This window comes from Pseudomonas wadenswilerensis (assembly GCF_024749185.1).
In the GTDB taxonomy this organism is placed as follows: domain Bacteria; phylum Pseudomonadota; class Gammaproteobacteria; order Pseudomonadales; family Pseudomonadaceae; genus Aquipseudomonas; species Aquipseudomonas wadenswilerensis.
Map to the genome: position 1 here is coordinate 5,678,312 of NZ_CP087191.1, position 54,038 is coordinate 5,732,349.

At 62.5% G+C, this 54,038-nt stretch carries 60 protein-coding genes and 1 pseudogene (2 of these 61 running past the window's edge); 30 read left to right on the top strand and 31 right to left on the bottom strand.

Going from position 1 to position 54,038, the window contains the following annotated elements; translation table 11 throughout:
* From alr to dadA, 3 genes are all read right to left on the bottom strand, one after another.
* Window positions 1–195 carry the start of an alanine racemase gene (alr, locus tag LOY45_RS26120; RefSeq protein WP_258578574.1) on the bottom strand. Its footprint begins 879 nt before the window's first position, so only the first 195 of its 1,074 coding nucleotides appear in the window; it begins with the start codon at window positions 193–195; its stop codon lies beyond the left edge, outside the window.
* Between the two features lie 96 nt (window positions 196–291).
* On the bottom strand, window positions 292–645 hold the full coding sequence (locus tag LOY45_RS26125) for a RidA family protein (RefSeq protein WP_010225843.1): 354 nt from the start codon (window positions 643–645) through the stop codon (window positions 292–294).
* The gene (gene dadA / locus LOY45_RS26130) at window positions 617–1,918 is read right to left on the bottom strand and encodes a D-amino acid dehydrogenase (protein ID WP_115084690.1); all 1,302 of its coding nucleotides are present in this window, start codon (window positions 1,916–1,918) and stop codon (window positions 617–619) included. The genes LOY45_RS26125 and dadA overlap by 29 nt, the downstream gene beginning before the upstream one ends.
* Before the next feature lie 156 nt (window positions 1,919–2,074).
* Here dadA and dadR point away from each other — a divergent pair, with 156 nt between their 5' ends.
* Window positions 2,075–2,563, top strand: coding sequence for a transcriptional regulator DadR (gene dadR, locus LOY45_RS26135; RefSeq protein ID WP_008366790.1), 489 nt, complete (start codon window positions 2,075–2,077; stop codon window positions 2,561–2,563).
* Window positions 2,564–2,566: 3 nt separating this feature from the next.
* On the opposite strand, the gene LOY45_RS26140 is transcribed toward dadR, so the two are convergent.
* A complete protein-coding gene (locus tag LOY45_RS26140; protein ID WP_115084689.1) occupies window positions 2,567–2,920 on the bottom strand; it encodes a YkgJ family cysteine cluster protein in 354 nt (117 codons plus the stop codon).
* Between the two features lie 114 nt (window positions 2,921–3,034).
* Here LOY45_RS26140 and LOY45_RS26145 point away from each other — a divergent pair, with 114 nt between their 5' ends.
* Window positions 3,035–4,339, top strand: a complete 1,305-nt coding sequence (locus LOY45_RS26145; protein ID WP_134065202.1) for an NAD(P)/FAD-dependent oxidoreductase — start codon at window positions 3,035–3,037, stop codon at window positions 4,337–4,339.
* On the opposite strand, the gene LOY45_RS26150 is transcribed toward LOY45_RS26145, so the two are convergent.
* Entirely contained in the window at window positions 4,336–4,566 is a 231-nt protein-coding gene (locus tag LOY45_RS26150) for a DUF1127 domain-containing protein (protein WP_115084686.1), read from the bottom strand. The two genes, LOY45_RS26145 and LOY45_RS26150, sit on opposite strands and share 4 nt — an antisense overlap.
* Before the next feature lie 178 nt (window positions 4,567–4,744).
* Between LOY45_RS26150 and LOY45_RS26155 the strand changes: the two genes are divergently transcribed.
* Complete coding sequence (locus LOY45_RS26155; RefSeq protein WP_258578575.1) at window positions 4,745–6,175, top strand: aminotransferase-like domain-containing protein; 1,431 nt, start codon at window positions 4,745–4,747, stop codon at window positions 6,173–6,175.
* A 60-nt stretch (window positions 6,176–6,235) separates the two neighbouring features.
* Window positions 6,236–7,792, top strand: coding sequence for a phospholipase D family protein (locus LOY45_RS26160; protein ID WP_258578576.1), 1,557 nt, complete (start codon window positions 6,236–6,238; stop codon window positions 7,790–7,792).
* Here LOY45_RS26160 and LOY45_RS26165 read toward each other — a convergent pair.
* Together LOY45_RS26165 and LOY45_RS26170 are read right to left on the bottom strand one after the other, a co-directional pair.
* Window positions 7,789–8,928: an MFS transporter gene (locus LOY45_RS26165; protein ID WP_115084682.1), complete on the bottom strand. Its 1,140-nt coding sequence runs from the start codon at window positions 8,926–8,928 to the stop codon at window positions 7,789–7,791. The two genes, LOY45_RS26160 and LOY45_RS26165, sit on opposite strands and share 4 nt — an antisense overlap.
* 86 nt (window positions 8,929–9,014) lie before the next feature.
* Window positions 9,015–10,508 (bottom strand): aldehyde dehydrogenase, encoded by a 1,494-nt coding sequence (locus LOY45_RS26170; protein ID WP_115084681.1) that lies wholly within the window; start codon window positions 10,506–10,508, stop codon window positions 9,015–9,017.
* Window positions 10,509–10,707: 199 nt separating this feature from the next.
* On the opposite strand from LOY45_RS26170, the gene LOY45_RS26175 reads away from it, so the two are divergent.
* On the top strand, window positions 10,708–11,067 hold the full coding sequence (locus LOY45_RS26175; RefSeq protein ID WP_258578577.1) for a cupin domain-containing protein: 360 nt from the start codon (window positions 10,708–10,710) through the stop codon (window positions 11,065–11,067).
* Window positions 11,068–11,150: 83 nt separating this feature from the next.
* Window positions 11,151–11,354 carry a hypothetical protein gene (locus tag LOY45_RS26180; protein ID WP_134065208.1) on the top strand — a complete coding sequence of 68 codons (204 nt, stop codon included), beginning with the start codon at window positions 11,151–11,153 and terminating at the stop codon, window positions 11,352–11,354.
* A gap of 96 nt (window positions 11,355–11,450) precedes the next feature.
* Here the strand turns inward: LOY45_RS26180 and rpmG are convergent, their stop codons facing one another.
* Window positions 11,451–11,606, bottom strand: coding sequence for a 50S ribosomal protein L33 (gene rpmG / locus LOY45_RS26185; protein ID WP_010225867.1), 156 nt, complete (start codon window positions 11,604–11,606; stop codon window positions 11,451–11,453).
* An 11-nt stretch (window positions 11,607–11,617) separates the two neighbouring features.
* Complete coding sequence (gene rpmB / locus LOY45_RS26190) at window positions 11,618–11,854, bottom strand: 50S ribosomal protein L28 (RefSeq protein WP_010225868.1); 237 nt, start codon at window positions 11,852–11,854, stop codon at window positions 11,618–11,620.
* A gap of 362 nt (window positions 11,855–12,216) precedes the next feature.
* Here rpmB and LOY45_RS26195 point away from each other — a divergent pair, with 362 nt between their 5' ends.
* Window positions 12,217–13,806, top strand: coding sequence for an ABC transporter substrate-binding protein (locus tag LOY45_RS26195; RefSeq protein ID WP_258578578.1), 1,590 nt, complete (start codon window positions 12,217–12,219; stop codon window positions 13,804–13,806).
* Here LOY45_RS26195 and radC read toward each other — a convergent pair.
* Window positions 13,803–14,477: a RadC family protein gene (gene radC / locus LOY45_RS26200; protein ID WP_115084677.1), complete on the bottom strand. Its 675-nt coding sequence runs from the start codon at window positions 14,475–14,477 to the stop codon at window positions 13,803–13,805. The two genes, LOY45_RS26195 and radC, sit on opposite strands and share 4 nt — an antisense overlap.
* Window positions 14,478–14,610: 133 nt before the next feature.
* Here radC and coaBC point away from each other — a divergent pair, with 133 nt between their 5' ends.
* The 4 genes and pseudogenes from coaBC to argB all read left to right on the top strand — a co-directional run bounded on the left by coaBC (window position 14,611) and on the right by argB (window position 18,729).
* A complete protein-coding gene (gene coaBC / locus LOY45_RS26205) occupies window positions 14,611–15,819 on the top strand; it encodes a bifunctional phosphopantothenoylcysteine decarboxylase/phosphopantothenate--cysteine ligase CoaBC (protein ID WP_115084676.1) in 1,209 nt (402 codons plus the stop codon).
* A gap of 6 nt (window positions 15,820–15,825) precedes the next feature.
* On the top strand, window positions 15,826–16,281 hold the full coding sequence (gene dut / locus LOY45_RS26210; RefSeq protein ID WP_134065210.1) for a dUTP diphosphatase: 456 nt from the start codon (window positions 15,826–15,828) through the stop codon (window positions 16,279–16,281).
* 136 nt (window positions 16,282–16,417) lie between these two features.
* Window positions 16,418–17,794, top strand: a pseudogene (locus LOY45_RS26215) (phosphomannomutase/phosphoglucomutase); the annotation flags it as partial.
* Between the two features lie 29 nt (window positions 17,795–17,823).
* On the top strand, window positions 17,824–18,729 hold the full coding sequence (gene argB / locus LOY45_RS26220) for an acetylglutamate kinase (protein ID WP_115084673.1): 906 nt from the start codon (window positions 17,824–17,826) through the stop codon (window positions 18,727–18,729).
* A gap of 106 nt (window positions 18,730–18,835) precedes the next feature.
* On the opposite strand, the gene pyrE is transcribed toward argB, so the two are convergent.
* Window positions 18,836–19,477, bottom strand: coding sequence for an orotate phosphoribosyltransferase (gene pyrE / locus LOY45_RS26225; RefSeq protein ID WP_010225878.1), 642 nt, complete (start codon window positions 19,475–19,477; stop codon window positions 18,836–18,838).
* 80 nt (window positions 19,478–19,557) lie between these two features.
* Between pyrE and LOY45_RS26230 the strand changes: the two genes are divergently transcribed.
* Window positions 19,558–20,337 (top strand): exodeoxyribonuclease III, encoded by a 780-nt coding sequence (locus LOY45_RS26230; protein WP_010225880.1) that lies wholly within the window; start codon window positions 19,558–19,560, stop codon window positions 20,335–20,337.
* Window positions 20,338–20,403: 66 nt separating this feature from the next.
* Here LOY45_RS26230 and LOY45_RS26235 read toward each other — a convergent pair whose 3' ends face one another.
* Window positions 20,404–20,772, bottom strand: coding sequence for a DUF4870 domain-containing protein (locus LOY45_RS26235; RefSeq protein ID WP_115084672.1), 369 nt, complete (start codon window positions 20,770–20,772; stop codon window positions 20,404–20,406).
* A 25-nt stretch (window positions 20,773–20,797) separates the two neighbouring features.
* A complete protein-coding gene (gene rph / locus LOY45_RS26240) occupies window positions 20,798–21,520 on the bottom strand; it encodes a ribonuclease PH (protein WP_115084671.1) in 723 nt (240 codons plus the stop codon).
* Window positions 21,521–21,756: 236 nt separating this feature from the next.
* Between rph and LOY45_RS26245 the strand changes: the two genes are divergently transcribed.
* Together LOY45_RS26245 and gmk are read left to right on the top strand one after the other, a co-directional pair.
* Window positions 21,757–22,620 (top strand): YicC/YloC family endoribonuclease, encoded by an 864-nt coding sequence (locus LOY45_RS26245; RefSeq protein ID WP_115084670.1) that lies wholly within the window; start codon window positions 21,757–21,759, stop codon window positions 22,618–22,620.
* Between the two features lie 13 nt (window positions 22,621–22,633).
* Window positions 22,634–23,254, top strand: a complete 621-nt coding sequence (gene gmk / locus LOY45_RS26250; RefSeq protein WP_115084669.1) for a guanylate kinase — start codon at window positions 22,634–22,636, stop codon at window positions 23,252–23,254.
* Between the two features lie 21 nt (window positions 23,255–23,275).
* On the opposite strand, the gene LOY45_RS26255 is transcribed toward gmk, so the two are convergent.
* The 4 genes from LOY45_RS26255 to LOY45_RS26270 form a co-directional block, all read right to left on the bottom strand.
* Window positions 23,276–24,796 carry an APC family permease gene (locus tag LOY45_RS26255; RefSeq protein ID WP_115084668.1) on the bottom strand — a complete coding sequence of 507 codons (1,521 nt, stop codon included), beginning with the start codon at window positions 24,794–24,796 and terminating at the stop codon, window positions 23,276–23,278.
* 112 nt (window positions 24,797–24,908) lie between these two features.
* A complete protein-coding gene (locus tag LOY45_RS26260) occupies window positions 24,909–25,688 on the bottom strand; it encodes a gamma-glutamyl-gamma-aminobutyrate hydrolase family protein (protein ID WP_258578580.1) in 780 nt (259 codons plus the stop codon).
* 14 nt (window positions 25,689–25,702) lie between these two features.
* Window positions 25,703–27,196, bottom strand: a complete 1,494-nt coding sequence (locus LOY45_RS26265; RefSeq protein WP_115084666.1) for an aldehyde dehydrogenase — start codon at window positions 27,194–27,196, stop codon at window positions 25,703–25,705.
* A 17-nt stretch (window positions 27,197–27,213) separates the two neighbouring features.
* Window positions 27,214–28,596 carry a glutamine synthetase family protein gene (locus LOY45_RS26270; protein ID WP_010225896.1) on the bottom strand — a complete coding sequence of 461 codons (1,383 nt, stop codon included), beginning with the start codon at window positions 28,594–28,596 and terminating at the stop codon, window positions 27,214–27,216.
* A 246-nt stretch (window positions 28,597–28,842) separates the two neighbouring features.
* On the opposite strand from LOY45_RS26270, the gene LOY45_RS26275 reads away from it, so the two are divergent.
* The 5 genes from LOY45_RS26275 (at window position 28,843) to LOY45_RS26295 (ending at window position 33,606) form a co-directional block, all read left to right on the top strand.
* Window positions 28,843–29,721 (top strand): LysR family transcriptional regulator, encoded by an 879-nt coding sequence (locus LOY45_RS26275; RefSeq protein ID WP_115084665.1) that lies wholly within the window; start codon window positions 28,843–28,845, stop codon window positions 29,719–29,721.
* 242 nt (window positions 29,722–29,963) lie between these two features.
* Window positions 29,964–30,233 (top strand): DNA-directed RNA polymerase subunit omega, encoded by a 270-nt coding sequence (rpoZ, locus tag LOY45_RS26280; protein WP_115084664.1) that lies wholly within the window; start codon window positions 29,964–29,966, stop codon window positions 30,231–30,233.
* Between the two features lie 60 nt (window positions 30,234–30,293).
* The gene (spoT, locus tag LOY45_RS26285; RefSeq protein WP_045199568.1) at window positions 30,294–32,402 is read left to right on the top strand and encodes a bifunctional GTP diphosphokinase/guanosine-3',5'-bis pyrophosphate 3'-pyrophosphohydrolase; all 2,109 of its coding nucleotides are present in this window, start codon (window positions 30,294–30,296) and stop codon (window positions 32,400–32,402) included.
* Between the two features lie 23 nt (window positions 32,403–32,425).
* Complete coding sequence (locus tag LOY45_RS26290; RefSeq protein ID WP_003229509.1) at window positions 32,426–32,806, top strand: RidA family protein; 381 nt, start codon at window positions 32,426–32,428, stop codon at window positions 32,804–32,806.
* Window positions 32,807–32,868: 62 nt separating this feature from the next.
* Window positions 32,869–33,606: a hypothetical protein gene (locus LOY45_RS26295; RefSeq protein ID WP_115084663.1), complete on the top strand. Its 738-nt coding sequence runs from the start codon at window positions 32,869–32,871 to the stop codon at window positions 33,604–33,606.
* 3 nt (window positions 33,607–33,609) lie between these two features.
* Here the strand turns inward: LOY45_RS26295 and LOY45_RS26300 are convergent, their stop codons facing one another.
* Window positions 33,610–34,467 (bottom strand): SDR family oxidoreductase, encoded by an 858-nt coding sequence (locus LOY45_RS26300; protein ID WP_233673830.1) that lies wholly within the window; start codon window positions 34,465–34,467, stop codon window positions 33,610–33,612.
* A gap of 195 nt (window positions 34,468–34,662) precedes the next feature.
* On the opposite strand from LOY45_RS26300, the gene exbB reads away from it, so the two are divergent.
* From exbB to LOY45_RS26330, 6 genes are all read left to right on the top strand, one after another.
* Complete coding sequence (gene exbB / locus LOY45_RS26305; protein WP_115084661.1) at window positions 34,663–35,652, top strand: tonB-system energizer ExbB; 990 nt, start codon at window positions 34,663–34,665, stop codon at window positions 35,650–35,652.
* A 3-nt stretch (window positions 35,653–35,655) separates the two neighbouring features.
* Entirely contained in the window at window positions 35,656–36,081 is a 426-nt protein-coding gene (gene exbD / locus LOY45_RS26310) for a TonB system transport protein ExbD (protein WP_045199557.1), read from the top strand.
* On the top strand, window positions 36,078–36,815 hold the full coding sequence (locus LOY45_RS26315) for an energy transducer TonB (protein ID WP_115084660.1): 738 nt from the start codon (window positions 36,078–36,080) through the stop codon (window positions 36,813–36,815). Before exbD ends, LOY45_RS26315 begins: the two co-directional genes overlap by 4 nt.
* A gap of 93 nt (window positions 36,816–36,908) precedes the next feature.
* Entirely contained in the window at window positions 36,909–37,829 is a 921-nt protein-coding gene (locus LOY45_RS26320) for a hydrogen peroxide-inducible genes activator (RefSeq protein WP_010225913.1), read from the top strand.
* 9 nt (window positions 37,830–37,838) lie between these two features.
* A complete protein-coding gene (recG, locus tag LOY45_RS26325; RefSeq protein WP_115084659.1) occupies window positions 37,839–39,914 on the top strand; it encodes an ATP-dependent DNA helicase RecG in 2,076 nt (691 codons plus the stop codon).
* A 78-nt stretch (window positions 39,915–39,992) separates the two neighbouring features.
* Entirely contained in the window at window positions 39,993–41,393 is a 1,401-nt protein-coding gene (locus LOY45_RS26330) for an aminoacyl-tRNA deacylase and HDOD domain-containing protein (protein ID WP_115084658.1), read from the top strand.
* A gap of 22 nt (window positions 41,394–41,415) precedes the next feature.
* On the opposite strand, the gene LOY45_RS26335 is transcribed toward LOY45_RS26330, so the two are convergent.
* The 10 genes from LOY45_RS26335 to LOY45_RS26380 all read right to left on the bottom strand — a co-directional run bounded on the left by LOY45_RS26335 (window position 41,416) and on the right by LOY45_RS26380 (window position 46,737).
* Window positions 41,416–41,790, bottom strand: a complete 375-nt coding sequence (locus LOY45_RS26335; RefSeq protein ID WP_134065220.1) for a helicase — start codon at window positions 41,788–41,790, stop codon at window positions 41,416–41,418.
* Between the two features lie 117 nt (window positions 41,791–41,907).
* Window positions 41,908–42,297, bottom strand: coding sequence for a hypothetical protein (locus LOY45_RS26340; protein WP_258578581.1), 390 nt, complete (start codon window positions 42,295–42,297; stop codon window positions 41,908–41,910).
* Window positions 42,288–43,295 (bottom strand): SEL1-like repeat protein, encoded by a 1,008-nt coding sequence (locus LOY45_RS26345; RefSeq protein ID WP_258578582.1) that lies wholly within the window; start codon window positions 43,293–43,295, stop codon window positions 42,288–42,290. Before LOY45_RS26345 ends, LOY45_RS26340 begins: the two co-directional genes overlap by 10 nt.
* Window positions 43,292–43,822 (bottom strand): hypothetical protein, encoded by a 531-nt coding sequence (locus LOY45_RS26350; RefSeq protein WP_148708514.1) that lies wholly within the window; start codon window positions 43,820–43,822, stop codon window positions 43,292–43,294. The genes LOY45_RS26345 and LOY45_RS26350 overlap by 4 nt, the downstream gene beginning before the upstream one ends.
* Window positions 43,819–44,199, bottom strand: coding sequence for a hypothetical protein (locus LOY45_RS26355; RefSeq protein WP_115084653.1), 381 nt, complete (start codon window positions 44,197–44,199; stop codon window positions 43,819–43,821). The genes LOY45_RS26350 and LOY45_RS26355 overlap by 4 nt, the downstream gene beginning before the upstream one ends.
* The gene (locus LOY45_RS26360) at window positions 44,196–44,528 is read right to left on the bottom strand and encodes a hypothetical protein (RefSeq protein ID WP_258578583.1); all 333 of its coding nucleotides are present in this window, start codon (window positions 44,526–44,528) and stop codon (window positions 44,196–44,198) included. Before LOY45_RS26360 ends, LOY45_RS26355 begins: the two co-directional genes overlap by 4 nt.
* Window positions 44,525–44,743 (bottom strand): hypothetical protein, encoded by a 219-nt coding sequence (locus LOY45_RS26365; RefSeq protein ID WP_010225925.1) that lies wholly within the window; start codon window positions 44,741–44,743, stop codon window positions 44,525–44,527. Before LOY45_RS26365 ends, LOY45_RS26360 begins: the two co-directional genes overlap by 4 nt.
* Before the next feature lie 181 nt (window positions 44,744–44,924).
* Complete coding sequence (locus tag LOY45_RS26370; protein WP_003213368.1) at window positions 44,925–45,200, bottom strand: HU family DNA-binding protein; 276 nt, start codon at window positions 45,198–45,200, stop codon at window positions 44,925–44,927.
* Between the two features lie 188 nt (window positions 45,201–45,388).
* A complete protein-coding gene (locus tag LOY45_RS26375; protein WP_134065226.1) occupies window positions 45,389–46,537 on the bottom strand; it encodes an NAD(P)/FAD-dependent oxidoreductase in 1,149 nt (382 codons plus the stop codon).
* A gap of 32 nt (window positions 46,538–46,569) precedes the next feature.
* Window positions 46,570–46,737 (bottom strand): rubredoxin, encoded by a 168-nt coding sequence (locus tag LOY45_RS26380; RefSeq protein ID WP_038997996.1) that lies wholly within the window; start codon window positions 46,735–46,737, stop codon window positions 46,570–46,572.
* Window positions 46,738–46,904: 167 nt separating this feature from the next.
* Here LOY45_RS26380 and LOY45_RS26385 point away from each other — a divergent pair, with 167 nt between their 5' ends.
* Entirely contained in the window at window positions 46,905–47,468 is a 564-nt protein-coding gene (locus LOY45_RS26385) for a chorismate lyase (RefSeq protein ID WP_115084650.1), read from the top strand.
* On the top strand, window positions 47,468–48,355 hold the full coding sequence (gene ubiA / locus LOY45_RS26390) for a 4-hydroxybenzoate octaprenyltransferase (RefSeq protein ID WP_115084649.1): 888 nt from the start codon (window positions 47,468–47,470) through the stop codon (window positions 48,353–48,355). The genes LOY45_RS26385 and ubiA overlap by 1 nt, the downstream gene beginning before the upstream one ends.
* 64 nt (window positions 48,356–48,419) lie before the next feature.
* Here ubiA and LOY45_RS26395 read toward each other — a convergent pair whose 3' ends face one another.
* Window positions 48,420–48,791, bottom strand: coding sequence for a COG4315 family predicted lipoprotein (locus LOY45_RS26395; protein WP_115084648.1), 372 nt, complete (start codon window positions 48,789–48,791; stop codon window positions 48,420–48,422).
* 146 nt (window positions 48,792–48,937) lie between these two features.
* Here LOY45_RS26395 and phoB point away from each other — a divergent pair, with 146 nt between their 5' ends.
* From phoB to LOY45_RS26410, 3 genes are all read left to right on the top strand, one after another.
* Window positions 48,938–49,627: a phosphate regulon transcriptional regulator PhoB gene (gene phoB, locus LOY45_RS26400; protein WP_010225936.1), complete on the top strand. Its 690-nt coding sequence runs from the start codon at window positions 48,938–48,940 to the stop codon at window positions 49,625–49,627.
* A 151-nt stretch (window positions 49,628–49,778) separates the two neighbouring features.
* Window positions 49,779–51,053, top strand: a complete 1,275-nt coding sequence (gene phoR / locus LOY45_RS26405) for a phosphate regulon sensor histidine kinase PhoR (RefSeq protein WP_233673890.1) — start codon at window positions 49,779–49,781, stop codon at window positions 51,051–51,053.
* 113 nt (window positions 51,054–51,166) lie between these two features.
* Window positions 51,167–52,507 carry a hemolysin family protein gene (locus LOY45_RS26410; protein WP_038997990.1) on the top strand — a complete coding sequence of 447 codons (1,341 nt, stop codon included), beginning with the start codon at window positions 51,167–51,169 and terminating at the stop codon, window positions 52,505–52,507.
* A gap of 6 nt (window positions 52,508–52,513) precedes the next feature.
* On the opposite strand, the gene LOY45_RS26415 is transcribed toward LOY45_RS26410, so the two are convergent.
* Both LOY45_RS26415 and LOY45_RS26420 read right to left on the bottom strand, forming a co-directional pair.
* Window positions 52,514–53,410, bottom strand: coding sequence for a peptidoglycan DD-metalloendopeptidase family protein (locus tag LOY45_RS26415; protein ID WP_115084646.1), 897 nt, complete (start codon window positions 53,408–53,410; stop codon window positions 52,514–52,516).
* Window positions 53,411–53,595: 185 nt separating this feature from the next.
* Window positions 53,596–54,038, bottom strand: the final stretch of a protein-coding gene (locus LOY45_RS26420; RefSeq protein ID WP_115084644.1) for a response regulator. Its footprint extends 454 nt past the window's final position; 443 of the gene's 897 nt are visible here — the last part of the coding sequence; its start codon lies off the right edge, out of view; it ends in the stop codon at window positions 53,596–53,598.

Genomic DNA, 54,038 nt, shown 5'->3' on the forward strand with positions numbered 1-54,038 from the left:
CTCCAGCGCCTCTTCGATGCAGGCCACGGCAAAACCATCGGCTTGCTGCTCCAGGGCCAGGGCACAACGCACGGCACCGTGACCATAGGCATCGGCCTTGATCACGGCCAGCGCTTTGGCTCCGGTCAGTTCGCGGGCAAGTTGATAGTTGTGACGCAGGGCTTGAAGATCGATCAGGGCACGGGCAGGACGCATGACGGCAGCCTTCTGGGCAGTCTGGTTAGAAGTAAAAAACCCGGTGCCCGAAGGCAGCTGGTCGGCCGCCGGCGGCACCGGGTGAGGGATCGGGTGTTACGGCAGTGCGGCGACCACCGACAGCTCGATGAGGATTTCCGGTTCGCACAGCTTGGCTTCAACGGTGGCACGGGCCGGCGCGACGCCTTTTGGCAGCCACTTGTCCCACACCGCGTTCATGCCCTGAAAGTGCGCGTCGATGTCCTTGAGGTAGATGGTCACCGAGAGCAGGCGGCTCTTGTCGGTACCGGCCAGGTCCAGCAGGCGCTCGATGTTGGCCAGGGTCTCGCGGGTTTGCTGCTCGATCCCGGCGTTCATGTCGTCACCCACCTGGCCCGCCAGGTAGACGGTGCCGTTGTGGGTGACGATCTGGCTCATGCGCTCATTGGTGAGCTGGCGCTGGACTGACATGTTTGGCAGGCTCCTGGTGTTTTCCGTAGCGAGAGATATCGAGGCCTTCGGCGCTGATTTGCGGCTTCTTGCGCGCAATCAGGTCGGCCAGCAGGCGACCGGAACCGCAAGCCATGGTCCAGCCCAACGTACCGTGCCCCGTGTTGAGGAACAGGTTGCGGAACGGCGTGGCGCCAACGATCGGCGTACCGTCCGGAGTGGTCGGGCGCAGGCCGGTCCAGAAACTGGCCTGGCTCAGGTCGCCGCCACGAGGATAAAGGTCGTTGACGATCATCTCCAGGGTTTCGCGCCGACGCGGGTTCAGCGACAGGTCAAAACCGGCGATTTCAGCCATGCCGCCAACGCGGATGCGATTGTCGAAACGGGTGATCGCGACCTTGTAGGTTTCGTCGAGAATAGTCGAGGTCGGGGCCATGGCCGGGTCGGTGATCGGCACGGTCAGCGAGTAACCCTTGAGCGGGTAGACCGGGGCCTTGATGCCCAGCGGCTTGAGCAACTGCGGCGAATAACTGCCCAGGGCCAGCACGTAGCGGTCGGCAGTTTCCAGCTTGCCGTCGATCCACACACCATTGATGCGGTCACCGGCGTAGTCCAGGCGCTGAATGTCCTGGCCAAAGCGGAACTCGACGCCGAGCTTGATCGCCATTTCCGCCAGGCGGGTGGTAAACAGCTGGCAGTCGCCGGTCTGGTCGTTGGGCAGGCGCAGGGCACCGGCGAGGATGTCAGTAACGTTGGCCAGGGCCGGTTCGACGCGGGCGATGCCTGCGCGGTCGAGTACTTCGTACGGCACACCGGACTGCTCGAGGACGGCGATGTCCTTGGCGGCGTTGTCCAGCTGTGCCTGGGTGCGGAACAGCTGCGTGGTACCCAGGGTACGGCCTTCGTAGGCAATCCCGGTTTCAGCGCGCAGCTCGTCGAGGCAGTCACGGCTGTACTCGGACAGGCGCACCATGCGCTCCTTGTTCACCGCATAACGGCTGGCGGTGCAGTTGCGCAGCATTTGCGCCATCCACAGGTATTGGTCAATGTCGGCGGTGGCCTTGATGGCCAGGGGCGCGTGGCGTTCAAGCAGCCACTTGATGGCCTTGAGCGGCACACCCGGGGCAGCCCAGGGCGAAGCGTAACCAGGCGAGACCTGGCCGGCGTTGGCAAAACTGGTTTCCATGGCGACTGCCGGTTGACGGTCGACCACGACGACTTCGAACCCTTGCCGTGCCAGATAGTAGGCACTGGCGGTTCCGATCACACCGCTACCAAGCACCAGAACTCGCATGTTTATTACCCTCGACGCAGCGTACCGCTGACATTTGTTGTTAATGGCATAGATGGGCGCAGTATAGGAAGGTATGACCAGTGCTTTTCACTATATAAAAGCCTATATTTGGCGAGAATTCTCGGCAAGGTTGGCTTTTACGGAGGGGCATCCACTATGAGAACCCAGCACCAAAGCAAACGTGAACTGGACAAGATCGACCGCAATATCCTGCGCATCCTGCAGGCAGATGGGCGTATCTCGTTTACTGAACTGGGCGAAAAGGTCGGCCTGTCGACGACCCCCTGCACCGAGCGGGTCCGGCGCCTGGAGCGCGAAGGGATCATCATGGGCTACAACGCCCGGCTCAACCCGCAGCATTTGAAGGGCAGCCTGCTGGTGTTCGTCGAAATCAGCCTCGACTACAAGTCGGGCGACACCTTCGAGGAATTCCGACGTGCCGTGCTGAAGTTGCCACATGTGCTCGAGTGCCACCTGGTCTCGGGCGATTTCGATTACCTGGTCAAGGCACGGATTTCCGAGATGGCCTCCTACCGCAAGCTGCTTGGCGACATCCTGCTCAAGCTGCCGCATGTGCGCGAGTCGAAGAGCTATATCGTCATGGAAGAGGTGAAGGAAAGCCTCAACCTGCCGATTCCGGACTGAGGCTCAGACCAGCACCTGCCGGGTGCTGGCGATGTACTGGTGCACCAGCTTCTCGGCCTGCGGCTCGATCATCTCGGCCGGGGCGCGGCCATTGGGGCATGGCAGCTTTGGGGTAGTGCCGAACAAGCGGCAGATCAGCGGCCGTTCTTCGTACACGGTGCAGCCGTTGGGGCCCAGGTGCACGCAGTTCAGTTCCGCCAGTGCGGCTTCCTGCTCGGCGGCGCTCTTGCGCGGCAGGCGGGCCATTTCTTCGCTGGAGGTGGTCACCGGCCCACAGCAGTCGTGGCATCCGGGCACGCATTCGAATGACGGGATCTGCTCACGCAGGAAGCGGATCTTGTGGCTGTTGCAACTCATGGCGGCCTGCGGCAAAGAAGTGTGGCGCACTATTTTGCCCTACGGTTGCCCGCCCCTGAAAGCGCAGCTTATCCTGCGTAAAATTTTCCAAACACTCAGAACCAGGACAATGCCATGAACGCCGGCGTTCAGCAGCCCGCCTCGCACACCGCTTCCTACTACGCTGCCAGCAGCGTCCCACAGGCGGATTACCCACAGCTGCAGGGCGAACTGAGTTGTGACGTCTGCGTGGTCGGCGGCGGTTTTTCCGGGCTGAACACGGCAATCGAACTGGCCGAACGCGGCCTCAATGTGATCCTGCTGGAGGCGCGCAAGATCGGTTGGGGCGCCAGCGGGCGCAATGGCGGCCAGCTGATTCGCGGAGTCGGCCATGGCCTTGAGCAATTCACCCCGATCCTTGGCAGCGACGGCGTGCGAGAGCTCAAGCTGATGGGCCTGGAAGCGGTAGATATTGTCCGCGAGCGAATCGAGCGCCACGCCATCGACTGCGACCTGGCCTGGGGCTACTGCGACCTGGCCAACAAACCCCGTGACCTGCAGGGTTTCGCCGAGGACGCCGAAGAGCTGCGCAGTTTGGGTTACCGCCATGAGCTACGCCTGGTGCAGCCGGAGCAGATGCACAGCGTAGTCGGCTCGGACCGCTACGTTGGTGGCCTGATCGACATGGGCTCGGGACATCTGCATCCGCTTAACCTGGCCCTGGGCGAAGCGGTCGTCGCCAGCAAGCTGGGCGTGCGTCTGTTCGAGCAGTCGGCGGTGACACGGATCGACTATGGCTCGCAAGTGCGGGTGCACACCGCCAACGGGACCGTCCATGCCAGCACCCTGGTGCTGGGTTGCAACGCCTACCTGAACGACCTGAATGCCGAGCTTGGCGGCAAGGTGCTGCCCGCCGGCAGCTATATCATCGCCACCGAACCCCTGAGCGAGGCCCAGGCCAGCCAGTTGCTGCCGCAAAACATGGCCGTCTGCGACCAGCGCGTGGCCCTGGACTATTACCGCCTGTCCGCCGATCGCCGGCTGCTGTTCGGCGGCGCCTGCCACTATTCCGGGCGTGATCCGCAGGATATCGCCGCCTATATGCGACCGAAAATGCTCAAGGTGTTCCCGCAGCTCGCCGATGTACGTATCGACTATCAATGGGGCGGGATGATCGGCATCGGTGCCAATCGCCTGCCGCAGATCGGCCGCCTGCCCGACCAGCCCAACGTGTACTTCGCCCAGGCCTACTCCGGCCATGGCCTCAATGCCACGCACCTGGCCGGCAGGCTGCTCGGCGAAGCCATCAGCGGCCAGCACAGCGGGCGCTTCGACCTGTTCGCCCGGGTACCGCACATCACCTTCCCGGGCGGCAAGCACCTGCGCTCGCCGCTACTGGCCCTGGGCATGCTCTGGCACCGACTGAAAGAGCTGACCTAAGAGCGCCAGAAGGGTTTCAACCCTTCCTCGCGGGCCTGCTCACGGGTCAGACCGACATCGCGCAACTGTGCGGCGTCCAGCTCCAGCAGCGCCCTGCGGGTATGCCAGCGATGAACCATCAGGCCCCAGCGGTTGAGGCCGGCGGGCGTACTGGATAACCGGGTGCGCTGCTCGCGGCTCAGTTCTTCGGCATACAGTTTCAGGCGCACATCGCTCATGCCGCTCATTGCTTGTTACCTCCAGGGTGTGTGAACCGTGGAGCAAGCATGCGCGTCGGTGCAAAACCATTACAGATCCAAAGCCTGACTATTATTTCCATACAGAATTGGCAGATTTCCTACTGAATGCTGTATTTTTTCCCCATCTGTATTGGTCAGTTGCTGTAGCCGCCCTCCGGAGTATGCCATGACGCTGTACGTCAACCTCGCCGAGTTGCTCGGCGCCCGCATCGAACAAGGCCTGTACCGTCCCGGCGATCGCTTGCCTTCGGTGCGCGCCCTGAGCCTCGAGCATGGTGTCAGCCTGAGCACCGTCCAGCAGGCCTATCGCCTGCTGGAAGACAACGGCCTGGCCGCGCCCCGGCCGAAATCCGGTTACTTCGTGCCCAACAATCGCAGCCTGCCTGCCCTCCCCGATGTCAGTCGGCCGGCACAACGCCCGGTGGATATTTCCCAATGGGAGCAGGTCATCGAGCTGATTCGCAGCGTGCCGAGCAAGGACGTGGTGCAGTTGGGCCGTGGCATGCCCGACATCGACAGCCCGACCCTCAAGCCGCTGCTGCGCAGCCTGGCCCAGCTCAGCAGGCGTCAGGACATGCCCGGCCTGTACTACGACACCATCTCCGGCACCCAGGCCCTGCGCGAGCAGATCGCCCGGCTGATGCTCGATTCCGGTTGTACCGTGAGCCCGGCGGACCTGGTGGTCACCACCGGCTGCCACGAAGCGCTGTCGAGCAGCATCCGCGCGGTATGCCAGCCCGGTGATATCGTCGCGGTGGATTCGCCCAGCTTTCATGGCGCCATGCAGACCCTCAAGGGCCTGGGCATGAAGGCCCTGGAAATCCCCACCGACCCGCTCACCGGGATCAGTCTCGAAGCCCTGGAGCTGGCCATGGAGCAATGGCCGATCAAGCTCATCCAGATCACCCCGAACTGCAACAACCCGCTCGGCTACATCATGCCCGAGGCGCGCAAGAAGGCTTTGCTGACCCTGGCGCAACGCTTCGACGTGGCGATCCTCGAAGACGATGTGTATGGCGACCTGGCCTACACCTATCCCAGGCCACGGACCATCAAGTCGTTCGACGAGGACGGTCGGGTGCTGCTGTGCAGCTCGTTCTCCAAAACCCTGGCGCCAGGCCTGCGTATTGGCTGGGTAGCCCCTGGGCGTTACCTGGAGCGGGTGCTGCACATGAAGTACATCAGCACCGGATGCACCGCCACGCAGCCACAACTGGCCATCGCCGACTTCATCGAAGGCGGACACTACCAGCCGCACCTGCGGCGCATGCGCAGCCAGTACCAGCGCGGGCGCGACCAGATGAGCGACTGGGTTACCCGCTACTTTCCACCGGGCACCCGCGCCAGCCGGCCTCAGGGCGGCTTCATGCTCTGGGTGGATCTGCCGGAAAGTTTCGACACACTGCGCCTGAACCGGGCTTTACTTGGGCAAGGGGTGCAGATTGCCGTCGGCAGTATTTTCTCGGCCTCGGGCAAGTACCGTAACTGCCTGCGGATGAACTTCGCCGCACGCCCCAGCGCCGAGATCGAAGCGGCGGTGCGCAAGGTCGGCGAGACCGCCATTCGTCTACTGGCCCAAGAGCACAGCAACGGGTAACTTTCCGCCGCCGCTCGCGGTCCATATCCATATGCCTCAGTTGTAACAGGACGAATTTTCTTGAAAAGCCAGCGGGTGCTGCCCCTACTGCTGTCGCTGCTGCTCGGCCTGGGCGGCTGTGCCAGCGTCAGCCAGCCACGGGAAATCAGCCAGGCCCTGCCGGCCAGCGAGTCGTCGTTCGGCCGCTCAGTACAGCGCCAGGCCTCGGCCTATGACGGACGCTCGGGGTTTCGCCTGCTGCCCAACAGCAACGAAGCCTTCCGCGCCCGCGCCGAACTGATCCGCAACGCCCGGTCGAGCATCGACCTGCAGTATTACATCGTCCACGACGGCCTGAGCACCCGCGCCCTGGTGCATGAACTGCTGCAAGCCGCCGACCGCGGCGTACGGGTGCGCATCCTGCTCGATGACACCACCAGTGACGGCCTCGACGAACTGATGGGCACCCTGGCCGCGCATCCGAACATCCACATCCGCGTGTTCAACCCGTTACACCTGGGCCGCAGCACCGGCGTGACCCGGGCCATGGGCCGACTGTTCAACCTGTCGCTGCAGCATCGGCGCATGCACAACAAGCTGTGGCTGGTGGACAACAGCATGGCCATCGTCGGCGGGCGCAACCTGGGAGATGAGTATTTCGATGCCGAACCCAACCTGAACTTCACCGACATCGACTTGCTCGGCGTCGGCCCGGTGGCCGAGCAATTGGGGCACAGCTTCGATCAATACTGGAACAGCGCCTTGAGCAAGCCCATTGGCGACTTCCTGCTCACCCAACCGGACGCTCGCGACTTGCGCGAAAGCCGTCAGCGCCTGGAGGCCTCACTGGCTGAAGCACGGATCAAGCGCCAGGCACTCTATGACCGGCTGATGGCCTACCAGACCCGGCCGCGCCTGGATGTGTGGCGCAACGAGCTGATCTGGGCCCATAACCAGGCGCTCTGGGACGCGCCGAGCAAGGTCCTGGCCCGCGATGAGCCCGACCCGCAGTTGTTGATGACTCAGCAACTGGCGCCCGACCTGAACAATGTCCAGCACGAACTGATCCTGATCTCGGCCTACTTCGTGCCCCGCGAGTCCGGCTTGCTCTACCTGACCAGCCATGCCGACAAAGGCGTATCGGTGAAGTTGCTGACCAACTCGCTGGAAGCCACCGATGTACCGGCGGTGCACGGCGGCTACGCCCCCTATCGCAAGGCACTGCTCGAGCACGGCGTGCATCTGTATGAACTGCGCCGCCAGCCGGGCGATCCGAGCGCAAGCCGCAGGATCAATTTGCGCGGCAGCTCCGACTCCAGCCTGCACAGCAAGGCGATCGTCTTCGATCGCAAGAAGACCTTCATCGGTTCGTTCAACTTCGACCCGCGCTCGGTGCTGTGGAACACCGAGGTCGGCGTGCTGGTCGACAGCCCGGAGCTGGCCGAGTACACCCGCGAACTGGCTGCCCAAGGCATGGCCCCGGCCCTCAGCTACCAGCCGCAACTGGTCGATGGCCAACTGGTCTGGGTGACCGAAGACAACCACCGCCTGCACACCCTGACCACCGAGCCCGGCGGCGTCTGGCGGCGCTTCAACGCCTGGATCAGCAAGGCCGTGGGCCTGGAGAAGATGCTCTAGACCGGGGCCGGTTCGAAAGCATTGGGCCGCCGTGCAAGCAGCACCAGGCCAAACGCGCCCAAAGCCATGAACAGCGGCAGCGCATGCCCACTGACCCACTGGCTGCCCGCCCCTGCCGCCAGCGGCCCGATCAGGCAACCGATGCCCCACAGCTGCGCAACGTGGGCATTGGCGCGAACCAGCGCGTCGTCACGGTAACGCTCGCCAATCAGCACCAGCGACAAGGTGAACAGGCCGCCAGCACTGGCGCCGAACAGCACCCACAGCGGCCAGATCAGCGGCGTTTGCAGCAGCAGCGGAATCGCCAGGCTTGAAGCCAGCAGGGTCAATGCGCAACCACTGAACAGCGTGCGCCGCGACATGCGGTCGGCCAACGCGCCAATCGGCAACTGCAGCAGCGCATCACCGACCACTACGGTGCTGACCATGAACAGGGCGATTTCGGTGGTGAAACCCTGCTGCAGGCAGTAGACCGGCAGCAAGGTCAGAATCATGGCCTCGAAGGCAGCAAACAAAGCAATGGCCCAGGCGATCACTGGCAAGCGCCGACAGAAGCCGAACAGGTCCGCGAAGGTCACACTGCAGGATTCGGCACTGGGCGCGCCATCGCGGCCGAGCAGTACCAGCGGCGCGGCAATCAGCAGGCCGGCACCGAGCCAGAAGCCCAGGTCATCTTCCGAGCCCACGACGCCGAGCAACAGCGGCCCGGCCAACTGGCTCAGGGCATAGCTGCTGCCATACAGTGCCACCAGACGTCCGCGCCACTGTTCGACCACCAGCTGGTTGATCCAGCTTTCGCCAAGAATGAAGACGATGGTCAGGATCACCCCGATCAGCAAGCGCAGGGCCAGCCATAACGGATAACTGGGTAGCAGCGCCAGCAGGCCGATGGAAAACGCCCCGGCCCACAGGCACAGGCGCATCAGCCCCGGCGTGCCGAAGCGCGCAGCCAGACGGCTGGAAAGGCTGGCACCGACCAGCACGCCAATGGCCGGCATTGCCGCCATCACGCCGATAGCAAAGCTGCCGTAGCCCCAGCCCTCCAGGCGTAACGACACCAGCGGCATACTGACGCCCAAGGCCAGACCGACACTGAGCACGGCCGCCAGCACGGCGAAATAGGTTCCCCAACGCATCGGCGTCTTCCTTCCAAAAAAATCGCGGGGCAAGCCCGCTCCCACACTGTGGAAGAGGGCTTGCCCCGCGACAGGTCCGCCAGGACTTACAGTTTGATCCAGGTCGCTTTCAGCTCGGTGTACTTGTCCAGCGCATGCAGCGACTTGTCGCGGCCGTTGCCCGACTGTTTGAAGCCGCCGAACGGCGCGGTCATGTCGCCGCCATCGTACTGGTTGACCCACACGCTACCGGCACGCAGGGCCTTGGCGGTCAGGTGCGCCTTGGAGATGTCGGCGGTCCACACACCGGCAGCCAGGCCGTACGGGGTGTCGTTGGCGATGTTGATCGCTTCTTCGGTGGAGTCGAAGGTGATGACCGACAGCACCGGGCCGAAGATCTCTTCCTGGGCGATCTTCATGGCATTGGTCACGCCGTCGAAGATAGTCGGTTCGACGTAGGTGCCGCCGGTTTCCTCGAGAATGCGCTTGCCGCCCACCAGCAGCTTGGCGCCATCGCTGTGGCCAGCGTCGATGTAGGACAGCACGGTGTTCATCTGCTGGGTATCGACCAGGGCACCGACGGTGGTGGCTGGGTCCAGCGGGTTGCCCGGCTTCCAGGCCTTGAGTGCTTCGAGCACCAGCGGCAGGAACTTGTCCTTGATCGAGCGCTCGACCAGCAGGCGCGAACCTGCGGTGCAGACTTCGCCCTGGTTGAAGGCGATGGCGCTGGCAGCGGATTCGGCAGCGGCGTTGAGGTCCGGGGCGTCAGCGAAGACGATGTTCGGGCTCTTGCCGCCGGCTTCCAGCCAGACGCGCTTCATGTTCGACTCGCCAGCGTAGATCATCAACTGCTTGGCGATCTTGGTCGAACCGGTGAACACCAGGGTATCGACGTCCATGTGCAGGGCCAGGGCCTTGCCGACGGTGTGACCATAGCCTGGCAGCACGTTGAGCACGCCGGCCGGGATACCAGCCTCGATCGCCAGTTGGGCGATGCGGATGGCGGTCAGTGGCGATTTTTCCGAAGGCTTGAGCACCACCGAGTTACCGGTGGCCAGCGCCGGGCCGAGCTTCCAGCAGGCCATCAGCAGCGGGAAGTTCCACGGCACGATGGCCGCAACCACGCCCACCGGCTCACGGGTCACCAGACCCAGCTGATCATGCGGGGTGGCGGCGACTTCGTCGTAGATCTTGTCGATCGCTTCACCGTTCCAGCTCAGGGCCTGGGCGGCACCTGGCACGTCGATGTTCAGCGAGTCGCTGATCGGCTTGCCCATGTCCAGGGTTTCCAGCAGGGCCAGCTCTTCGACGTTCTGCTTGAGCAGGCCGGCGAAACGAATCATGGTGGCCTTGCGCTTGGCCGGGGCCAGGCGCGACCAGACGCCGGAGGCGAAGGTGGCACGGGCATTTTCCACGGCGCGGTTGGCATCGGCCTCGTCGCAGCTGGCGATCTGCGCCAGGAGGCGTCCGTCGACCGGGCTGAGGCACTCGAACGTGGCGCCGGAAACGGCAGCGGTGTATTCACCATTGATGAAAGCACGGCCTTCGATCTTCAGTTGCTGGGCACGTTGTTCCCAGTCCGCACGAGTCAGGGTGGTCATACGAAACTCCTCCTCTTGTTAAGGTGCAGTGCCGCACGAGGGCTTGGGGGCACTGTCGAAAATTCTGGCTGGGCGACACACGCGCACAGGCACCTGCCACCCTAAACCACCGGCGCCCTAATTTTCAATATATTTGACATAATCACACCAAACACCTACTGATGTTCATTTTATTAAACAACAAAAAGGGGACCCGACCATGCGCATTAGCCAGATCATCGACTTTGCCCAGGTGCTGACCGAGGCCGAGCGCTACCGCCCCGCCGCAGAAAAGGTGCTCAAGGGCGATCCCGAGCAGGCGGTCTACAACCACTACTCCAGCCCGTGCTCACAGTTTCATGCGGGCGTCTGGGAAGGCGCGGTCGGGCAATGGACCGTCAATTACACCGAACATGAGTATTGCGAGATCGTTCAAGGCGTCTCGGTACTTCGTGATGAGGACGGCGGGGCAAAAACCCTGCGCGCTGGCGACCGCTTCGTGATCCCGGCGGGCTTCAAGGGCACCTGGGAAGTGCTGGAACCGTGCCGCAAGATCTATGTGATGTTCGAGCAGAAATAAATATCTACCGCTCGAGCAGGACTTGTCCAACAGAGCATGGCGTTGCCCAACCGGGCATTCAATCAATCGAAGGAAGCAACGTCATGACCAACGAAGAAGCCCTGCAACAGATCGATCACCTTATCGGCACCCGCTATGTACCTAGCGTCAAAGCCTACGTCAGTGAGTTGACCGGTCGTGACCGCGTCGTCGGCATCAATGACCGCTCGACTCGCGAGTATGATCCGGAGCGGATTCAGATCGAGGGGGATGCGGACGGCAAGATTAAATCGTTCGCCTTCAACTGATCGACAGCCGGGCTTAGGCCCTGGTACCGAAAAAGCGGCATAAAAAAAAGGGCCCGTATCCTGAGATACGGGCCCTTTTTTCGTCAGCCGGATCAATTACTTGATCTTGGCTTCCTTGTAGATCACGTGCTTGCGAACAACCGGATCGAATTTTTTGATTTCGATTTTGTCCGGAGTGGTGCGCTTGTTCTTGTCGGTGGTGTAGAAGTGGCCGGTATTAGCGGTCGACACCAGACGGATCAATTCACGCATGATTCTCTCCCTTAGACCTTAGCGCCGTTACGGCGAATGTCGACCAGAACGGCATCGATGCCGCGCTTGTCGATGATGCGCATGCCTTTGGCAGATACGCGCAGACGCACGAAACGCTTCTCGGACTCGACCCAGAAGCGATGATGCTGCAGGTTCGGCAGGAAACGACGACGGGTTTTGTTGTTTGCGTGGGAAATGTTATTCCCGGTTACCGGACCCTTACCGGTAACTTGACAGACTCTCGACATGCCTCAGCCCTCTAAAACCACATGCCCAACCCGGCATGGGTTGGCCGCTTAATCTCTCAGTCTTTGGCGCCAGGCGCCGTGTTTCTTCAGGGTCTTATCGACTCGGTCAGCAGATGCGACAAGCCGAGCCCCTAGAAAAGAGCGCTGCTTTATACCAGAAAGACCAGAGCACAACAACAGAAGATGTGCTTTGACTTGCTGTTCGACACGCCGGAGCAGCATAACCACTGGCCCGGCCGGCTGTCGACCGCCCGTCGCCCGATCGGCAAAAAAGGATATGGTCATTTGCCTCACGGCACACTAGGGTAGGACTTTTCCAGACTGCATTGGCAGATGGGCCATCGATCAGCCAAGGAATCCCCATGCGCGCTGCCGTTCTACCCCTGTTGTTCGCCACCCTGCTCGGCCCGGCTTTCGCCCAGGCGGCTGCGCTGAGCGTATGCACCGAAGCCAGCCCCGAAGGCTTCGACGTGGTCCAGTACAACTCGCTGACCACCACCAATGCCTCGGCCGATGTATTGATGAACCGCCTGGTCGAGTTCGACGCACGCCAGGGCCAGGTAGTGCCGAGCCTGGCGCAAAGCTGGACGGTGTCGCCGGACGGCCTGATCTACGAGTTCAAGCTGCGCCCGGGGGTGAAATTCCACAGCACCGGCTACTTCAAGCCCAATCGCAACCTGGACGCCGACGACGTGCTGTTCAGCTTCCAGCGCATGCTCTACCCCGCCCATTCCTGGCACAAGATCGCCCAGAGCGGCTACCCGCACGCCCAGTCACTGCAGCTGCCCAGCCTGATCAAGCAGATCGAGGCGGTAGACCCGCTGACCGTGCGCTTTACCCTCGATCACCCCGACGCCACTTTCCTGGCCACCCTGAGCATGGGCTTTGCCTCGATCTACTCCGCCGAGTACGCCGACCAACTGCTCAAGGCCGGTACTCCGGAGAAGCTCAACAGCCAGCCAATCGGCACCGGGCCTTTCGTGTTCAATCGCTTCCAGAAGGACGCGGTAATCCGCTACCGGGCCAACCCGGACTACTTTGCCGGCAAGCCTGGGGTTGATCCACTGATCTTCGCCATCACCCCCGACGCCAACGTGCGCCTGCAAAAACTCAAGCGCAACGAGTGCCAGATCGCCCTGTCGCCAAAACCGCTGGATATCGCCGCGGCCGGCGAGGATCCGACCCTGAAGGTAGAAAAGACCGAAGCCTTCATGACTGCTTTCGTCGCCATCAATAGCCAGCACGCGCCCCTGGACAAGCCGGAGGTGCGCCAGGCCATCAACCTCGCCTTCGACAAGGCCAGCTACCTCAAGGCTGTGTTCGAAGATACCGCCGTTGCCGCCAATGGTCCGTACCCACCCAACACCTGGAGCTACGCCAAGGACCTGCCCGGCTATCCGGCCAACCTCGACAAGGCCCGGGCGCTGCTGACCAAGGCCGGCCTCAAGGACGGCTTCAGCACCACCATCTGGACCCGCCCGCAAGGCAGCCTGCTCAACCCCAACCCCAGCCTTGGCGCTCAGTTATTGCAGGCAGACCTGGGTAAAATCGGCATCAAGGCCGAAATCCGCGTGATCGAATGGGGCGAGCTGATCCGCCGGGCCAAGGCCGGCGAGCACGACCTGCTGTTCATGGGCTGGGCCGGCGACAACGGCGACCCGGACAACTTCCTCAGCCCACAGTTTTCCTGCGCGGCGGTCAAGTCCGGGACCAACTTCGCCCGCTACTGCGATCAGCGCCTCGACCAGCTGATCAGCGCCGGCAAGACCACCAACGACCAGAGCGTGCGCAGTCGCCTGTACCAGCAGGCCCAGACGCTGATCCAGCAGCAGGCCTTGTGGCTGCCCCTGGCCCACCCGACGGCCGCCGTGCTGGCCCGCAAGGATGTCCAGGGTTATCAGGTCAGCCCGTTCGGCCGCCAGGACTTTGCCGGGGTCAGTACCTCGCGTTAAAGCCAGCCGTGCTCAGCCATCGACAGCGGCTCGCCGTCGCCGATGACGAAATGGTCGAGCACGCGGACTTCGATCATGTCCAGGGCCTTGGTCAGGCGCCGGGTCAGCACCAGGTCGGCATCGCTGGGCTCGCTCACACCCGAGGGATGGTTGTGGCAGAGGATCAACGCCGCAGCGTTGTGCGCCAGGGCCCGCTTGATCACTTGCCGGGGATAGACGCTGGCGCTGTTGATCGAACCCTGGAACAGCGCCTCGAAGGCCAGCACCCGGTGCTTGCTGTCGAGAAACAGGCAACCGAACACTTCGTGCGGCTCGTGGCGCAGACACGCCTTGAGGTAATCCTTGACCGCTTGCGGGCTCTGCAAGGCTGAATCGCGCCGCAGGCGCTCAGCCAGGTGGCGCCGGGACATTTCCAGCACGGCTTGCAACTGGGCGAACTTCGCCGGCCCCAGCCCGAGTTCGCCGTTGAAGCTGCGGCTGTCAGCCTCGAGCAGCCCGCGCAAGCTGCCGAAGCGCCCGAGCAAATGCCTGGCCAGGTCGACCGCGCTACGCCCACGCACGCCCGTGCGCAGAAAGATCGCCAGCAGCTCAGCATCCGACAGGCTGCCCGCCCCCGACTCCAACAGTTTTTCCCGCGGTCTTTCCGCCGCAGGCCAGTCCCTGATACTCATGACAATTCCCTCTGTCTTTCGGTTACTGCTCCCGGTTTGAGCCCTGTGCTACATTAGCCGCTCATTTTTACGCGACGAACCGGCCTGGGGAGGCGTCGTCGCCGCGTGTAATCACTGAGCAAAAGGCAAGCCTATGCAGCGGCTGTATCGGAAGCGCATCGTTCTCGGCGTCGGCGGCGGCATTGCCGCCTACAAGAGTGCCGAGCTGGTTCGCCGACTCCTGGAACACGGCGCCCAAGTACGCGTCGTCATGACCCGTGGCGGCGCCGAATTCATCACCCCACTGACCATGCAGGCCTTGTCCGGGCATCCGGTGCACATGGACCTATTGGACCCTGCTGCCGAAGCGGCGATGGGCCATATCGAACTGGCCAAGTGGGCCGACCTGGTGCTGATTGCCCCAGCCACCGCCGACCTGCTCGCGCGCCTGGCACAGGGTGTTGCCGACGATCTGCTGACCACCCTGGTACTGGCTACCGACGCCACTGTGGCCGTGGCCCCGGCGATGAACCAGGCGATGTGGCGCGACCCGGCCACCCAGGCCAACCTGGAGCTGCTGCAAAGCCGTGATATCCAGGTGTTCGGCCCGGCCTCCGGCAGCCAGGCCTGTGGCGACGTGGGCCTGGGCCGCATGCTCGAAGCCACTGACCTGGCCTGGTGCGCCGCCGAGACCTTCAAGCGCGAGTCGCTGACCGGCAAGCACGTGCTGATCACTGCTGGCCCGACCCAGGAAAACATCGACCCGGTGCGCTACATCACCAACCACAGCTCGGGGAAAATGGGCTTTGCCCTGGCCGAAGCGGCTGTCGAAGCCGGCGCCAAGGTAACCCTGGTCACCGGCCCGGTGAACTTGCCAACGCCCGATCGTGTCACCCGCATCGACGTGGTCAGCGCCCGCGACATGCTCGCCGCCTGCGAAGCGGCCATACCCTGCGATGTGTTCATCGCTTCGGCAGCAGTCGCAGACTACCGCCCAGAGGTTGTGGCCCCGCAAAAACTCAAGAAAGACCCTACGACAGGTGACGGCCTGCTGCTGCAGATGGTCCGTAATCCGGACATTCTCGCCAGCATCTCCACCCGCCCCGATCGCCCGTTCAGCGTCGGCTTTGCCGCCGAGACCGAACACTTGCTCGATTACGCCGCGCGCAAGCTCAAGGACAAGAACCTCGACCTGATTGTCGCCAACGATGTGGCCAACCCCAGCATCGGCTTCAACAGCGAGGAGAACGCCTGCAGCGTCATCGACCGTCAACTTCACGCAACTATTTTCGCGCAGACCAGCAAGGGCAAGATCGCCCGCCAGCTGGTCGCTTTCATCGCCGAACGTCTCAACCAGGTTTAATTTCGCATGCACGCTCTACAAGCCAAGATTCTCGATCCACGCATCGGCAGCGACTTCCCGCTGCCACAGTACGCCACCCCGGGTTCGGCCGGCCTCGACCTGCGCGCCATGCTCAAGCAAGACACCGTCCTCGAGCCTGGCCAGACCCTGCTGATCCCTACCGGCCTGTCGGTCTACATCGGTGATCCGGGCCTGGCGGCACTGATCCTGCCGCGCTCGGGCCTTGGCCACAAACACGGTATCGTCCTCGGCAACCTGGTCGGCCTGATCGACTCCGACTACCAGGGCGAGCTGATGGTTTCCTGCTGGAACCGCGGCCAGACCCCGTTCACCATCGCCATCGGCGAGCGCATCGCACAGCTGGTGCTGGTACCGGTGGTACAGGCGCATTTCGATATCGTCGAAGCCTTCGACGAAAGCCAGCGCGGCGCTGGCGGTTTCGGCCATTCCGGTAGCCATTGATCCGTCGGTTGCCCAGCGCGAGCCAAGGATGGCGAACTCTCTGGCGAAATGGCCGTCAAAGCGTTCAGTTTGAGCCTGCCCTGCACGCCCTCTAAATTGGAGCTCCCCAGAGATGAACGACATGGCACACCTGGTACCTGTACTTCCCGCCAGCATCTTCCGCGCTTATGACATCCGTGGCGTGGTCGGTGACACCCTCACCGCCGAAACCGCCTACTGGATCGGTCGCGCCATCGGCGCACAAACCCTCGCCCAGGGTGAACCGAACATCTCGGTCGGCCGTGACGGCCGCCTGTCCGGGCCGATGCTGGTCGAGCAACTGATCAAGGGCCTGGTCGAAGCCGGCTGCAAGGTCAGCGATGTCGGCCTGGTACCGACCCCTGCCCTGTACTACGCCGCCAACGTGCTGGCCGGCAAGTCCGGGGTGATGCTCACCGGCAGCCACAACCCGCCGAATTACAACGGCTTCAAGATCGTCATAGCCGGCGACACCCTGGCCAACGAACAGATCCAGGCGTTGTTGACCCGCCTGCAAAGCAACGACCTGAGCCGTGGCGAAGGCAGCGTCGAGAAAGTCGAAATCCTCGATCGCTACTTCAAGCAGATCACCGGTGATATCAAGCTGGGGAAAAAGCTCAAGGTGGTCGTCGACTGCGGCAACGGTGCGGCCGGCGTGATCGCTCCCCAGCTCATCGAAGCCCTGGGCTGCGAGATGATCCCGCTGTTCTGCGAGGTTGATGGCAACTTCCCCAACCACCACCCGGACCCAGGCAAACCTGAGAACCTGGTCGACCTGATTGCCAAGGTCAAGGAAACCGGTGCCGACCTGGGCCTGGCCTTCGACGGCGATGGCGACCGCGTCGGCGTGGTAACCAACACCGGCAGCATCGTCTACCCGGACCGCCTGCTGATGCTGTTCGCTCAGGACGTACTTGAGAGAAATCCGGGCGCCGAGATCATCTTCGACGTCAAATGCACCCGTCGCCTGACCCCGTTGATCGAGCAATACGGTGGCCGCGCACTAATGTGGAAGACCGGCCACTCGTTGATCAAGAAAAAGATGAAGCAGACCGGTGCTTTGCTCGCAGGCGAGATGAGCGGTCACATCTTCATCAAGGAGCGCTGGTATGGTTTTGACGACGGCATTTACAGCGCCGCACGCCTGCTGGAAATCCTCAGCAAGGCCAAAACCGATGCCGAACAGCTGTTTGCTGCGTTCCCGAACGATATTTGCACGCCGGAAATCAATATTGATGTGACCGACGAGGGTAAATTCAGCATCATTGATGCACTGCAACGCAACGCCGACTGGGGCAACGACGCCAACCTGACCACCATCGATGGTGTGCGGGTCGACTACCCCCACGGCTGGGGCCTGGTTCGCGCCTCCAACACCACGCCGGTGTTGGTATTGCGCTTCGAGGCCGACAACGACGCCGAACTGCAGCGTATCAAAGAGGTATTCCGCGCCCAACTGAAGCGCGTTGCCCCTGACCTGCAACCCAAGTTCTGACCGACCCCCTGTTCCAACTGGAGCCCTGCATGACCCTCGATCGCGATGCCGCCACCCATGTCGCCCAGGTTTTGTCCGAAGCGCTGCCTTACATTCGCCGCTTTGTCGGCAAGACCCTGGTGATCAAATACGGCGGCAACGCGATGGAGAGCGAAGAGCTCAAAACCGGTTTTGCCCGCGATGTGGTGCTGATGAAAGCCGTCGGCATCAACCCGGTGGTGGTGCACGGCGGCGGCCCGCAAATCGGTGACCTGCTCAAGCGCCTGTCGATCGAAAGCCACTTCATCGATGGCATGCGCGTTACCGACGCGCAAACCATGGACGTGGTGGAGATGGTCCTCGGCGGCCAGGTCAACAAGGACATCGTCAACCTGATCAACCGTCATGGCGGCAGCGCCATCGGCTTGACCGGTAAGGATGCCGAGCTGATCCGCGCGAAGAAGCTCACCGTCACCCGTCAGACGCCAGAGATGACCACCCCGGAAATCATCGACATCGGTCATGTGGGTGAAGTGGTCGGGGTCAACACCGACCTGCTCAACATGCTGGTCAAAGGCGACTTCATCCCGGTGATCGCGCCAATCGGCGTGGGCGCCAATGGCGAGTCGTACAACATCAACGCCGACCTGGTGGCAGGTAAAGTGGCCGAAGCGCTGAAGGCTGAAAAGCTGATGCTGCTGACCAACATCGCCGGCCTGATGGACAAGCAAGGCACCGTGCTCACCGGCCTGACCACCGAGCAGGTCAACGAACTGATCGCCGACGGCACCATCTACGGCGGCATGCTGCCGAAGATCCGCTGCGCACTGGAAGCGGTGCAAGGCGGGGTCAACAGCTCGCACATCATCGATGGCCGGGTGCCAAACGCGGTGCTGCTGGAGATCTTCACCGACAGCGGTGTGGGTACCCTGATTACCAATCACAAGCCGCGTTAAACCCTTTCGCGGGTCAAGCCCGCTCCTACAGAGCCTGTGGGAGTGGGCTTGACCCGCGATGAGGCACAAAAAAAGGCGACCCTATGGTCGCCTTTTTTTATTGGCTTCAGATACCGTACTGCGCCCGGTAGGCCTCGACGGCCGGCAAGTGCTGCTTGAGCGCCGGGTCGTCGGCGAGGAACTCCAGCACCTGGGTCAGCGAGACGATGCTCACCACCGGGATGCCGAAGTCACGCTCGACTTCCTGGATCGCCGACAGCTCACCGTTGCCGCGCTCCTGGCGGTTCAGTGCGATCAGCACGCCAGCAGCCTTGGCTTGCTGACCCTGGATGATCTGCATGACTTCGCGGATGGCAGTGCCGGCAGTGATCACGTCGTCGATGATCAGTACATCGCCGGTCAGCGGCGCGCCGACCAGGCTACCGCCTTCACCATGGGCTTTGGCCTCTTTGCGGTTGAAGCACCATGGCAGGTCGAGGTCATGGTGCTCGGCAAGGGCCACGGCAGTGGCTGCCGCCAGGGGGATACCCTTGTAGGCCGGGCCAAACAGCACGTCGAAGGGGATCTTGCTGTCGACGATCGCCGCAGCATAGAAACGCCCGAGCTGAGCCAGGGCCGAGCCGCTGTTGAACAGGCCGGCATTGAAGAAGTACGGGCTGGTGCGCCCGGACTTGAGGGTGAATTCACCGAAGCGCAGAACCCCGCGGTCGATGGCAAAACGAATGAAGTCGCGCTGATACGGCTGCATGAAGAGTCCCGGATACCACGGATTTAGCTAATTGAGTACAGCTCGGGTATCATACACGCACGAGATTTTTGGGGCCATTTATGCGGATCATCAGTGTGAACGTTAATGGCATTCAGGCTGCCGTTGAGCGTGGTTTGCTCAGCTGGCTACAAGCCCAGAATGCTGACGTCATCTGCCTTCAGGATACCCGCGCCTCGGCCTTTGAACTCGACGACCCAGCTTTCCAGCTCGATGGCTACTTCCTTTATGCCTGCGACGCAGAAGTTCCCGCCCAAGGCGGCGTGGCACTTTATTCGCGGTTGCAGCCCAAGGCAGTCATCAGCGGCCTGGGCTTCGAGACAGCCGACCGCTACGGACGTTACCTGCAGGCCGATTTCGACAAGGTAAGTATCGCAACCCTGTTGCTACCTTCGGGAATGAACGGCGATGAAGACTTGAACCAGAAGTTCAAGTTGATGGACGACTTCGCCAAGTACCTGGACAAGCAACGGCGCAAGCGTCGTGAATACATCTATTGCGGCTCGTTGTACGTGGCGCAGCAGAAACTCGACGTCAAGAACTGGCGAGATGGCCAGCAATCTCCAGGCTTCCTGGCGCCGGAACGCGCCTGGATGGACGAGATTGTCGGCAACATGGGTTATGTCGATGCCCTGCGCGAAGTCAGCCGTGAAGGCGACCAGTACAGCTGGTGGCCAGACAACGAGCAAGCCGAGATGCTCAACCTGGGCTGGCGCTTCGACTACCAGTTGCTGACCCCGGGCCTGCGCCGTTTCGTGCGCAGCGCACGCCTGCCACGCCAGCCGCGCTTTTCTCAGCACGCGCCGCTGATCGTGGACTACGACTGGACGCTGACCATCTGATTTGCTCAGCCACAAAAAAGCCGACTTCGCGTCGGCTTTTTTGTCACTGCAACATTCAGCTGATCATTATTTGATCGGCCGCCAGGTCAACGGGTAGCGATAAGGCTGGCCGTCATTGGCCTTGACCCCGGCCATGATGGTCAGGATCAGCACGGCGATCATCAGCATGCCGAACAACACCACACCGATCAGCACGAACATCAGCACGGCGCAGATGATCGAGGCAATGAACACGGTGATCTGAAAGTTCAACGCTTCCTTGCCCTGGGCATCGACAAACGGATCGACGTCCTTCTTCCAGATCCACATCACCAACGGCCCCAACAGGCTACCGAAGGGAAAGACCAGGCCCAACAGCGCGGCCAGGTGGCAGAACATTGCCCACTGCCGCACTTCGGCATTGGGGGTAGGCAACTGCAACGGCTGCTCGGTCATATTCTGCTCCTTGCCCGGGTTGAATTCAGTCAGCCAGCGAGGCTTGCTGCAGTTCGAACAGGTCGACCATGCCTTTTTGCGCCAATGCCAACATGGCATTGAGCTCTTCCGGCTGGAATGGCGCGCCTTCGGCAGTGCCCTGGACTTCAATGAAACCGCCCTGGCTGGTCATCACCACGTTCAGATCGGTCTCGGCGGCCGAGTCTTCGAGGTAATCCAGGTCGAGCACCGGCTCACCCTGGTACATGCCCACCGAAACGGCAGCGATCATGTGCTTGAGCGGGTCGCCGCCCTTCAGGCCGCCACGCTTCTTGACCACGCGCAGAGCGTCGACCAGGGCAACCATGGCGCCGGTGATCGATGCGGTGCGGGTGCCGCCGTCGGCCTGGATCACGTCGCAGTCGACGTACAGGGTGATGTCGCCCAGCTTGCTCATGTCCAGCGCGGCGCGCAGGGAACGGCCGATCAGGCGCTGGATTTCGAGGGTGCGCCCGCCTTGCTTGCCACGGCTGGCTTCGCGCTGGTTACGCTCGCCGGTGGAGCGCGGCAACATGCCGTATTCGGCAGTCAGCCAGCCCTGGCCCTGACCTTTGAGGAAGCGCGGGACACCGTTCTCGACACTGACGGTACAGATGACTTTGGTGTCACCGAACTCGACCAGTACTGACCCCTCGGCGTGTTTGGTGTAGTTGCGGGTGATGCGGATCGAGCGAAGCTGATCGGCAGCGCGACCACTTGGACGTTTCATTTGGGATACCTGTACTGGACTTGAATCTGCCCAGCATTATAGAGCGCGCCGGGCGATGAGGACATGTCTATTGTCGCAGGCCCCGAAACAGACGGCCCAGGGCCGCAGGTCGGGTTTTTCCGGGAACGGCCCAAGGGTTTGTAACATCAGTGGATTGGGAGCCAGCGCTGCACTGCGCTACAATCCTGCGCCTTCAGCCGTTGGCTTTCCTTCATCTATTGCGCGAGGTACTTCCCATGGTGCACAGCATGACCGCTTTTGCTCGTGTCGAGCGCGCCGGTAGCCGGGGCACCCTGATCTGGGAACTGCGCTCGGTCAATCATCGCTACCTGGAGCCGCACCTGCGCCTGCCAGAAGCCTTCCGCGACCTCGAAGGTGCTGTGCGCGAGAGCTTGCGCCAGGGCCTGTCGCGCGGCAAGGTCGAGTGCACCCTGCGCTTCAACGAAGAAAATAACGGCAAGGCCCTGCAGATTGATCGCGAGCGCGCCGCGCAATTGGTTGCCGCCGCCGAGACAGTCGCCAGCCTGATCAAGCAGCCAGCACCGCTCAATCCGCTCGAAGTACTGGCCTGGCCGGGCGTGCTGGTGGCTGATGCCGCCGACCCGCAGGCGCTCAACAGTGAAGCCATGGCCTTGTTCGAAGAGGCCCTGAACGAACTGAAGAATGGCCGTAACCGCGAAGGCGCCGAGCTGGCCCGATTGATCAACGAGCGCCTGGACAACATGGCCAGCGAGGTCACCACCCTGCGCGTCCTGGTACCGCAGATGCTCGCCGCCCAACGGCAGAAGATCCTCGACCGCTTCAGTGACATGCAGGCCGAGCTCGACCCGCAGCGCCTGGAACAGGAAATGGTCCTGCTGGCGCAAAAGAGCGACGTTGCCGAAGAACTCGACCGCTTGAGCACCCACGTCACCGAAGTGCGCCGGGTGCTCAAGTCCGGCGGCGCCGCCGGCCGGCGCCTGGACTTCCTGATGCAGGAGCTCAACCGCGAAGCCAACACCCTGGGCTCCAAAGCCTTCGACCCACGCAGCACCCAGTCCGCGGTCAACCTCAAGGTACTGATCGAGCAGATGCGTGAACAAGTACAGAACATTGAGTAAGGCCACCCCGACCATGAATCACAGCAGCGGCACCCTTTATATCGTTTCGGCCCCCTCCGGCGCCGGCAAGACCAGCCTGGTCAAAGCCCTGATCGACGCTGACAACAGCATCCAGGTATCGGTCTCGCACACCACCCGGGCCATGCGCCCGGGCGAAGTGCACGGCGTGAACTACCACTTCGTCGAGCATACCGAGTTCAAGCTGATGATCGAGCAAGGCGACTTCCTCGAGCAGGCCGAGGTCTTCGGTAACTTCTACGGGACTTCGCGCAGCGCGCTGCAGCAGGCCCTTGACCAAGGCCGGGACCTGATCCTCGAGATCGACTGGCAAGGCGCCCAGCAGGTACGCAAGCTGATGCCCGAGGCGCGATCGATCTTCATCCTGCCGCCGACCCAGGAGGCCCTGCGCCAGCGCCTGACCAACCGCGGCCAGGACAGCGACGAGATCATCGAAGGACGGATGCGTGAAGCGGTGAGCGAAATGAGTCACTACGACGAATATGACTTCGTCATCATCAATGATGACTTCGCCACGGCACTGGAAGACCTCAAGGCGGTGTTCCGCGCCAATCGCTTGCTGCAGGCCAATCAGCAGCAACGTCATGGCCAGCTGCTCAAGCAATTGCTTGCCTGAGCAACCGGCACCTCCAGCCGCTTAACGGCGGCTGGAGACCGTGGCGTGACGGTGCAAGGTCATGCCCAGGAAGAACGCCGGCGCACGCAGGCGGGACAGCATCATCAGCACCAGTCCGAGCACGGTGATGATCATTGCGATCACGAACACCAGTCCCAACCCACCCACATGCGAACCGCTGCCGAACGACGGCGAAGCGCTGTCGATGGCCGTCTGCAGGAAGATCACCGAAAGGATGCCGCCGCCGAGCAGCGGGCACAGGCCGCGCATCAGGAAGTGACGCAGGCTGTCGAACAGGCTGTGGCGGAAGTACCAGACACAGGCGTAGGCGGTCAGCGAATAGTAGAAGCAGATCATCATGCCCAGGGCGGTGATGGTGTCAGCCAGGACGTTCTCGCTGAGGGTGCGCATGGTCACGTAGAACACGCCTGCTGCAACGCCAGCGCAGATGGTGGCATAACGCGGGGTTTTCGAACGCGGGCAGACACTGGCGAAACGCTCAGGCACGGCCCCGTAGTAACCCATGGCCAGCAGCGTACGTGCTGGCGACACGAAGGTGGACTGCAGCGAGGCAGCAGTGCTGGCCAACACAGCGATCGACATCAGGATCGCCAACGGGCCCATGACCGGACCTGCCAGGTGAGCGAAGACGTTTTCCTGGATGCGCGGGTTGTTCAAGCCCAGGCCAATATCACCGATACCGGCAAACTGCAGCGTGGCAATCGCCGTGACCAGGTACAGGCCGAGAATCAACAGTACCGTCAGAGTGGCCGCGCGGCCGGGGGTGTCACCGCTACCTACCGACTCTTCACTGATGCTCAGGCACACGTCCCAGCCCCAGAAGATGAAGATCGACAGCGACAGGCCGGCGGTAAAAGCCGAGAACGATTCAACGCCGAAGGGGTTGAACCAGTCCAGGTCGAACGCCAGCGGCGGCGTCGCCGAAGACTCGCCAAACGCAGCCATGGCAAAGCCCACCAGCACCACCAGCTGCAATGCCACCAGGCCGTACTGCACGGTCATGGTCGTGGCGATGCCGCGGCAACAGATCCACACCGCCATGGCGATGAACACGCAACAGGTGACCACATTGATCAGCAAGTTGTCGCTGAGCGCAGCCACCTCGTGGCTGCCGGTGATCTGCCCAAGGAATAGATAGAAGAAGTCGACGGCCACCCCGGCCAGGTTGGACAGCACGATGGTGGTCGCAGTGACCAGCCCCCAGCCGCCGATCCAGCCGATCATCGGGCCGAAGGCCCGCGCCGACCAGGTAAAGGAAGTACCGCTGTCCGGCTCGGCCGCGTTCAGTTCGCGGTAACCCAGGGCCACCAGCAGCATCGGCAGGAAGCCAACGATGAATACCGCCGGCAGGTGAGCCCCGACTTCACGCACGGTCGGTCCCAGCGCGCCGGTCAGGGTATAGACCGGGGCGATGGTGGAGATGCCCAGCACGATGCTGGCCAGCAGTCCGAGCCGGCCCTTGGCCAGCCCCTTGGATCGCCCGCCCTCACCTGGGGACAGGCCTGCTTTGTGTTCACTCATGAGTAGTTGCCGCCAATATTGGTATTGTTTTTCAGGACGCCCCGCAGGGTGTCCGCTTTCACTCACTGAAACCTGTTGCGTGGTACTTCAAGCCCGGATCAACCGGTTGACCTCATAGGGTCTTCTCCCGGATCTGCTCGCCCATGGCATGGGCCAGGCATGCCTCACGGAACGCCTGGAACAGGCGCAGCGAGACCGGGTTGTCGGCAAAGCGGTACTCGGGGTGCCATTGCACACCGACCACAAAGCCTGGGGCGTCATCCATGGACACCGCCTCGATCAGTCCATCGGGGGCCAATGCCTCGGCTCGCAAGCCTTCAGCCAGGCGATCGATACCCTGGCTGTGCAGCGAATTGACCATGAAGCTGTGCTCCATCCCCAGGCGCTCGAACAGCCCGCCGGGCTGGACAGTAACCAGGTGACGGGGGCTGTATTGTTCTTCCAGCGGGGCATCCTGCGGCTCGCGATGATCCAGGTAACCAGGCAGCTCCTGCACCCGCTGGTGCAGGGTGCCGCCGAGGGCCACGTTGAGTTCCTGGAATCCGCGGCAGATGCAGAACACCGGCACGCCGTCGGCAATCGCGGCCTGCAGCAGCGGCAGGGTCAGCCGATCGCGAAACACGTCGTGCCTGGTCCCTTCCACGCTGGGGGCGCCATTGTAATGATGCGGCTCGACATTTGAAGGCGAACCGGTAAAAAGAATGCCATCGAGCCGCTCTAATACGCGGCGCGGGTCGCTGGGCTCGGCCCGTGCCGGGAGGATCAGCGGGATCCCGGCAAAACCTGCGGCCTCGACATATTTGTCGCCAACGGTGTGCGACGAGTTCTTGCCCAGTTGCTGGCGGCAAGCGGAAACGCCAATCAAAGGCGGCATTGCGGCGGTAGTTTGCATGGGTTCACCCTCCCTTACAGCTTGATCCAGGTCGCCTTGAGTTCGGTGTATTTGTCGAAAGCGTGCAGCGATTTGTCCCGGCCATTGCCCGACTGCTTGAAGCCGCCGAACGGCGCGGTCATGTCGCCGCCGTCGTACTGGTTGACCCAGACGCTGCCAGCACGCAGGGCGCGAGCGGTGTTGTGGGCGCGGGAAATGTTGCTGGTCCATACCGCCGCGGCCAGGCCGAAAGGCGAGTCGTTGGCGATGGCGATGGCTTCTTCGGCGCTGTCGAAAGTGATCACCGACAGCACCGGGCCGAAAATTTCTTCGCGGGCGATACGCATGGCATTGGTGACGCCGTCGAAGATCGCCGGCTGCACGTAAACACCGCAGGTGTCTTCCAGGACACGCTCGCCGCCAATGACCAGGGTGGCACCGTCAGCCTTGCCGGCTTCGATGTAACCCAGCACGGTATCCAGCTGGGTGGTGTCCACCAGGGCGCCGACGCGGGTGTCCGGGTCCAGCGCATGGCCGGGTTTCCAGGCCTTGAGGGCTTCGACCACCATCGGCAGGAAGCGCGCCTTGATGCTGCGCTCGACCAGCAGGCGCGAACCGGCAATGCATACCTCGCCCTGGTTGAAGGCAATGGCGCTGGCCGCAGCTTCGGCGGCGGCCTGCAGGTCCGGGGCGTCGGCGAAGACGATGTTCGGGCTCTTGCCACCGGCTTCGAGCCAGACCCGCTTCATGTTCGACTCACCGGCGTAGACCATCAGCTGCTTGGCGATACGGGTGGAGCCAGTGAACACCAGGGTGTCGACGTCCATGTGCAGGGCCAGGGCCTTGCCGACGGTGTGGCCGTAGCCTGGCAGCACGTTGAGGACGCCGGCCGGCAGGCCCGCTTCGATCGCCAGTTGGGCGATACGAATGGCGGTCAGCGGCGATTTTTCGGACGGCTTGAGGATCACCGAGTTACCGGTGGCCAGGGCCGGGCCGAGTTTCCAGCAGGCCATCATCAGTGGAAAGTTCCACGGAACAATGGCCGCGACCACGCCGACCGGCGAGCGGGTGACCAAACCCAGCTGGTCGGACGGGGTCGCAGCAACTTCGTCGTAAATCTTGTCGATGGCTTCGGCGTTCCAGCGAATGGCGTTGGCCGCCGCCGGAATGTCGATGCTCAGGGAATCGGCAATCGGCTTGCCCATGTCCAGGGTTTCCAGCAATGCCAGTTCTTCGGCGTTTGCCAGCAGCAAATCAGCAAAGGCGATCAGCACCCGCTTGCGCTGGGCCGGGGCCTGGTTGGCCCAGACACCACTGTCGAAACTGCGCCGGGCAGCGGCCACCGCACGTTCGGCGTCGGCGCTGTCACAGCTGGCGATGTGCGCCAGTTGGCGGCCGTCGACCGGGCTTGTGCACTCGAAGGTCTCGCCAGACACACTGGTGCAGTACTGGCCGTCGATAAAGGCACGGCCTTCGATGTTCAGGCCCTGGAAAAGCTGTTCCCAGTGTTGGCGTGGTGCTGTTGTCATTGTTGTTCTCTCCGGCGTCACACCGTGTGCAGGTACCAGTTGTATTCGAGGTCGGAAATCGACACCTCGAACTCGGCCATCTCGCTTTCCTTGCAGGCGACAAAAATATCGATGTAGTCAGGGCTGATGTACTTGTTCAGCACTTCACTGTCATCGAGCTCTCGCAGCGCATCGCGCAGGTTGTTCGGCAGGCTCTGTTCCAGTTGCTCGTAAGAGTTGCCTTCGATAGGCGCTCCCGGCTCGATCTGGTTGGTCAGGCCGTGATGGATACCGGCGAGAATCGCCGCCATCATCAGGTACGGGTTGGCGTCAGCACCGGCGACACGGTGCTCGATGCGCACGGCATCGCTGCTGCCGGTCGGCACGCGGACCGCTACGGTGCGGTTGTCCAGCCCCCAGCTTGGTGCGTTGGGCACATAGAACTGGGCACCGAAACGGCGGTAGGAGTTGATGTTCGGGCAGAGGAAGGCCATCGATGCCGGCATGGTCTCCAGCACGCCGCCGATAGCGTGGCGCAGGGTCTCGCTTTGCTCGGGGTCTTCGCTGGTGAAGATGTTCTTGCCGGTTTTCTTGTCCAGCAACGAGATGTGCACGTGCAGGCCGTTGCCCGCCTGGCCCGGATAGGGCTTGGCCATGAAGGTGGAATCCATTTCATGGTCGTAGGCGATGTTCTTGATCAGGCGCTTGAGCAACACTGCGTAGTCGCAGGCCTTCATCGGGTCGGCGACGTGGTGCAGGTTGACCTCGAACTGCGCCGGGGCGCTTTCCTTGACGATCGCATCCGCCGGGATGCCCTGCTCTTTGGCCGCTTCGAGCATGTCCTGCAGGCAATCGACGTATTCGTCGAGATCGTCGATCAGGTACACCTGGGTCGACTGCGGGCGCTTGCCGGAGATCGGCGAACGCGGCGGTTGCGGACGGCCGTTGAGGTTGTCCTGGTCGATCAGGTAGAACTCGAGCTCAAACGCCGCGCAGATATCCAGGCCCAGCGCATCGAACTTCTCCACCACACTGCGCAGCACTTCCCGCGGGTCGGCGAAGAACGGCGTGCCGTCCAGCTCGTGCATGGTCATCAGCAATTGCGCGGTCGGGCGCTTCTGCCAGGGCTCGTAGGCCAGGGTGCCGGGGATCGGATAGCAGATGCGGTCGGCATCGCCGATGTCCAGGCCCAGGCCGGTGCTTTCGACGGTCGAGCCGTTGATGTCCAGGGCAAACAGCGAAGCCGGCAGGTTGATACCTTTTTCGTAGACTTTAACCAGGCTTGCACGCTCGATGCGCTTGCCGCGCACCACGCCGTTCATGTCTGCAATCAGCAGATCGACAAATTGCACCTCAGGGTGGGCCTGGAGAAATTCGCCCATCTCATCGAGAGGGATGGCGCACGGGGAGACCGACGTCATGGCTAGGCATCCTTTGATTTTTTATCGAACGACATGGAGGAGGTACTACTGCGCTATCGGGAGCGGCGATGGTTTCATTTGTTCTTTTAAGTGGTCCCATCGTGGGGAACAGCTGAACGCCGTGGCTTCGCACGGACGTTCCAGATTTATCTGACAACGTCGCGACTTGATTCACGACTGCCGCCTCACTATAGAATGGCCCCCACGCAACAGACATTGGCATTTAGGCAAGCAAAGAGTGCATCCATGCAATATCAGATCAGCCACGCCGACCTTTCACTGGTGCTCGCCCTGGTCCGCGGCCGCTCCCTGGCCAAGGCCGCTGAGCTGCTGAAGGTCGATGTATCGACTGTTTTTCGTTCGATCCGGCGCATGGAAGCCGCCCTGGGTACCGCGTTGTTCGTCAAAAGCCGCAAGGGTTACATCCCCACCGGCACCGCCCAGGCCCTGGCCGAGCAGGCCGAGCGCGCCGAACAGGCGCTGGATGCCGCGCGCGTGGCACTGGAGCATGGTGAACAGGTGGTCAGCGGCACAGTGCGCCTGACCTGCACCGACGCCGTGCTGCACAGCCTGCTGCTGCCGGCGCTGGCCGAGTTCATGCCAGCGTATCCCGCACTGTCGCTGGAGCTGGCGACCTCCAATACCTTTGCCAACCTCAGCCGGCGGGATGCCGACCTGGCCCTGCGCCTGACCAATACGCCGCCGGAGCATCTGGTCGGACGTTGCCTGGGGGCGGCGTCCTACGTGATCTGTGGGCGCGAGGAGTTTCGTGAACGCCTGACTGAAAACCCTGCCAGCGTGGCCTGGATCGCCCCGGACGACGCCATGCAGGATCACCCGACCGTGGTCTGGCGCAGCGAGCACATGCCCGGGGTGATGCCCAAATACCGCTGCAGCGGGATTTCGGCAATTGCCCAACTGGTCAGTGCCGGCCTGGGCGTTGCCGCCCTGCCCGACTACATGGCCCATACCCTGCCGGGGGTGGAGCAGTTGAGCGATCCGCTGCCCGGTTGCGATACCGAACTGTGGCTGCTGACCCGGCCGGATTGCCGGGCCTTGCGTTCGGTACAGACGCTGTTCGACGAATTGACCCCGCGCCTGCGTGACGCCTTGGGTCGCCAGTGAAATCGTCCTCGCGGGGCAAGCCCGCTCCCACAGAACCTCTGTAGGAGCGGGCTTGCCCCGCGATGCTATTGAATTGAGCACGCATACAAGACAGTTGTGCTAGAGCCCTTGAAATGGTTATCGTCGGGGTATCAAGGGCTCGAAATGAAATCAGCGCTTCCATAAAGGCTGGTGATTTTTTAAACTATCGAGTCCGCTCGCCCATTCGGGCTGAACACCGCATTTGCTACTTGAGGAAGACCATGGCCCGCGTAACCGTTGAAGACTGCCTAGAACACGTGGATAACCGTTTTGAGCTGGTCATGCTCTCCACCAAACGTGCCCGTCAACTGGCCACCGGCGGCAAAGAGCCGAAAGTGGCATGGGAAAACGACAAACCTACCGTCGTTGCCCTGCGCGAAATCGCTGAAGGTATCTGCACCCCTGAGTTCATGGCCGAACAGGATATCCGTACGCAAGAAGATCCGATCTTCGCGTTCGGCGAGGGTGACGAGGCCAACGAGGCGGTCTAAGCCCATGCCTGGTCGACGTAGTACGGCGCCGGTCCCCGTCCCTTGGCAAGAGGTAATCCCATGCCGAGCATAGACGCCCTCGCCGATCGCTTGTCGACCTACCTCGGCGCAGACCAGGTCAACCTGGTGCGCCGGGCGTATTTCTACGCCGAACAAGCCCACGACGGCCAGCGCCGTCGCAGCGGCGAAGCCTACGTCACGCATCCGCTGGCGGTGGCAAGCATCCTTGCCGACATGCACATGGACCATCAGAGCCTGATGGCGGCCATGCTCCATGACGTGATCGAAGACACCGGCATCGCCAAGGAAGCGCTCAGCTCGCAATTTGGCGAAACCGTGGCCGAACTGGTCGACGGCGTCAGCAAGCTGACCCAGATGAACTTCGAGACCAAGGCCGAAGCCCAGGCGGAAAACTTCCAGAAAATGGCCATGGCCATGGCCCGGGACATCCGCGTGATCCTGGTCAAGCTGGCCGACCGCCTGCACAACATGCGCACCCTCGAAGTGCTGTCCGGCGAAAAACGCCGGCGCATTGCCAAAGAAACCCTGGAAATCTACGCGCCCATCGCCAACCGCCTGGGCATGCACAGTGTGCGCGTAGAGTTCGAAGACCTCGGTTTCAAGGCCATGCACCCGATGCGTTCGGCGCGCATCTACCAGGCGGTCAAGCGTGCCCGCGGCAACCGCAAGGAAATCGTCAACAAGATCGAAGAGTCGCTGGCCCACTGCCTGGCGGTCGACGGTATCGAGGGCGAAGTCAGCGGCCGGCAGAAGCACCTCTATGGCATCTACAAGAAGATGCGCGGCAAACGCCGGGCCTTCAACGAGATCATGGACGTCTACGCGTTCCGTATCATCGTCGACAAGGTCGACACCTGCTACCGCGTGCTCGGCGCCGTGCATAACCTGTACAAGCCGCTGCCGGGGCGCTTCAAGGATTACATCGCGATCCCCAAGGCCAACGGCTACCAGTCGCTGCATACCACGCTATTCGGCATGCACGGGGTACCGATCGAGATCCAGATCCGCACCCGCGAAATGGAAGAGATGGCCAACAACGGCATCGCCGCCCACTGGCTGTACAAGTCCAGTGACGACGAGCAGCCCAAGGGCACCCATGCCCGGGCGCGCCAGTGGGTCAAAGGCGTGCTGGAAATGCAGCAACGTGCGGGCAACTCCCTCGAATTCATCGAGAGTGTGAAGATCGACCTGTTCCCGGACGAGGTCTACGTGTTCACGCCCAAAGGCCGGATCATGGAGCTGCCCAAAGGCTCCACGGCGGTCGACTTCGCCTACGCGGTGCACACCGACGTCGGCAACAGCTGCATTGCCTGCCGCATCAACCGCCGCCTGGCACCGTTGTCCGAACCGCTGCAGAGCGGCTCGACGGTCGAGATCGTCAGCGCCCCGGGCGCGCGGCCGAACCCGGCCTGGCTCAACTTCGTGGTGACCGGCAAAGCCCGCACGCACATCCGCCATGCGCTCAAGCTGCAGCGCCGCTCGGAGTCCATCAGCCTTGGCGAACGCCTGCTGAACAAGGTCCTCAACGGTTTCGACAGTGCCCTGGACAAAATCCCCCAAGAGCGCATCCAGGCCATGCTCGGCGAATACCGCCTGGAGCTGATCGAGGACCTGCTCGAAGACATCGGCCTGGGCAACCGCATGGCCTATGTGGTGGCCCGCCGCCTGCTGTCCACCGAAGGCGAGCAACTGCCAAGCCCGGAGGGCCCGCTGGCGATCCGCGGCACCGAAGGCCTGGTACTGAGCTACGCCAAATGCTGCACGCCGATCCCGGGCGACCCGATTGTCGGGCACCTGTCGGCGGGCAAAGGCATGGTGGTGCACCTGGAAAACTGCCGCAACATCAGCGAAATCCGCCACAACCCGGAAAAGTGCATCCAGCTGTCCTGGGCCAAGGATGTCACCGGCGAATTCAACGTCGAACTGCGCGTCGAGCTGGAGCACCAGCGCGGCCTGATCGCCCTGCTGGCCAGCAGCGTCAATGCCGCCGACGGCAATATCGAGAAAATCAGCATGGATGAACGCGATGGTCGCATCAGCGTGGTCCAACTGGTGGTCAGCGTGCACGACCGAGTGCACCTGGCACGCGTGATCAAGAAACTGCGCGCCCTGACCGGGGTGATCCGAATCACCCGCATGCGTGCGTAGCCCAATAACAGCAAGGAGTCATCATGACCAAGACCGTCATCACCAGTGACAAGGCCCCAGCCGCCATCGGTACCTATTCCCAGGCGATCAAGGCCGGCAACACGGTGTACATGTCCGGGCAGATCCCGCTGGACCCGAAAACCATGGAACTGGTCGAAGGCTTCGAAGCCCAGACCGTTCAGGTCTTCGAAAACCTCAAGGCCGTTGCTGAAGCCGCCGGCGGTTCGTTCAAGGACATCGTCAAGCTGAACATCTTCCTCACCGACCTGAGCCACTTCGCCAAGGTCAACGAGATCATGGGCAAGTACTTCGACCAGCCGTACCCGGCCCGCGCCGCCATTGGCGTTGCTGCCCTGCCGAAGGGTTCGCAGGTTGAAATGGATGCCATCCTGGTCATCGAGTAATACCCCCTGAAGGCGCACCGCCCGGTGCGCCTTCATCCCCCGCCCCTGCAAGGACCCCCGCCATGCGCTACGCGCTCGCCCTGTCGCTGCTCGCCACCCTGTTGAGCGGCTGCGCCAGCCACAGCCCGGAAGACCTCAACGGTACCTGGATCAATCAGAACGCCATCGATGCTGCGGCCAAAGGCGTCAACCTGCGCCAGGCCCTGCTCGCCAATGGCCCGAACCTTGAGTGGAAGGTCAACATTGCCGCCGCCCAGGCCACCTTCAGCAACGGCTTCGAAGCCGGGGACGGCAAGCTCAAGGCGCTCAAGGACGACCAGTGGGAAGTCGATTTCTACGGCAACTATGTCGAAACGCTGAGCCTGGACGGCGACGAACTGGTTCAAGCGGCCAGTGACGCCAATCCGCAGCAGAGTTTCCAGCGCGCCGAAACCCCGGCCCCGATTGATGCGCCAGCTGGCACCACCTTCGAAACCGAGCTGTACAAGGCTTACCTGGGTGGCAACTGGAAGATCATCGAAGGCCCCGGACAGGGGACGATTGCGCATTTTCGCGCCAATGGCAGCCTCGACGGCCTGCCCGGCCTGGATCGCTACGCCCTGTGCCTGGCTGGCGACTGCGCGGCCATGAGCGGCGAGTACGACAGCCTGTGGCTGGAGCGCAATCAGCAAGGCAACCCGTGGATCTTCAAGCGTGACGGCAAACAGCTGGAAATCTTCCAGGCCGTCAATCAGGCCCAGGCCGACGAGATGCCGGATCTGCATCCTGGCACTCGCCGCTGGCTGCTTGAGCGTCAGTAAGGGTTAATTGCTACCGGCAAGGATGGCCGCATAGCCTTCCTTGTAGCTAGGGTACTGTGGCGCCCAGCCCAGTGCCCGGGCCCGGGCGTTGCTGCAACGCTTGCTGCCGGTGCGCCGCACCCGCTCCTGCTCCGACCACTGGGTAACGCCCATGTACTCGCGCAGCCAGGCGACTACATCGAACAGCGGCGCCGGCGCGTCATCGACACCGATGTAACAATCTTCCAGGACCTTGCCCTGGTGATCGGCCTTGAGCAAAAAGGCCAGCAACCCGGCCGCGTCTTCAGCGTGGATACGGTTGCCGTACAGCGGCGGCTCTTCAGTCACCCGATAGCCCTGGCGTACCTGGCTCAGCAACCATTCGCGGCCCGGGCCGTAGATCCCCGTGAGGCGCACGATGGTGCCTGGAATGCCGCTGGCCAGCGCCAACTGCTCGGCTTCGAGCATTACCCTGCCGGAATAGCCTTCGGGCTCCACGGCAGCGGTTTCGTCAATCCACTCACCATCCTTCTGCGCATACACGCTGCTGCTCGATACAAACAACAGCCGCCGCGGCTTCTGCCCGCGCTCGGCCAGCCAGCCCAGCACGCGGCGCAAGCCCTCAACATAAGCTGACTGATAACCGGCTTCGTCATGCTGGCTCGCCGCGACGCTGTAGACCAGGTAATCCGGCGCGTCAACCGGCCACTCGGGCGGACAGCGCGGATCATTCAAGTCGGCAGCGATAGCCGTCACCCCAACTGGCAATTGGCCAACACTGCGGCGCAAGCCGCTCACCGGCCAGCCAGAAGCCAGCAATTGCTTGGCCAGACGGCCACCGACATCGCCACAACCGACGATCAGAACTGAGGGCGCAGACATCCCGAAACTCCGCAAATCAAAGGCCCAGCCTATCCAAATAAATCGATAGGCGGCTAGCTATAGTGGAAAAAAAGTAACTTTATTACTTCTGCTAACAAGAATTACTTGCAATAATGGCCACCCAATTTTGTTCTCGGCCTGTCTCGAGGCCTGGAAGGACAAGCACCTCTTTCTTCTTCATCAGGTCAGGCCAGCATGACACGTATCCAACCTTCCGCTTCGCCAACCATGTCGCGCGCATGGCGCGCCATTGCCGCGCTGATGTTCAGCCTGGTGATGGCACCCGCCGCCCTGGCCGATGAGCCGACCACTGCCCCCGTCACTCCAGCTGCAGCCGTAGCACCGGCCGCACCAGGCGCCGAACAGGCTGCAGCACCGACCGATCCGGCTGCCGCACCTGCCGCTGCACCGATCGACGGCCAGGCAGCCAACCCGGCCGACGAAAGCGTTGAAGCACTGGTTGAAGATACCAGCCTGGGCATGGCCCACGACCTGTCGCCGTGGGGCATGTACAAAAACGCCGACATCGTGGTCAAGATCGTCATGATCGGCCTGGCCATCGCCTCGATCATCACCTGGACCATCTGGATCGCCAAAGGCTTCGAGCTGATGGGCGCCAAGCGCCGCCTGCGTGGCGAGATTGCTGCACTCAAGCGTGCCACCACCCTCAAGGAAGCCAGCGACAGCGCCAATAAAGAAGGCACCCTGGCCCATATCCTGGTCCACGATGCCCTGGATGAAATGCGCCTGTCGGCCAATACCCGCGAGAAAGAAGGTATCAAGGAACGCGTCAGCTTCCGCCTTGAGCGCCTGGTAGCCGCCAGCGGCCGCAACATGAGCAGCGGCACCGGCGTACTGGCAACCATCGGTTCCACCGCCCCGTTCGTCGGTCTGTTCGGTACCGTATGGGGCATCATGAACAGCTTCATCGGCATCGCCAAAACCCAGACCACCAACCTCGCCGTGGTTGCCCCGGGTATCGCCGAAGCACTGCTGGCCACCGCCCTGGGCCTGGTAGCGGCAATTCCGGCAGTCGTCATCTACAACGTCTTCGCCCGCTCCATCGCCGGTTACAAGGCTCAGGTGTCTGATGCCTCGGCCGAGGTCCTGCTGCTGGTCAGCCGCGACCTGGACCACCAGCCAGGCGATCGTGCTGCCCCACCTCACATGGTCAAAGTGGGCTAAACCATGGGCCTGCATCTTAACGAAGGTGGCGACGACCTCGCCGAAAACCACGAAATCAACGTCACGCCGTTCATCGACGTCATGTTGGTCCTGCTGATCATCTTCATGGTGGCAGCGCCGCTGGCGACCGTCGACATCAAGGTCGACCTGCCAGCCTCGACCGCAAAACCTGCGCCGAGGCCCGAAAAACCGGTGTTCCTCAGCGTCAAGGCGGACCAGAACCTGTACGTCGGTGACGAGCAGGTCCAGCGTGACCAGCTCGGTGCGATCCTCGACGCCAAGACCAAGGGCGACAAGGACACCACGATCTTCTTCCAGGCCGACAAAGGCGTGGATTACGGCGATCTGATGGAAGTCATGAACACGCTGCGCGCGGCCGGTTACCTGAAAGTCGGTCTGGTCGGCCTCGAGACGGCAGCCAAGAAATGATCAAGACGCGGCATAAGCTGGCGCGTTACAGCAGTAGTCTGGCGATTGTGCTGGGTATCCATGCCGTTGCCGTGTTGCTGACGCTCAATTGGTCGGTGCCCCAGGCGATCGAGTTGCCGCCTGCGGCGATGATGGTCGAAATGGCACCGATGCCCGAACCGGCACCGCCACCTCCACCCAAGGTGGTCACCCCGCCACAACCGCCAGCGCCGGTAGAAGAACCGCCGCTGCCGAAACTGGCCGAGGCGCCGAAACCGAAGATCGCCATTGCCAAACCGGTCAAGCCGAAGGCCAAACCGCAGCCGCCCAAGCCTGAGAAAAAGCCTGAGCCGCCGCAGGAGAAGCCGGCCGACGAGGAAGCGGTCGATACACCGCCAAGCACCGCACCGGCGCAGAAATCGGCTGCCCCGGCGCCGAGCATCGCCACCAACAGCAACGCCCTGCCCACCTGGCAGAGCGACCTGCTGCGTCACCTGGCGAAGTACAAGAAGTACCCGGAAAACGCCAGGCGCATGCGCATGGAAGGCATCAACCGCCTGCGCTTCGTGGTCGATGGCGAGGGCAGGATCCTCTCCTACGCCCTGGCCGGTGGTTCGGGCAGCGCGGCACTGGATCGGGCGACTCTGGAGATGATCCGTCGTGCGCAACCGGTTCCACCGCCGCCAAAGGAATTGCTCAACAACGGCAGCATTGAAGTGATCGCGCCTTTCGTCTACTCGCTGGACAAGCGCTAACGCTTTGTTTCTGTCACAAACGAGCAAGTCTGATAACGTGCGTCTATCGATTGCAGCCGCTATGCTGGGGCCGCAACTTCATGGACGCACGTTATGACCCTCACAGAATTGCGCTACATCGTCACCCTCGCCCAAGAGCAGCACTTCGGCCACGCTGCCGAGCGCTGCCACGTCAGCCAGCCGACCCTGTCGGTCGGCGTGAAGAAGCTTGAGGACGAGCTGGGTGTACTGATCTTCGAGCGCAGCAAAAGCGCGGTGCGCCTGACCCCGGTCGGCGAAGGCATCGTGGCCCAGGCGCAAAAGGTCCTCGAACAGGCCCAGGGCATTCGCGAACTGGCCCAGGCCGGCAAAAACCAGCTGACCGCCCCGCTGAAAGTCGGCGCGATCTACACCGTCGGCCCCTACCTGTTCCCGCACCTCATCCCGCAACTGCACCGGGTCGCCCCGCAGATGCCGTTGTACATCGAAGAAAACTTCACCCATGTACTGCGCGACAAGCTGCGCAACGGTGAGCTGGACGCAGTGATCATCGCCCTGCCGTTCAACGAGGCCGATGTGCTGACGCTGCCGCTGTACGACGAACCTTTCTACGTGCTGATGCCCAGCGAGCATCCATGGACCCAGAAAGAAACCATCGACGCCGGCCTGCTCAACGACAAGAGCCTGCTGCTGCTCGGTGAAGGCCACTGCTTCCGTGACCAGGTGCTCGAGGCCTGCCCGACCCTGGCCAAGGGCAGCGACGGCGCCAAGCACACCACGGTCGAGTCCAGCTCGCTGGAAACCATTCGTCATATGGTCGCGTCGGGGCTCGGTGTGTCGATCCTGCCGCTGTCGGCGGTGCACAGCCATCATTATGCCCCCGGCGTGATCGAAGTGCGCCCCCTGAGCCCACCGGCACCGTTTCGTACCGTGGCCATCGCCTGGCGCGCCAGCTTCCCGCGGCCCAAGGCGATCGAGATCCTCGCTGACTCGATCCGCCTGTGCTCGGTCGCCAAACCCGCCGCGAGCCAGTAGGAAAGCACCATGCCGGAGTTGTCCCAGGTCTCGGTGACCGCGCTCAAGGGTGTCGGCGAGGCCATGGCCGAGAAGCTCGCCAAGGTCGGCCTGGAGAACCTCCAGGACGTGCTGTTCCATCTGCCGCTGCGCTACCAGGACCGCACCCGCGTGGTGCCCATCGGCGCCCTGCGCCCGGGCCAGGACGCGGTCATCGAAGGCGTGGTCAGCGGCACCGACGTGGTCATGGGCAAGCGCCGCAGCCTGCTGGTGCGCCTGGGCGATGGCAGCGGCGTGCTGAGCCTGCGCTTTTACCACTTCAGCAACGCGCAGAAGGAAGGCCTCAAGCGTGGCACCCACCTGCGCTGCTACGGTGAAGCCCGCCCCGGTGCTTCGGGCCTGGAGATCTACCACCCGGAATACCGCGCGCTGACCGGCGATGAGCCGGCGCCGGTGGAACAGACCCTGACACCGATCTATCCGACCACCGAAGGCCTGACCCAGCAACGCCTGCGCCAGCTGTGTCAGCAGAGCCTGGCGATGCTCGGCCCGCGGAGCCTGCCGGACTGGCTGCCGGAAGAGCTGGCCCGGGATTACCAACTGGCGCCGCTGGACGATGCGATCCGCTACCTGCATCACCCACCCGCCGATGCCGATGTCGATGAGCTTGCCGAAGGTCACCATTGGGCCCAGCACCGCCTGGCGTTCGAAGAACTGCTAACCCACCAGCTGTCCCAGCAACGCCTGCGCGAAAGCCTGCGCGCCCAGCGGGCGCCGGTGCTGCCCAAGGCCAGCCGGCTGCCCCGGCAGTACCTGGCCAACCTCGGCTTTGCACCCACCGGTGCGCAGCAGCGGGTCGGTAACGAGATTGCCTACGACCTCAGCCAGCCGGAGCCGATGTTGCGCCTTGTCCAGGGTGACGTTGGCGCGGGCAAGACCGTGGTCGCCGCCCTGGCCGCCCTGCAGGCGCTGGAAGCCGGTTACCAGGTGGCACTGATGGCGCCCACCGAGATCCTCGCCGAGCAGCACTTCATCACCTTCAAGCGCTGGCTGGAGCCGCTGGGCATCGAAGTTGCCTGGCTGGCCGGCAAGCTCAAGGGCAAGGCGCGCACCAGCGCCCTGGAACAGATCGCCGCCGGTGCACCGATGGTGGTCGGCACCCATGCCTTGTTCCAGGAAGAAGTGAAGTTCAAGAACCTGGCCCTGGCGATCATCGACGAACAGCACCGCTTCGGCGTGCAGCAGCGCCTGGCCCTGCGCCAGAAAGGCGTGGGTGGTCAGCTCTGCCCGCACCAGCTGATCATGACCGCGACGCCGATCCCGCGCACCCTGGCAATGAGCGCCTATGCCGACCTGGATACCTCCATCCTCGACGAACTGCCGCCAGGCCGCACCCCGGTCAATACCGTGCTGGTGGCTGACAGCCGTCGTTTCGAGGTGGTCGAGCGGGTCCGTGCAGCCTGTGCCGAAGGACGCCAGACCTACTGGGTGTGCACCCTGATCGAAGAATCCGAGGAGCTGACCTGCCAGGCCGCCGAAACCACTTTCGAGGAGCTCAGCAGCGCCCTGGGCGAGTTGCGTGTCGGCCTGATCCACGGGCGCATGAAGCCTGCGGAAAAAGCCGCGGTGATGGCCGAGTTCAAGCAGGGCAACCTGCAACTGCTGGTGGCGACCACGGTGATTGAGGTCGGCGTCGACGTGCCCAACGCCAGCCTGATGATCATCGAGAACCCCGAGCGCCTGGGCCTGGCCCAGTTGCACCAGCTGCGCGGCCGGGTTGGCCGTGGCAGCGCAGTGAGCCACTGCGTGCTGCTGTATCACCCGCCGCTGTCGCAGATCGGCCGCGAACGCCTGGGGATCATGCGCGAAACCAACGACGGCTTCATCATTGCCGAGAAGGACCTGGCGCTGCGCGGCCCCGGCGAAATGCTCGGTACCCGCCAGACCGGCCTGCTGCAATTCAAGGTCGCCGACCTGATGCGCGACGCCGACCTGCTACCCGCCGTGCGCGATGCCGCCCAAGCGTTGCTGGCGCGCTGGCCGACCCACGTCAGCCCGTTGCTGGAGCGCTGGCTGCGCCACGGCCAGCAATATGGCCAAGTGTGACGCCCGTCCCAGATTGCAGCCAGCCCAGGGTTCAAGCTGGTTATACTCATGCGATTGAAAAATTTTTGGATACAGACCATGACTGAAGTTGCTTTGGACACCGCAACCCCCCACGCTCCGTCTGTTATCCGGTTGCTGCTCGACAAGCTCGGCATCGCCTACCGCGAAGTGAGCGAACACCCGCAGCTACCGGCCGCCGCCAAGGTGCAGGCCGTACTGCTGGACGATGAAGTCGGCGCGCTGATGGTGCTGTTCCCGCAGAACCAGCTCCTCGACCTCAATCGCCTGACCGAACTGACCGGGCGCAAGCTCGCCGCCGTGCCGCTGGAACGCCTGCGCCACATGCTGGAAAAGCACGGCCTGAAGATCCTCCCCGGGATCCCGGCCCTGACTAGCTCGCCATGCCTGTATGAAGAAAGCCTGCTGCGCCCCGAGCGCCTGCTGATTCACTCCGGGGAGGCCGGGCTGTTGCTGGAGATCGAGCGCGACGATTTCAAGAAAATGCTCAGCAAGGCCAGCGCCGGCAACTTCGGCGAACTGCTGAGCAGCATCCGCCCCAACCTCGACCGCCCCCATGACGACCGCGACGAGATCTCCCAGGCCGTCCAGGCGTTCACCGCCAGGCGTATCCAGCAGCGCCTGGAAAGCACCATCGAGATCCCGCCGCTGGCGGAAACCGCGCAAAAGATCATCAAGCTGCGGGTCGACCCCAACGCCACCATCGATGACATCACCGGCGTGGTCGAAACCGACCCGGCGCTGGCCGCGCAAGTGGTCAGCTGGGCAGCATCGCCCTACTACGCCTCACCGGGCAAGATCCGCTCGGTGGAAGACGCCATCGTCCGCGTGCTGGGCTTTGACCTGGTGATCAACCTGGCCCTAGGCCTGGCTCTGGGCAAGACCCTGAGCCTGCCCAAGGACCACCCGCAACAGACCACGCCTTACTGGCAGCAATCGATCTACACCGCTGCGGTGATCGAAGGCCTGACCCGTGCCATGCCCCGGGCCGAGCGCCCGGAATCGGGCCTGACCTACCTGGCCGGGCTCCTGCACAACTTCGGCTACCTGTTGCTGGCACATGTGTTCCCGCCGCATTTCTCGCTGATCTGCCGGCACCTGGAGGTCAATCCGCACCTGTGCCACAGCTATGTCGAACAGCACCTGCTGGGCATCAGCCGCGAGCAGATCGGCGCCTGGCTGATGCGCTACTGGGACATGCCGGAAGAACTGTCCACCGCCCTGCGCTTCCAGCACGACCCGACCTACGCCGGCGACCACGCTGCCTTCCCCAACCTGGTATGCCTGGCAGTACGCTTGCTGCGCTCACGCGGGATCGGCTCGGGCCCGCAGGAAAGCATCCCCGACGAGCTGCTCGAGCGTCTGAACCTGACCCGCGAAAAAGCCGAGGATGTAGTCAACAAGGTGCTGGAAGCCGAAGCCATGCTCCGTGAGCTGGCCTCGCAGTTCAGCCAGCACTGAGGCCTGGGCCTGACCCTGACGGTCAGGCCTTCTTTTTCGGCTTCAGGTACTTCATCAGGCCCTGGAACCAGATCACCAGCGCCGGGTTGCCCTTGATCTGGATGCTCTTGTCCTGAATCCCCTGCATGAAGGCCAGCTGCTTGTTCTTGGCCTGCAGGGTGGCAAAGCCGAACGCTGCGTCCTTGAACGCTATCGCGAACGCCGGGGCGGCATGGGTGCCGGACTTGCTGCTGATGCGCATGTCCTTGACGATGAAATGGCGAGCGGCCTTGCCATCGAGGGTCTGCAACTGGAACACCAGATCCTTGTCGGCCAGTTGCTGCTGGAAGGCAGGGTTGTTGCGGCTGGCCTTGGCCATCAGCAGGCCCATGGCCCAAAGGAGAAAGCGAAACTTCATGTGCACGCCTCGGCTAAAAAGTGACTGGCGAAGCAGTTTATAGTCTCGCTACGAAAACGCCATAGTTCTCTGCGCTTTACGCGACGATAGCCGCCGTTGGCCTTGTAACCGGGTTATTCACTGGCGCCGGACCTTGCTCAGCAGGTGCAAGATCAACTGGTTCGCGCCGATTGCCGCCAATGCCGTGGAAACCCCCAGCACGCTGCAAAACAGCGCGCGCAGCGGATGCTGCGGCAGCAGGTACAAGAGGATCGTCGCAGGAATGGCGGCCGCCAGCAGCAACCGCCACTTGAGCCGCGGCACCAGCGCGATCACCAGGTTCATCAGCACCACGAAGTAGAAGATCAAATACATGCCCATGCCGATCGCCACCCCACGCGACATCAGCCCGCCAGCCATCTGCCTGTACATCGTCATGCCGGTGTTGTGCAGCAGCAGGTAAGTGACAATGGCCAACACATGCACAATCAGGGCGATTGCCAGGCGATAAGGGCGAGTTATAGGCATTTCTGCACTACATCCTCGACCACGCCTCGGTCGCTCAGGCGCTTGATGCCGTCCACGGCGCTATCACGGTAACCGCTCGCCTCAAGGGCGGCTTGTTGATAGCAAGCCATGGCGCGGGCATTGTCCTGCTGGCCAAGCTTGCCTTTCTCATAGGCGTAACCAAGGTCCACCAGCCCCCTCGGTGACTCCAGCTTCGCCGATTGCTGCAAGGCTTGCAGTGCTCTGCCCGGGTTTTGGCAGGTCAAGTTCTCGGCATACTCTTCGCCGTAGCACACAAAGTGCGCCAGCATGGCGCCGGCGTCGCGTTCAGTGCTCATGGCCGATTCCAGCAGTTGCACGATGGTCGCGTCCGGCAGCCGTTCGGCCTCTCCCGAAAAAATCAGGATGACCGCCTGCACCGCCGCTACGTTGTTGCCCTTGGCAGCGGCACTGAGCAGGCTGTTGAGGGCGGCGTTCATCAGTTGCCCAGGGTTGTCGTAGAGCCCTGCCCTGCCCAGGTCCTCATAGAGCCTGGCACGCTCGACATCCAGCTCGCCGGCGACCTTCTCCTTGCGCCCGGTGAAGAAGCCTTCCAGGGACCAGTCGTCGATCCGCTGCAACACCCAGCACTGGCCACGGGAAAAGGTGTAGACCTTGAGCAGTTCGCCCTTGGTGTCGTGCAACACCACTTGCCGTATGCCCTCCTGCTCGACCACCAGGCCCAGTTCGGCACGCTTGGCCGGCTGCAGCAACGCCAGGGACGGGCGCTGTTCGGGGGTCAGCTTGCGAATCGACACACGCGGTTGCTTGCGCCCGGGGTAGATCCGTTGCTCGATCAGCGGGTCGGCTACCAGCGACTGCTGCAGCGCCTCGCTCTGGGCAAACGCGGTGAAGAAGGCGCCGAAGTCATTGTCGGAGCAATCCGGCATGTCCACCGGGGCGGCAACACAGGTTGTCGCGCCGGCCAGCAGCAGAAACGAGCAGAGCCACTGCCGCAAGTTCGTCGCACAGCCCTTCATGGTTTGCCTCTGTCGATCAGTTGTTGAGTGGGGGTACACCAGTAGTCACTGAAGCCCAGCCAGTAACTCAGCACATCCCAGATGAAGCGCAGGGCGTTTTCCGGCTTGCGGCAATCGGCCTGCTCGTCGGCCACGTCATAGGGCGTATTGCTGATGAAGTAGTTGAGCCAATGGGGTTCCCAGTTGGGCATGGCGATCTCGATATGCCCATCGGCCTTGAACAAGCTGATCCAGACGATGCCGACGCTGCCGTCGTCTTCGTAGTCGCGCATGTCCAAGGAGATCTGCGAGAACAGCGGCGTGCGGTAAACCTGTTTTTGATTGCTGCGGTCAATGAAACGCAGGTAGGCCAGGTCATCGAAAGGCACCAGCCAGCCACCAACCGGCACGTTTTCCATGAGATAACGGCCCGATTCGCTGACCACCCTGACTTCGCCTGGCCGGTCGATCAGTACCTGGATGTTGTGTCCCACCCAAAGTACCAATGCCCCAACCATCGCCAGGGCAAAATAGTGCCTACGTTTCAAGACTGTCCCTTTTTGAATACATTCAGCCGGCCCAACCAGTGGGCAATCATTATCGCCAGGAAAGTCAGGCCACCGGCCAGGGGGCTGAAGAACATCGTGCGCACCGGGTGATCGGGCATCAGCCAGTAGATGATCAACGCCACCAGCGCACCATTGATCATGAGTTTGTGCTTGAGCCTCGGCACAAAAACGATCACCAGGCTGAAGATCACCATCACATCGAAGACCAGCCAGAAAATGGCGCCAGACGCCACGCCGCGGGCGGTGAAGCCGCCGTAGACCTGCTTGTAGTAATCAACCCCGATGTCGTTGAGCACCAGGAACAGGTAGCAAGCCAGCGCGTGCGTGGCCAGGGCGATCAGCCAACGCTTGATCATCGGGTGTTTCCTTGCAAGACCTGGCACCAGCTGCGCACATCGTTCCTGTCGAAGCCCGGGCAGTTGTTGTCGCGGGGGATATAGCGATAGGGGTGCGCGGCTTCGTAGGTGAAGTGGTAGTAGTTGTGCTTGTCCTGGCCGTACAGCCAGTACGACGAGGAGCCCTGGGAAATCTGGTAGGGCTCGAAGGTCAGCATTGAGGACTCGGCGGGGATGAAGTTGTCAGGTTCCATCCATAGCAGCAGCGCGTTCCAGTACAACTGCGTGGTCACGCCTGGCAGCAGCAGGAGCACCAGCAACGCCAGAGCGAACCATCTGCCTTTGCTCATGCCGGTGGCAGGTTCGCGTAGTAGGAGCCCACCAGTTCCATGACCACCACGGTGGTCAGGCAAATGAACGTCAGCAGGCGATGCCAGAGCTGGTCGCGCCAGCGCCGGTGCAGGCCGGTGAGTATCAATATCAGGCAGACAAAGGCCAGGCTGCCGAACAGGTTGCTGTCGGCGACACTCGCCAGGTAGTTGGGCAAGGTCAGACCGTCATACATGGCGTTGCCCTGCGCTAGCGGTTACTGCGAATCCTTCGATCTTCATCACGGCCCTCCCTGGACACTTTCCCGTCCTTGCGACGGGGGCCGCGTATGCTAGCCAGATGCCAGGGCGGCGGCAATAAAAAACGGGCACCTTGTGCGGTGCCCGTTTTTTACTGCAATCGATCTGTGCGAGGCATCACGGATTGACGCTGTCCTTCAGGGATTTGCCGGGTTTGAAAGCAACGGTGTTGCTGGCCTTGATCTTGACCGGTTCGCCGGTTTGCGGGTTTTTACCAGTGCGGGCACCGCGGTGGCGCTGCAGGAAGGTACCGAAGCCGACCAGCGTCACGCTGTCCTTGCGATGCAGGGCGCCAGTGATTTCTTCGAGCACGGCGTTGAGCACGCGGTTAGCTTGCTCTTTGGTGAGATCGGCCTTTTCCGCAATGGCGGCGGCGAGTTCTGGTTTACGCATAGTGAAGCCTCTTTGACGGTTTTTTTGTTGTTATGCCGTGCTGCTCTTCAAGAACAGCGCCCAAGGCACCGCAGGCTCTAAACTGCGGCAGACGGGAGTGAGAATGGCATGCCCTCAGGGGCCGCGCCAGTCTCTGGGCGGCCATTGTTGGGGCAAAGGCAGGGGAAATCCGACAGAACGCCGGTTATTTACGCCATTAGCGCCGGAAGTTGCCGATTTAGAGCCAGCTTCTCCATGACCGCAGTGCCGGTCAGGGCATAGCCCAGCAACTGGCCGTCCGCATCGTGACAGAGCACCTTGAGGTCCGTACCCAGCCCCTCAACGCTCCACTGGCCTTCGCGGCCATGGGGCGGGGGCGAAACCACCAGCGGGCAGGCCGGGGTTTTCACCGTGACCGGCATCGGCCCATAGGCAACCGCTGTCGGGTTACCGGCCAGGGTTTGCGCCAATGCCCGGGCGCAGCTCATCAAGGGCATTACGTACAGCAGGTTGAGGCCATCGACTTCGGCGCAGTCGCCCAGGGCGAAGATATTGTCGTGAGAGGTGCGCAGTTGACGGTCGACCACCACGCCGCGGTTGACCTGCAGCCCCGCTGCCGAAGCCAGATCGATGCGTGGCCGCAGGCCAACGGCTGAAACCACCAGGTCGCAAGCGATCACGCTGCCGTCTGACAAGTGCGCCTCCAGGCCCTGCTCCAGCCGCTGCAGGCGGGTCAGCACCGGCCCCAGGTGGAAACGCACGCCCAGCCCCTCCAGGCCAACCTGTACGGCGGCAGCGGCCGCCGGGTGCAGCAAGGTCGGCATGACCTGCTCGCACGGCGCCACCAGCTCGACCTGAAAGCCGCCCAGGCTCATGTCATTGGCAAATTCACAGCCGATCAAGCCGGCACCGAGGATCAGCACCCGTTGCTTGCCGGCTGCCGCGGCACGGAAACGGGCGTAGTCTTCGAGGTCGTTGATCGGGAAAATCAGCTCGGCAGCATCGCCTTCGACGGGCACCCGCACGGTCTCGGCACCCCAGGCCAGGATCAGGTCGCGATAGGGCACCTGCTCTTCGCCGATCCACAGGCGCTTGTGGCCCGGATCGATGCCGCTGATGCGGGTGTGGGTGCGCACTTCGGCCTTGAGCTGCTCGGCCATGGCGCCGGGCTCGGCCATGCTCAGGCCGTCGGCGTCCTTGTTTTTGGCAAAACCGGTGGAGAGCATCGGCTTGGAGTAGGAACGGCCGTCGTCGGCGGTGACCAGCAGCAACGGTGTTTCACCGTCGAGCTTGCGAAATTCGCGAGCCAGGTTGTAACCCGCCAGACCCGTACCGACAATCACCACTGGAGCCGTCATGCGCTGCTTTCCTTGAATCTGATTGAGTGAGATCAGTTGATTTCGATCATTTCGAAGTCCATCTTGCCGACACCGCAGTCCGGGCACAGCCAGTCTTCGGGTACATCTTCCCACTTGGTGCCTGGAGCGATACCGTCATCCGGCCAACCGTCGGCTTCGTTGTAGATCAGGCCACAGACGATACATTGCCACTTTTTCATTACGCACTTCCTCGAAAGACTCAGGCTTTGGAGTGGCCGCTCTCGTGAACATTACAATGGCGGCCATCAAAGAGGGGCTTTGTACTGGAGCGAGGTGCCAGCATGCAAGCCGGATCGGGCAATCATGCTAAGCTCGGCGTCTCTCTGGCCTGTTATTCGATACCGACGTGCCGTACGAAACATTGCAAGCGCCCGCTGCATTCTGGCTGCAGCACCCTGACGTGGCAGACAACACCTCGCCCGCGACCCTTGACTGGTTGTTCGACCAGGGCTCCCTGACCCGCCGCCTGATCCAATTATCCGCCGATCACTTTTCCGTGACACCCCTTTGCGAAGGCTGGCAACGCCTGCGCGACGACGAATGCCTGGCCCTTGACCTGCCCCAGGGCAGCGAAGGCTGGGTGCGCGAGGTGTACCTGCGCGGCCATGGCCAGCCCTGGGTGTTCGCCCGCAGCGTGGCCGCGCGCAGTTCGCTGGAAAGTGGCGGCCTGGACCTGGAAGCACTGGGCAGCCGCTCACTGGGTGAGCTGTTGTTTTGCGAAAAGGGTTTTGTCCGCAGGCCCATTGAGGTCTGCAACTATCCACAGGCCTGGCTGCCGGCGGAACAACGCCATGAAAGCTTGTGGGGGCGCCGCTCACGCTTTGACCGCGGCCCCTTGAGCGTGCTGGTGGCCGAGGTGTTCTTGCCTACGCTGTGGATTGCTGCCGACACCCCTTCGGAGAACCACTGATGTACCTGCAGTTGCTCAAGTCGTTCAATCGCCTGCACCCACGGGCCTGGGACTTCATTCAGCTGAGCCGGATGGACCGCCCGATCGGCATCTATCTGCTGCTGTGGCCAACCCTCTCGGCAGTCTGGATTGCGGCCAAGGGCACACCGACCGTGGCCAACGTGCTGATCTTCACCCTTGGCGTGGTACTGATGCGCGCCGCCGGTTGCGCGATCAACGACTTTGCCGATCGCAAGGTCGATGGCCACGTCAAACGCACCGCCGATCGCCCTCTGGCCGCTGGCCGGATCAACGCCCGCGAAGCGCTGACCCTGTTTGCCGTGCTGGTCGGAGTGAGTTTTCTGCTGGTGTTATGCACCAACGCCACCACGGTATGGCTGTCGTTCGGCGCGGTGGCGCTGGCGGCCTGTTACCCGTTCATGAAGCGCTACACCTACTACCCACAGGTAGTACTGGGCGCGGCCTATTCCTGGGGCATCCCCATGGCCTTCACCGCCGCCACCGGCGAGCTGCCGGCCATTGCCTGGCTGCTGTACATCGCCAACCTGCTGTGGACCGTGGGTTACGACACCTACTACGCCATGGTCGACCGTGATGACGACCTGAAGATCGGGGTCAAATCCACTGCCATTCTGTTTGGCGAAGCCGATCGGGTGATCATTCTGACCTTGCAGGTGCTGTCGCTGGGCTGCCTGCTGCTGGCCGGCAACCGCTTCGAGCTGGGCGGCTGGTTCCACCTGGGGCTGTTGGCGGCATTAGTGTGCTTTGCCTGGGAGTTCTGGTCGACGCGCAAGCTGGACCGCGAGTCGTGCTTCAAGGCCTTTTTGCACAATCACTGGGCGGGGCTGCTGATCTTTATCGGCATCGTGCTGGATTACAGTTTCTGATTTTTTTGCGGGCAAGCCCACTCCTACATGTAGGAGCGGGCTTGCCCCGCGATTGAAGGCACTGTTACTTGATCACGTGCCAGACATCTTTCATGCCATCACCGGTCATGTCACCGGCTTTCTTGTCCTTGATGAAGGTGTACACCGGCTTGCCTTTGTAGGCCCACTGCATTGAACCGTCATCGCGCTTGATTTGAGTCCAGCCCTCTTCCGCCATGTCGCCAGCTTTGACCATCAGCGGCGGCCAGTTCTTGGCACACTCATCGTTGCACATGGACTTGCCGCCCGAATCCTTGTCAAAGGTGTAGAGCGTCATGCCAGCATGGTCGACCATCATGCCGTCCTTCATCATGGCATGATGGGCCGACGCTATCCCTGGCAACGCCAGTGCCACTGCAGCGAAAAGCGTCATCCAGTTCAGCGTATGTCGTGTCATTGGATTCACCGTAATAATCGGGAGAGGGAGTTTAAGCCTAGCCCAGTAACAGAATGTTGCTGCAATGGCCCACGAGCTGTCACACGACTGCAATAATTCCGTTATCTAATGCGGGCCAAGACACCTTTAATGGAAGAGGTTTGAGCATGGTTGGCAGAAACATTCTGATCGTTGACGACGAAGCGCCAATTCGCGAGATGATCGCCGTTGCATTGGAAATGGCCGGCTATGACTGCCTGGAAGCCGAGAACTCCCAGCAGGCCCACGCCATTATCGTCGACCGCAAGCCGGACCTGATCCTGCTCGACTGGATGCTCCCGGGCACCTCGGGCATCGAGCTGGCCCGACGCCTCAAGCGTGACGAGCTGACCGGCGACATCCCGATCATCATGCTCACCGCCAAGGGTGAGGAAGACAACAAGATCCAGGGCCTGGAAGTCGGCGCCGACGACTACATCACCAAGCCATTCTCGCCGCGCGAGCTGGTAGCCCGGCTCAAGGCCGTACTGCGCCGTGCAGGCCCGAGCGATGGCGAAGCACCGATCGAAGTCGGTGGCCTGCTGCTCGACCCGATCAGCCACCGGGTGACCATCGACGGCAAGCCCGCCGAAATGGGCCCGACCGAGTACCGCCTGCTGCAGTTCTTCATGACCCACCAGGAGCGCGCCTACACCCGCGGCCAGCTGCTCGACCAGGTCTGGGGGGGCAATGTCTATGTCGAGGAGCGCACCGTCGACGTGCACATCCGCCGCCTGCGCAAGGCGCTGGGTGATGCCTACGAAAATCTGGTACAAACCGTCCGCGGCACGGGTTACCGGTTCTCGACCAAAAGTTGAGAACGCTGCAAGCTGCCAGCCTCAAGCTGCAAGAAAGAGCAAAAGCAAACGCAGATCCGCTTCAACCTTGCAGCTTGTAGCTTGCAACGTGCAGCTGATCCGCTAAGGATCCCAATTGAACCAGAACTGGCATGGCACCCTGATTCGCCACATGCTGTTGCTGATCACCGTCTGCCTGCTGGCGGGCCTGATCAGCGGCTACTATGGCTGGAGCCTGGCCCTGGGCCTGGCCATCTACCTGGGCTGGACCCTCAAGCAACTGCTGCGCCTGCATGAATGGTTGCGCCTGCACAAACCCGATGAAGCACCGCCCGATGGTTATGGCTTGTGGGGCGAGGTGTTCGACAGCATCTATCACCTGCAACGCCGCGATCAGCGCGTGCGCGGGCGCCTGCAGGCGGTGATCGACCGGGTGCAGGAGTCCACCGCTGCGCTCAAGGACGCGGTGATCATGCTCGACAGCGATGGCAACCTGGAGTGGTGGAACCGCGCAGCAGAAACTCTGCTGGGCCTGAAAACCCCGCAGGACAGCGGCCAGCCGGTGACCAACCTGGTCCGCCATCCGCGCTTCAAGGAGTATTTCGAGCAGGAAAACTATCAAGAGCCGCTGGAAATCCCTTCACCGATCAACGACCGCATGCGCGTGCAGTTGCACATCACCCGCTACGGCAACAACGAACACCTGATGCTGGTGCGCGATGTCACCCGCATCCACCAGCTGGAACAGATGCGCAAGGACTTCGTTGCCAACGTCTCCCACGAGCTGCGTACGCCGCTGACGGTGATTGCCGGCTACCTGGAAACCTTGCTCGACAACGTTGAGGAGGTGAATCCACGCTGGGTTCGCGCCCTGCAGCAGATGCAGCAGCAAGGCGGGCGCATGCAGACCCTGCTCAATGACCTGCTGTTGCTGGCCAAGCTGGAGGCCACCGACTACCCCTCGGACAACCAGCCAGTAGCCGTCGAAACCCTGCTGCAGTCGATCAAGGGCGACGCTCAGGCGCTATCCGGGCAACGTAACCAGCGCATCAGCCTTGAAGCCCAGCCAGGCATCCGCCTCAAGGGCAGCGAGGCAGAGCTGCGCAGCGCCTTCTCCAACCTGGTGTTCAACGCGGTCAAATACACCCAGGATGAAGGCCAGATCCGCATCCGCTGGTGGGCCGACGAGCAAGGCGCGCACCTGAGCGTGCAGGATTCAGGCATCGGCATCGACCCCAAGCACCTGCCACGCCTGACTGAGCGCTTCTATCGGGTCGACTCCAGCCGCGCCTCCAACACCGGCGGCACCGGCCTGGGCCTGGCGATCGTCAAGCACGTCCTGTTGCGCCATCGCGCGCGCCTGGAAATCAGCAGCGTACCCGGCCACGGCAGCACCTTTACCTGCCATTTCTCCCCTGCCCAGATCGCGGCGCGCCAGGCCTCCTGAGCCGCCGCCCTTTAAATTTGCACAGTCAGCCGCTACATTGGCTGACTCGCGCCAGCACATGCTGGCATTGCTGTACTCCCATTCTTAGAAGACGGACCCCGTAAAACTCCATCATGGACCCTTCCCCTGGTTTCAACCTCGCTGCACTGTTCGCCGATTTCGGCATGATTCTTTTTGCTCTGCTGCTGGTGCTGCTCAACGGCTTTTTCGTTGCCGCCGAGTTCGCCATGGTCAAATTGCGCTCGACCCGGGTCGAGTCGATTGCCGAGCAGCATGGCTGGCGCGGGCAGATCCTGCGTACCGTCCACAGCCAACTGGACGCCTACCTGTCCGCCTGCCAACTGGGTATCACCCTTGCCTCGCTGGGCCTGGGCTGGGTGGGTGAGCCAGCCTTCGCACACCTGCTCGAACCGCTGCTGGGCGCAGTCGGTGTCGAGTCGCCGGAAGTGATCAAGGGCATCTCGTTCTTCAGCGCCTTCTTCGTCATCTCCTACCTGCACATCGTCGTCGGTGAGCTGGCGCCCAAGTCCTGGGCGATCCGCAAGCCCGAGCTGCTGTCGCTGTGGACGGCGGTGCCGCTCTACCTGTTCTACTGGCTCATGTACCCGGCCATCTACCTGCTCAACGCCAGCGCCAACGCCATCCTGCGTATCGCTGGCCAGGGCGAGCCCGGGCCGCACCACGAACACCATTACAGCCGTGAAGAGCTCAAGCTGATCCTGCACTCCAGCCGTGGCCAGGACCCTAGCGACCAGGGTATGCGCGTACTGGCTTCGGCAGTGGAAATGGGCGAGCTGGAGGTAGTCGACTGGGCCAACTCCCGTGAAGACATGGTCTGTCTCGACGCCAATGCACCGCTCAAGGAAATCCTCGCGATGTTCCGCCGGCACAAGTTCAGCCGCTACCCGGTACTCGATGCCGAGCGCGGCGAATTCATCGGCCTGCTGCACATCAAGGATCTGCTGCTGGAGCTGGCCGACCTCGACCATATTCCCGAGTCGTTCAACCTGGCGGAACTGACCCGCCCGCTGGAACGTGTGTCGCGGCATATGCCGTTGGCTCACTTGCTGGAGCAGTTCCGCAAAGGCGGCGCACACTTTGCCCTGGTCGAGGAAGCCGACGGCAAGGTGATCGGCTACCTGACCATGGAGGACGTGCTGGAAGTGCTGGTTGGCGATATCCAGGACGAACACCGCAAGGCCGAACGCGGCATCCTCGCCTATCAGCCGGGCAAGCTGCTGGTGCGCGGTGATACACCGCTGTTCAAGGTCGAGCGCCTGCTTGGTGTCGACCTTGACCATATCGAAGCGGAAACCCTCGCCGGCCTGGTCTACGAGACCCTCAAGCGGGTGCCGGAAGAGGAAGAGCTGCTGGAAGTCGAAGGCCTGCGCATCATCATCAAGAAGATGAAAGGGCCGAAGATCGTCCTGGCCAAGGTGCTCAAGCTCGATTGAACCGCCTCAGGGGTTGCCGGCGGTAAAGTTCGGCAACCCGCCGACGGGCTGGTTGAACTGGTAGGGTATCGACTCCAGCGCCAGCCCGACGTTGCGCTGCACCACAAAGTGCAGGTGCGGGCCACTGCTGTTGCCGGTATTGCCGGATTTGGCCAGCGGCGTGCCGTACACCACTCGCTGCCCTTCCCTGACCACCACCGAGCCGCGCATCAGGTGCAGGTACACGCCCATGGTGCCGTCTTCGTGGAGGACCCGCACGAAATTGCCCGAAGGATGGCTGCCACGGCCGCTTTGGCTGTTTTCAGTCTTGATCACTACCCCCGCCCTTGCGGCGATGATCGGCGTGCCTTCAGGCATGGCGATGTCCATGGCATAGCGGCCCTTGGGCCCGAAATGGCTGTAGCGGCCGTTTGGCCCTTGGCTCAGGCGAAAAGGCCCGCCGCGCCAGGGCAAGGGGTAGCGGAAGGCCAGTTGGCGCTGGCCCGGGTTGCCCAGGGCGTAAGAGAATTTCTCCTTATAGCTCACCGGTCTGCCGGGCTGCCGTGCACTTAGCAGGGTCAACGGCATCGTCGTGCGTGCCGGTATTACCCCCCGTACCAGCCGTGACGCCCCACCCTGCACATTGCCCATGCGCTGCAGACGCAGCTCCACCTCGACTGGCGCGTAAGTGTCGTTGCGCGCACTGAAGCGCACACCACCGGCAAACCGGTTGACCTGCAACTGCACCTGGGTGTCCAGCTGTTCGACCATCCTGTCGCCAAAGACAAACGCCCGGCTGCCGGGAATCGGGCGATCGGAATAAGACACCACGCCATAGGCGTCGGTACTTTTGTAGAGGGTTATGCCGAGCACAGGGCCGCAAGCCGTGAGCAAGGCGCAGAACAGCAGCGTGCGTGCAGGCATGAGTAGTGGCTTTTTGACAGTTGATGGTCTGTCGAAGCCTAGCAGCAGATTTTGGCGGGGATGGGGCGAGAGTGTTTCAGGGGTGTGCCAGGAGACGAGCGGTGCTTTGATCGCCGGCAAGGCCGGCTCCCACAGAAACGATAGTCACAGACCCTGTGGGAGCTGGCTTGCCAGGGATGGGGCCGTCAGGCCCCCGGCACGAAGTGCTTCTGCGCCGATCCGCGGGCAATCAGACGCGACAGGTAGTCGAGCTTCTGCGCATCCTGGTCAACGAACTTGAAGGTCAGTTGCAGCCAGTCGCTGTCCGGCTTGGGCTCCAGCGCGGCAATCGCATGCAGGTAGCCATTGAGACGGGCGATCTCGGCGTTCTCGCCCTGCTCCAGGTCAAGCACCGCGCCCTCCAGTACCTGTGGCAGGGTTTCGCCACGGCGCACCACCAACAGCGCCTCCTTGAGGCTCAGGGCCTTGATCACGCACGGCTGAACGCCGCTTGGCAAACGCAGTTGGCCCTGGCCACGACCTGCCGGTGCGGCAGTTGCAGGCTTGGGAGCGCTCACCAGTGGCTTGGCCGCCGCTACCGGGGCTGCTGGCGCTGCCGGCTTGACCGTTTCGGCACGGCCGCCGGTCA

What these genes read in the sequence shown, in the direction of transcription:
- LOY45_RS26125 (WP_010225843.1), bottom strand. Translation starts at nt 645, where the DNA reads ATGTCAGTCCAGCGCCAGCTCACCAATGAGCGCATGAGCCAGATCGTC.
- dadA (WP_115084690.1), bottom strand. Translation starts at nt 1,918, where the DNA reads ATGCGAGTTCTGGTGCTTGGTAGCGGTGTGATCGGAACCGCCAGTGCC.
- dadR (WP_008366790.1), top strand. Translation starts at nt 2,075, where the DNA reads ATGAGAACCCAGCACCAAAGCAAACGTGAACTGGACAAGATCGACCGC.
- LOY45_RS26140 (WP_115084689.1), bottom strand. Translation starts at nt 2,920, where the DNA reads ATGAGTTGCAACAGCCACAAGATCCGCTTCCTGCGTGAGCAGATCCCG.
- LOY45_RS26145 (WP_134065202.1), top strand. Translation starts at nt 3,035, where the DNA reads ATGAACGCCGGCGTTCAGCAGCCCGCCTCGCACACCGCTTCCTACTAC.
- LOY45_RS26150 (WP_115084686.1), bottom strand. Translation starts at nt 4,566, where the DNA reads ATGAGCGGCATGAGCGATGTGCGCCTGAAACTGTATGCCGAAGAACTG.
- LOY45_RS26155 (WP_258578575.1), top strand. Translation starts at nt 4,745, where the DNA reads ATGACGCTGTACGTCAACCTCGCCGAGTTGCTCGGCGCCCGCATCGAA.
- LOY45_RS26165 (WP_115084682.1), bottom strand. Translation starts at nt 8,928, where the DNA reads ATGCGTTGGGGAACCTATTTCGCCGTGCTGGCGGCCGTGCTCAGTGTC.
- LOY45_RS26170 (WP_115084681.1), bottom strand. Translation starts at nt 10,508, where the DNA reads ATGACCACCCTGACTCGTGCGGACTGGGAACAACGTGCCCAGCAACTG.
- LOY45_RS26175 (WP_258578577.1), top strand. Translation starts at nt 10,708, where the DNA reads ATGCGCATTAGCCAGATCATCGACTTTGCCCAGGTGCTGACCGAGGCC.
- LOY45_RS26180 (WP_134065208.1), top strand. Translation starts at nt 11,151, where the DNA reads ATGACCAACGAAGAAGCCCTGCAACAGATCGATCACCTTATCGGCACC.
- rpmG (WP_010225867.1), bottom strand. Translation starts at nt 11,606, where the DNA reads ATGCGTGAATTGATCCGTCTGGTGTCGACCGCTAATACCGGCCACTTC.
- rpmB (WP_010225868.1), bottom strand. Translation starts at nt 11,854, where the DNA reads ATGTCGAGAGTCTGTCAAGTTACCGGTAAGGGTCCGGTAACCGGGAAT.
- LOY45_RS26195 (WP_258578578.1), top strand. Translation starts at nt 12,217, where the DNA reads ATGCGCGCTGCCGTTCTACCCCTGTTGTTCGCCACCCTGCTCGGCCCG.
- radC (WP_115084677.1), bottom strand. Translation starts at nt 14,477, where the DNA reads ATGAGTATCAGGGACTGGCCTGCGGCGGAAAGACCGCGGGAAAAACTG.
- coaBC (WP_115084676.1), top strand. Translation starts at nt 14,611, where the DNA reads ATGCAGCGGCTGTATCGGAAGCGCATCGTTCTCGGCGTCGGCGGCGGC.
- dut (WP_134065210.1), top strand. Translation starts at nt 15,826, where the DNA reads ATGCACGCTCTACAAGCCAAGATTCTCGATCCACGCATCGGCAGCGAC.
- argB (WP_115084673.1), top strand. Translation starts at nt 17,824, where the DNA reads ATGACCCTCGATCGCGATGCCGCCACCCATGTCGCCCAGGTTTTGTCC.
- pyrE (WP_010225878.1), bottom strand. Translation starts at nt 19,477, where the DNA reads ATGCAGCCGTATCAGCGCGACTTCATTCGTTTTGCCATCGACCGCGGG.
- LOY45_RS26230 (WP_010225880.1), top strand. Translation starts at nt 19,558, where the DNA reads ATGCGGATCATCAGTGTGAACGTTAATGGCATTCAGGCTGCCGTTGAG.
- LOY45_RS26235 (WP_115084672.1), bottom strand. Translation starts at nt 20,772, where the DNA reads ATGACCGAGCAGCCGTTGCAGTTGCCTACCCCCAATGCCGAAGTGCGG.
- rph (WP_115084671.1), bottom strand. Translation starts at nt 21,520, where the DNA reads ATGAAACGTCCAAGTGGTCGCGCTGCCGATCAGCTTCGCTCGATCCGC.
- LOY45_RS26245 (WP_115084670.1), top strand. Translation starts at nt 21,757, where the DNA reads ATGGTGCACAGCATGACCGCTTTTGCTCGTGTCGAGCGCGCCGGTAGC.
- gmk (WP_115084669.1), top strand. Translation starts at nt 22,634, where the DNA reads ATGAATCACAGCAGCGGCACCCTTTATATCGTTTCGGCCCCCTCCGGC.
- LOY45_RS26255 (WP_115084668.1), bottom strand. Translation starts at nt 24,796, where the DNA reads ATGAGTGAACACAAAGCAGGCCTGTCCCCAGGTGAGGGCGGGCGATCC.
- LOY45_RS26260 (WP_258578580.1), bottom strand. Translation starts at nt 25,688, where the DNA reads ATGCAAACTACCGCCGCAATGCCGCCTTTGATTGGCGTTTCCGCTTGC.
- LOY45_RS26265 (WP_115084666.1), bottom strand. Translation starts at nt 27,196, where the DNA reads ATGACAACAGCACCACGCCAACACTGGGAACAGCTTTTCCAGGGCCTG.
- LOY45_RS26270 (WP_010225896.1), bottom strand. Translation starts at nt 28,596, where the DNA reads ATGACGTCGGTCTCCCCGTGCGCCATCCCTCTCGATGAGATGGGCGAA.
- LOY45_RS26275 (WP_115084665.1), top strand. Translation starts at nt 28,843, where the DNA reads ATGCAATATCAGATCAGCCACGCCGACCTTTCACTGGTGCTCGCCCTG.
- rpoZ (WP_115084664.1), top strand. Translation starts at nt 29,964, where the DNA reads ATGGCCCGCGTAACCGTTGAAGACTGCCTAGAACACGTGGATAACCGT.
- spoT (WP_045199568.1), top strand. Translation starts at nt 30,294, where the DNA reads ATGCCGAGCATAGACGCCCTCGCCGATCGCTTGTCGACCTACCTCGGC.
- LOY45_RS26290 (WP_003229509.1), top strand. Translation starts at nt 32,426, where the DNA reads ATGACCAAGACCGTCATCACCAGTGACAAGGCCCCAGCCGCCATCGGT.
- LOY45_RS26295 (WP_115084663.1), top strand. Translation starts at nt 32,869, where the DNA reads ATGCGCTACGCGCTCGCCCTGTCGCTGCTCGCCACCCTGTTGAGCGGC.
- LOY45_RS26300 (WP_233673830.1), bottom strand. Translation starts at nt 34,467, where the DNA reads ATGTCTGCGCCCTCAGTTCTGATCGTCGGTTGTGGCGATGTCGGTGGC.
- exbB (WP_115084661.1), top strand. Translation starts at nt 34,663, where the DNA reads ATGACACGTATCCAACCTTCCGCTTCGCCAACCATGTCGCGCGCATGG.
- exbD (WP_045199557.1), top strand. Translation starts at nt 35,656, where the DNA reads ATGGGCCTGCATCTTAACGAAGGTGGCGACGACCTCGCCGAAAACCAC.
- LOY45_RS26315 (WP_115084660.1), top strand. Translation starts at nt 36,078, where the DNA reads ATGATCAAGACGCGGCATAAGCTGGCGCGTTACAGCAGTAGTCTGGCG.
- LOY45_RS26320 (WP_010225913.1), top strand. Translation starts at nt 36,909, where the DNA reads ATGACCCTCACAGAATTGCGCTACATCGTCACCCTCGCCCAAGAGCAG.
- recG (WP_115084659.1), top strand. Translation starts at nt 37,839, where the DNA reads ATGCCGGAGTTGTCCCAGGTCTCGGTGACCGCGCTCAAGGGTGTCGGC.
- LOY45_RS26330 (WP_115084658.1), top strand. Translation starts at nt 39,993, where the DNA reads ATGACTGAAGTTGCTTTGGACACCGCAACCCCCCACGCTCCGTCTGTT.
- LOY45_RS26335 (WP_134065220.1), bottom strand. Translation starts at nt 41,790, where the DNA reads ATGAAGTTTCGCTTTCTCCTTTGGGCCATGGGCCTGCTGATGGCCAAG.
- LOY45_RS26340 (WP_258578581.1), bottom strand. Translation starts at nt 42,297, where the DNA reads ATGCCTATAACTCGCCCTTATCGCCTGGCAATCGCCCTGATTGTGCAT.
- LOY45_RS26345 (WP_258578582.1), bottom strand. Translation starts at nt 43,295, where the DNA reads ATGAAGGGCTGTGCGACGAACTTGCGGCAGTGGCTCTGCTCGTTTCTG.
- LOY45_RS26355 (WP_115084653.1), bottom strand. Translation starts at nt 44,199, where the DNA reads ATGATCAAGCGTTGGCTGATCGCCCTGGCCACGCACGCGCTGGCTTGC.
- LOY45_RS26360 (WP_258578583.1), bottom strand. Translation starts at nt 44,528, where the DNA reads ATGAGCAAAGGCAGATGGTTCGCTCTGGCGTTGCTGGTGCTCCTGCTG.
- LOY45_RS26365 (WP_010225925.1), bottom strand. Translation starts at nt 44,743, where the DNA reads ATGTATGACGGTCTGACCTTGCCCAACTACCTGGCGAGTGTCGCCGAC.
- LOY45_RS26370 (WP_003213368.1), bottom strand. Translation starts at nt 45,200, where the DNA reads ATGCGTAAACCAGAACTCGCCGCCGCCATTGCGGAAAAGGCCGATCTC.
- LOY45_RS26375 (WP_134065226.1), bottom strand. Translation starts at nt 46,537, where the DNA reads ATGACGGCTCCAGTGGTGATTGTCGGTACGGGTCTGGCGGGTTACAAC.
- LOY45_RS26380 (WP_038997996.1), bottom strand. Translation starts at nt 46,737, where the DNA reads ATGAAAAAGTGGCAATGTATCGTCTGTGGCCTGATCTACAACGAAGCC.
- ubiA (WP_115084649.1), top strand. Translation starts at nt 47,468, where the DNA reads ATGTACCTGCAGTTGCTCAAGTCGTTCAATCGCCTGCACCCACGGGCC.
- LOY45_RS26395 (WP_115084648.1), bottom strand. Translation starts at nt 48,791, where the DNA reads ATGACACGACATACGCTGAACTGGATGACGCTTTTCGCTGCAGTGGCA.
- phoB (WP_010225936.1), top strand. Translation starts at nt 48,938, where the DNA reads ATGGTTGGCAGAAACATTCTGATCGTTGACGACGAAGCGCCAATTCGC.
- phoR (WP_233673890.1), top strand. Translation starts at nt 49,779, where the DNA reads ATGCTGTTGCTGATCACCGTCTGCCTGCTGGCGGGCCTGATCAGCGGC.
- LOY45_RS26410 (WP_038997990.1), top strand. Translation starts at nt 51,167, where the DNA reads ATGGACCCTTCCCCTGGTTTCAACCTCGCTGCACTGTTCGCCGATTTC.
- LOY45_RS26415 (WP_115084646.1), bottom strand. Translation starts at nt 53,410, where the DNA reads ATGCCTGCACGCACGCTGCTGTTCTGCGCCTTGCTCACGGCTTGCGGC.